The following is a 57,276-nucleotide window of genomic DNA, read 5'->3' as shown; positions in this document are numbered from 1 at the left end:
TTGGCGCCGACGCCACGCAGGCGCTCGTGCGCGCGCCGCAGAACGACGGCGAGATCGTCCGCAAGTCGCGTGCGATCACCGCCGAGAAAACCGTGCCGGTGCAGACGCCCGGGTTATCGGCGGAAGCGGCTCGTCCCGAGTATTGGGACAAGGCGTGCGCCGACCTCGTCAAGCGCGACCGTATTCTCAAGAAACTGATTCCGAAGTTCGGCCCGGTGCATCTGATCAATCGCGACGATCCGTTCACCACGCTTGCGCGTTCGGTTGTCGGCCAGCAAATTTCCGTGACGGCTGCACAGGCCATCTGGAAGCGCGTGGAAGGTACGTGTCCGACGCTCGCGCCGCAGCAGTTCATCAAGGTGGGGCCGGCGAAGTTGCAGTCGTGCGGGTTATCGAAGCGCAAGTCCGAATATATCCTCGACGTCGCGCAGCATTTCGTTTCGGGCGCACTGCACGTGGATAGCTGGACATCGATGGAAGACGAGGCCGTGATCGCGGAGTTGACGCAGATTCGCGGCATCGGCCGGTGGACGGCTGAAATGTTCCTGATCTTCAACTTGTCGCGCCCAGACGTCTTGCCGCTCGATGACCTCGGCCTGATCCAGGCCATCAGCGTCAACTATTTCAGCGGCGAGCCCGTGACCCGCAGCGAAGCGCGCGAAGTCGCGGCCAACTGGGAACCGTGGCGCACCGTCGCGACCTGGTACATGTGGCGCAGCCTTTATCCCGTCCCCGCCGATCACTAAAATTCCCCGGTCGCAGTTGTTGAGCTATTGATATCTTATAATCGATAGTTGCGACCCGAAATTTAGTGAGGCCGGCGCGGTTAGAATACGCGCTGCCCGATGCTCTAGGATTCGAACATATGAAGACCACGTTTCTGGATTTCGAACAGCCTATCGCTGAACTCGAAGCGAAGATCGAAGAATTGCGCTTCGTTCAGGACGATTCCGCTGTCGATATTTCGGAAGAAATCGAGCGGCTGTCGAAGAAGAGCCAGCAACTCACCAAAGATATCTATGCCAACCTGACCCCCTGGCAGGTTTCGCAGATCGCGCGTCATCCGCAGCGCCCGTACACGCTCGACTATGTGAACGAGCTGTTCACCGACTTTCACGAACTCCACGGCGACCGCTCTTATGCGGACGACCTGGCTATTGTCGGCGGCCTGGCGCGGTTCAACGGCCAGCCCTGCATGGTGATCGGCCAGCAGAAGGGCCGCGACACGAAAGAGCGCGCAGCGCGCAATTTCGGCATGCCGCGTCCGGAGGGGTATCGCAAGGCTGAGCGGCTCATGCGGCTTGCGGAGAAATTCGGCTTGCCGATTTTCACGTTCATCGACACCCCGGGCGCTTACCCCGGTATTGGGGCAGAGGAGCGTGGGCAGTCCGAAGCAATCGGTCGTAATCTGTATGTGATGGCCGAACTGAAGACGCCGATTGTGGCGACCATCATCGGCGAAGGCGGTTCTGGCGGTGCGCTGGCTATTGCCGTTGCTGACAGCGTGCTGATGCTGCAATTCTCAACGTATTCGGTGATTTCGCCCGAAGGCTGCGCGTCCATCTTGTGGAAAAGCGCGGCGAAGGCGCCGGAAGCGGCCGAAGCGCTGGGTTTGACGGCTCACCGGCTGAAGGCGTTGGGATTGATCGACAAGATCGTCAACGAGCCGCTGGGCGGCGCGCATCGCGATCCGAAAGGCATGGCTGCATTGCTGCGCCGTGCGTTGGCCGATACGCTGCGCCAGTTCCACGGCATGAATGCGCTAGACGTTCGTGCGCGCCGCTTCGACAAGCTGATGGCGTACGGCAAGTTCAAGGAAAACCTGCCGGGTGCGTGAAGCTTGAGCGCGGCGCTCACGGTTTCCTCTATGCAGTTTGCCCTGACAGGCTGCTGCCTTGAAGGCAGCTTAACAAGCCGACTCCCGTGACATCCTCCGACATTGACACTCCCGCCAGCCGCCTCGTGATCGATGCGGTGCGCGCGGCGTTCGCCGATGTGCCGGCCTCTCCTCGACCCTTCATCGCCGTTGCGTTCAGCGGCGGTCTCGACTCGACTGCGTTGCTCGATGCCGCGGTTCGATGCGGGGGGGCGTCACGTGTGATTGCGTTGCATATTCATCACGGCTTGAGTCCGAACGCCGACGCCTGGGCCGCGCATTGTCACGCGTTCGCACAAGCGCTGGGCATCAGGTTCGCGTCGCGTCAGGTCGACGTGGTGCGTGAAGGCGGCGAGAGTCTCGAAGCGGCGGCACGCGACGCGCGTTATCGCGCGCTCGACGCGCTGTGCGACGAGCAGGGCGCAAGCGCGCTTTGGCTCGCGCATCATGCCGACGATCAGGCGGAAACCGTGTTGCTGCAATTGCTGCGCGGCGCGGGCGTGGCCGGGCTTGCCGCAATGGCGCCGCAACGCGCCGACGGTGTCTCCACGCCTCGCGTGCGGCCGTTATTGCATCTGTTGCGCGCACAACTTGAGCATTACGCACATGAGCGCGATCTTCGCTGGATCGACGACGAATCCAACGCCGATACCCGCTATGCCCGCAACGCGCTGCGTCATGACGTGCTGCCGGCGCTCGCTGTGCATTTTCCCGGTTTCCGCGATGCGCTTGCGAGGACAGCGTCGCATGCGGCATCGGCGCAAAGGTTGCTCGATGAACTCGCGCGCATCGACATGACATCGGCGCAAGGTAACGATGAGGGCGCGCTGGCCTTGTCAGCGGTACTCGCTTTCGACGATGAACGCGCGATCAACCTGCTGCGTTACTGGATGCGCTCGCTCGGGCTGCAGGCGGCATCGGCGGCGCGCATTGGCGAGATGCTGCGGCAATTGCGCGACGCCGCGGTTTCCCGCGACGGCCATGCGTTGCGCATCGATCACGCCGGGTCTTGCTTGCGGGCGTATCGCGATGCGATCTTCTGGGAAAAGGGCGATAGCGCGGACCCCGCCGATCTCGACGATGGCGCAAATCCCGCGCGCATGGCGAGCGTGCTGAACTGGGACGGCGAAAGTATCTGGCGCCTGCCGCATTGGCGCGGGACGTTCGTGTTCAAGCCCGCGGAGTCAAGCGATGCAGACGCGGTTTCCGAAGCCACGCTGCGCGCCGCGCCGCTTTGCGCGCGTTCGCGCGCGGGCGGCGAGCGCTTGCGCTTGAGTGCGGATGGACCCGGCCGGACCCTGAAAAACCTGTTTCAGGAGCGCGGCGTGCCGGGTTGGAAACGCGACGTCCCGCTGGTGTTTCTCGGCGAAACCTTGCTGTTCGTGCCTTCCATTGGCATCAATCGGGCGTGCGTCGAAGTCAGTGGTAAGGGCGGCGACCTTAGGTATAGGCGGATCGAGTGGCAGCCGGACCTGGTTATTGCCTGAACGGCTAACCGGTGCGTTCGCGCATTGTATCTGCGCCGGTTCTGGCGTGCGAAACTCAATCTGCCCCGATTTTTCAGTGCTTTATACGCGGGAACAAATCCCGGTCAACTTTTCTTGTGGACGCCTGCAAACGGCCTGCGCGCGGCCTGCCAGCGCCCCGCAAACGCGTCGAATCGCCCGTTGTGGCTTGTGTTTTAGGCCTCGATCGGGTACGTTTACCGGTTTCCCGCAACGCTTTTCAAGCAGCTTTTCCGTCCAGAAGACGCGTTTTTAGCCGCCAGAATTGCATTTTGCGCGCGAGCCAACCTTGCGCGTGCGGCTACCGCGCTTCGTCGTCACGCTTAAGTCGTCGATCGCACCGATCCAGGGTTTGCTTGTGTTTCTTCTTCAAGCCGGCTTCTGATGCAATACGTGAAACACGTGCAGTCGTGCAGTACGCGGCGCATCAAACGGTGCGCCAGCGCGGCTTTTCCTCCTGTTCAAAACGACAATGGCACTCATCGTACATAAATACGGCGGCACTTCGATGGGCTCGGTCGAGCGCATCAAGAACGTCGCCAAGCGCGTCGCGAAATGGCACAGGGCCGGCCACAAGATGGTCGTCGTCCCGTCGGCCATGTCCGGCGAAACAAACCGCCTGCTCGGCCTCGCGCGCGAAATTACCGCTCATCCCGACCCGCGCGAACTCGACATGATTGCCTCCACGGGCGAGCAAGTCAGCGTCGGCCTGCTCGCGATTGCGTTGCAAGCCGAGGGTCTCGAAGCGGTCAGCTATGCCGGCTGGCAAGTGCCGATCAAGACCGACAGCGCATTCACGAAAGCACGCATCAGCGACATCGACGGCACGCGTGTGCTCGCCGATCTCGACGCAGGCAAGGTCGTGGTGGTCACGGGCTTCCAGGGCGTCGATCCTGACGGGCATATCGCCACGCTGGGACGCGGTGGTTCGGACACGTCGGCAGTCGCGATTGCGGCGGCGTTGAAAGCGGACGAATGCCTGATCTATACGGACGTTGACGGTGTCTACACCACGGACCCGCGCGTGGTCGAAGAAGCGCGCAGGCTGGATCGCGTGACGTTCGAAGAGATGCTGGAAATGGCAAGCCTCGGGTCGAAGGTGCTGCAGATCCGTTCGGTGGAATTCGCCGGTAAATATCAGGTCAAGACGCGCGTGTTGTCGAGCCTGACGGACCCGTTGATTCCGCTCGAAACCGAAATGCGCTCGGGCACCCTGATTACTTTTGAAGAAGACGAGACCATGGAAAAAGCTGTTATCTCGGGCATCGCATTTCAGCGTGACGAAGCGCGCATTGCCGTGATGGGCGTGCCCGACAAGCCGGGTATTGCGTACCAGATCCTCGGACCGGTGGCCGATGCGAATATCGACATCGACATGATCATCCAGAACACGAGCGTGGACGGCAAGACCGACTTCACGTTCACGGTTGGCCGCGGCGATTACGCGCATGCCATGGAGATCCTGACGAGCCAGGTGAAGGACCACGTGAAGGCCGAGCAGGTGCGTGGCGATCCGAAGGTGTCGAAGGTGTCGGTGGTCGGCGTGGGTATGCGCTCGCACGTGGGTATCGCGAGCACGATGTTCCGTACGCTGGCGGAAGAGGGCATCAATATCCAGATGATCTCGACGTCGGAGATCAAGATCTCGGTGCTTATCGACGAAAAATATACTGAGCTCGCCGTGCGCGCGCTGCATAAGGTGTTTGAACTCGATCGCGGCTAAGGGTAGGCGGGAAACGGCGCGGGTGTGACAGCTTGCAGGGTGTTTTATGGCTGTAGTCGAAACAAGCGGCGCAATAGGCGTCGAAGCGCTGTTCGATGCAATTCACGAGATGAAAAATTTTGTCTCATGAAATTGACCCGCGTCGGCTAACCCGCTATTATCTTGGCTTCGTCGCGCTGCCTCCCGCGTGACAAAAAGTGCAGGAGACGTGGCCGAGAGGTTGAAGGTACTCCCCTGCTAAGGGAGCATCTGGGCTAAAACCTGGATCGAGGGTTCGAATCCCTCCGTCTCCGCCAGTCGATGGTTAAAAACCCCGTAGAATCAACGTTCTACGGGGTTTTTGTTTTCTACGACCTACAAATCAACCATCAAAATAGTGTCGGATTTTACAGGCCGTTAGCGGTACCTTCCGGAATACGCACCGAGTGATGCGGATCACCGGACCCGCAGAAAAGGAATCTTTTTTGAGCCCTTCGCACGCTAACAGATGTTTCTGTTGACGGGCTGCGAGTCGCGGCCTATCTCGCTGTTGTGTTGCCATGCGCCGCCCGTCATCCCGAGCGCAACTCAAACGCCATGATCTAGCCTCAGCGCTCGACAGCAGTTTCTGTGCGGCGGCCAAGCCCTCCATCGAAGACAGCTGGCATACCCACTGATGGTCTCGGGCATCGACCTTGATCAGGAGATGGACGGCTGACGCTGCGACGCAGTCATCGGTCTTTACAGCCGAACTTTCGCTTTGGGTCGGGTCGCGTCAATTGCCGTTAGGCAGGGACCGGCCGAGGCCGTGTGAAAACGGAAAAACATTCGGTTTTCGGGTGTCGCTTTACCCTTCCCGAGGCGCTACCAAGCCGATATGGCGCGATCTGAAAGGTCGACCTGCGCAAGCTTCATGTCTAGCACGCGGTTTCACACGGCCTCGGCCATGAAGCGTCATTCGCCCGCGGCGTCGCTTGGACATTCAGAAGTCGTTTCCACACAGGCAGCGGCCATTCGCGATGGCGAACGTTGCATGATCGGCCTTAGCAGACGTCGATGTGATCGCGCAGGTAGAACTGCTATCGAACGCAGACCAACCACTCGATGAATGCCGTTACTTCTTCGGGATGCGATGCCGCAGGCGTGTGAACCCGCTGCACCGTAATCGTCGCGGCATTCATGTGCATGACAAAGAAAGCGCTAGAGCAACTGGCTAAGGATCATCGCAGTACCGACGAGGCTAGCGAGGTATGCCAAGGTACGAATTCCTTTGATACCAGCTAGGTAGCTAATAGCGTGAACAATACGCGCGCCAAGGAACAGCCACGCACCAGCTACCGTAATCGCATTCGATACACCGATTCCGCGCGCCACCAAAACCACGATGGCGAAAGGCACGAGGTTTTCCAGCAGATTACGGTGGGCGCGTATTCCGCGGCCAGCCATACCGGTCGGCTCGGGTGCGCCTTCACGATTGCCGGATATAACCGGCATGCCAACCTGCTTCGCATAGAGAGCCACGTAGATCAGCGGCAGAACAAGGCATAGCACACCCGAATCTACGAGAGCCAACAATTCACTGTTCATTCTGCATCCTATCCATTAGTTAGTTATTGGTCCGACTCGGGTCACTGTCCCTTCGCGGCCTGTTCGATAAGTGCAGCGACTTCGTCGGGATGCGACACCGGCGACGCGTGGCTCGACTGCAGCGTCACGGTCGTGGCATTCATGCGCTTGGCGAAGAAGGCTTCGGCTTGCAGCGGCACCATCAGGTCGTTGGCCGAGATCGCGTAGTACGTCGGCTTGAGATGCCAAGCCGCGACCGTCGCCGGAGCACCGAAAGCTGCACCGCTGATCGGCTTCTGTTTGGCCGCCAGCGCCTCGCCTTCGGCCTCCGGAACATCGCCGACGAAGACGTGCGCGTAGGCGGCGGAATCTATGGAAAGGAAGCCCTTGTCGTTGGGATGAATCGCCTTCAGACCTTCAGTCGGCGGGCCGTTCGACGTCAGCGCTTGCAAGGTTTCACCCTTGTCCGGCGCGAAGGCAGCAACATAGACCAGCGACTTGACCTTCGGACTGTCCCCGGCCTCACCGATCACGACGCCACCCCAGGAATGGCCGACCAGAACGGTCTCACCCTTTTGGGCTTCCAGCACCTTCCGGGTCTCGGCAACGTCGGCGTCGAGCGAAGTCAGCGGGATATCGACTTCCGTGACCTTGAAACCCTTTGCGCGCAACAGGTGCGCGACTTGATCCCAGCTTGATTTGTCGGTGAAGGCGCCGGGCACGAGCACGACGTTATGGGCGGTCGCGGCGGATGCGGCGAGAGGAGCGCCCACCGCCAACATGGCGACAAGGGCGGTACTGATGGCAGTGATTTTCATCTGGATGACCTTTCGATATGATGAGGGTTCCGGCAAATCGGAACATTTCTTGTCAATCGCTTCCAATGCAAGAATGTGATGGTGATTTCCTACAGAAACGCTTATATTTCCGTGTTAAAGCGCATCTGCACGGTAGAATCATATTCATGAGAGACGATTCATACCATGATGGAATTGCCGAAAAACTTAACCATTCATCCGAAAATTGGCGACACTGCATCGCCTGATCTGCTGTCCCACGTGCTGGCACAAATCCGTCTCACGGGAGATCTCGTCTACGCGTGTACCCTCGCGCCGGGGGAGCGCTTGGCGCTGGAAACCGGGGTGGCGCATGTTTGCATCGTGACGCAGAGCGCGCTGCGCATCGAGGGTTCAGAAAATGGAACCATGACCATCGACACGGGCGATCTGATGATGTTGCAGCGCGGCGCGGGTGATCTGAGGTTGACCGCCGATGAGGTACCGACGACCATCATCCTTTGCCGCTTCCTGTTTGACACCGACAGCCTTCGGGGCTTGGTGTCCGCGCTACCCGAGTGCATCCACATCAGGCGTGAGGAGAGCGCGGGATGGCTCGAGGGGATCGTGCATTTCCTGATGATCGAAGCCGGCGATGTCCAGCCGGGCGCCGCCTTGATGGTTTCCCGGCTGATCGATCTGGTAGTCATCCGCACATTGCGGAGCTGGATCCAGCAAGGGCCCGCGTCGGGATGGCTGGGCGGACTGTCAGATGCGCGCATCGCCCGTGCGCTGAAAGCCATTCATGAACAACCCATGCAGCGCTGGAGCATCGAGACCCTTGCGGCCATTGCCGGCATGTCCCGCTCCAATTTCTGCGAGCGCTTTGCCGCACTGGTGGGCCGATCTCCGCTGCGTTACCAGAACGAATGGCGTTTGACGCTTGCGAAGGATTTGCTGGCCAAGCGCGAGGCCCGAGTCGGTGAAATCGGACTCAGTATCGGTTACGAGTCGGAGGCCGCCTTCAGCCGCGCTTATAAGGCGCTGTTCGGTCATTCGCCACGCGTCGATTACAGGCAGCGCAGCGATATCAATTGGCAGGCGTAGTTGGCTCGCTATCGACTTGTCAGAGTATTCCACCCATTTCCCGGATCAAGTCGACTAGCGCCCGCAACGGCAGAGGCAGGTTCCGGCATCCCGAGTAATAAAGGCAAAGTGCGGGATAAGTCGGCGACCAATCTCCCAGCACGCGCACGAGCGTGCCGCGCTCCAGATCGTCCTTAACGTACCAGTCCGCGAGCATTGCGAGGCCGAGGCCGTCACGCGCCGCGGTGTGCATCAGCGTGGGTTCGTCCAGCAGCAGCGGGTCGTTCACGTTGACGGTCAACGGCTCGCCATGACGGACGAATTCCCAGCCGACGGCCGCACCACTAGGCTGCCGCGCGCGGATACAGCGATGCGCCGCAAGATCGCCCGGCGATGACGGTTTCTCGCGACCGGCGAAATACGCCGGTTATCCCACGACGGCCATCTGGAACGGTTGCCCCATCGGAATCGCGACCATGTCGCGTGGCACGAGATCGGCGCGGCGGATTCCCGCGTCGAAGCCATCCGCGACGATTTCGATCAGTCCGCCTTCGGTGACGAGGTCGATGCACATGTGCGGGTGTCGGCGCAGGTACCAGTGTGCGCGCCAGTTCTCGATACCCTACCTGCGAGGGCTTGCGGGTGCGATTCCCGTAGGCTACTCACCTAAGAGTGTGTCAAAACCTTTTTGTTGAAGCCTATCATTGCCTTTTCGCGTTTCAGGGTGACAGCCATCGATGAAGCTGCACATGCTTTGCTCAGCGATCCACCTGGTCGACCATCGAAGGAAAGCGCACACGTTTTTCCTTCGCGTTCTTGCACACGCTGGCGACGAGTCGGGGAGGCGGAAAAGCTACGGCGTGTCTGAATTGCGGGGCTGAAATCGTCTTATGAAACGTCTATTGGAAAGCCATCGTGTTAGAAAATATCATCAGCTTGAATACGGAGCAGACAACTGACCTGGCTCACCGGCATCGGTGGACATCTACCATGCTGCATCGCTATGGAATGAAGTGTCGGCTCCACGATTCTCGTTCAGCGGATTGCAAGATCCAGCAGCGGCAACTCGGGGAGTTCCTGGTTTTAGATCTGGACATGGCGCATCAGGCCGTATCGCCTACTCTTCAGGAGAACGCCTGCTGGAACGGGGAGCACCTTTTTCTGAAGATGATCAAGCGCGGCTCCATTTCAATAGAGCAGAACGGAAGCACACGAACGTTCGGCCAGCAGAGTGTGCTCGCTGTCGATCCGCTGCACGCCTACGCTGAATATTTTGGCGAGCAGTCATCGGTCACTGTGCTGCGACTACCGAAGCAGGCTTTGCGTGATCGCGGATTGCCCTATAGCTTTCATGATGTTCATCTTGGCGATTCGAGTTCACCGGACGTCCTGGCCGTGCGCGACTTTGTCCTTCTGCTCGCGCTGCAGCGGGGGGCGATTAGCAGCGAGCTGGGGAAACGCATGTCGGATCTGTGTCTCGATTTGCTGGACGTGATATTCAATGAGGGATCGAAGTCCGGACATAGACGAACCAGCGCAATGACCTTGGTACTGCGCGCGAAGCAGGTAATCAGGCGCCTCGCCCGAAATCCCGATCTGAACATGTCCAGGATCGCACGGGAGATGAACATATCGCCGAACTACCTGACTCGCGCGTTTAGAACAACCGGCCAAACGCCAATGCGCTATTTGATGTCCTTGCGCCTTGAGCTTGCGTCGCAGATGCTTACCGAAACGAATCGTCAGGTCAAGGAAATCGCATTTGGTTGCGGGTTTGTCAGTACCTCACATTTTTGCCATGTTTTCAGGCGGGAATTCGGGATGTCTCCCTCGGACTTCGCATCTCAATGCCCTGCGGTTTCTCCGGATTCTAAAGACCGAGATCGCTTAAGCCTTCATGGTCGTCGGGGGGGCGCCCCAGCGCCCAATGAAACAGGCGGTCTTTAGCCTCAATTGGAAGATCGTTGATGGAAGCGTGTCGGACGGCCATCAAACCGGTTTCGTCGAACTCCCAGTTTTCATTACCATACGAGCGAAACCAGTTTTGTGCGTCGTCGTGCCACTCGTAAGCGAACCGCACCGCAATCCGGTTGCCTGTGAATGCCCAAAGCTCTTTGATCAGGCGGTAATCAAGTTCACGCTGCCATTTGCGGGTAAGCAGGGCGACGATAGCCGGGCGCCCCGTTGCAAATTCGGCGCGGTTCCGCCATCGGCTGTCGAGGGTGTACACCAGCTTAACCTTTTCGGGATCTCGCGTATTCCAGCCATCTTCGGCCATCCGAACTTTTTGCTTGGCCGTCTCTTCGTTGAAGGGCGGGAGCAGGGGGTGTTGTTCCTTCGACATGAGAAATCTCCTTGGTGAAGAATGGGTCTGTTGAGGTTTCACCCCACAAGCGGATCCGTTGAAAGCCCTAAATATAGCCAACGCGATGGATTGCCGGCCCGGCCTCGCAAATACGCAACAGGCGTATTTGCGTCTGACAGTCGACGACGGTTGCCAGGGGTTGTCCCGAAATTAAGTTCGAGAAATGCGAGCACCCGCGACGTCACACGATGCATGGCCGGTAAATCCGACTTGTCCTAGCTAATGATCCATAGCTTGCCACGCATCGGGGCGATCAACTTAATGCAAGCTGTGGAAGCACGAAGCAGGAAATCGTTGTGCCTGTTTCAGAACACACGCGCAGCATCAGTTGCGGTATCCCTACTCTAAGATCTCTCATCCGACGAGATCACCCCACTCATCTTGGAAGCTGCGGGACAGCGCAGCTAACGGGTCTCCGATTGCGCGGCGATGCCGAATTGAATGAATCGGAACGCTGCCGCGCTGTGCAGGCGAGTGATCCGTAGGTGGCCGCGGACCGTTCGGGCGTCGTGCGATCTTCAACTGGTTGGTTTCCCTGATACACCGCCGCCAATGGGTGCAATGGCGTTGCAGACAGGCTTGTATTTCACCCATGTGTTCAGTATGGAGAGCTTCATGAACGACTCGATTGAAAACGCATTTTCCTCAGGCCGTCGCCGGATGTTGCTCGCCAGCGCTGGCGCGGGTGCCGCCGCCGCAGTTGTCGGCACGCCCGTATTTGCAGCGACGGGGGAGAGTGCCGAGGCACACAACGCACATTCCCTTCACCAAAAAGGCACGCATAAAATGAACACAGTCACGACGAAAGACGGTACGCAAATCTATTTCAAGGATTGGGGTAGCGGTCGTCCTGTTGTCTTTTCTCACGGGTGGCCGCTGGATGCGGACGCATGGGATCCCCAGATGCTCTTTCTCGTGCAGAAGGGCTATCGTGTGATCGCTCATGACCGCCGAGGTAACGGCCGTTCGGACCAACCTGGTCACGGCAACGACATAGACACCTACGCGGACGACCTCGCGACTGTCATCGACACGCTTGACCTGAAGGACGTCACGTTGGTGGGGCACTCGACCGGCGGTGGAGAAATTGCACGCTATGTCGGGCGGCACGGCTCGAAGCGCGTGGCAAAGATGGTCCTGATCGGCGCCGTGCCTCCACTGATGTTGAAGACCGAGGCGAATCCCGACGGGCTGCCAATCGCTGTGTTCGACGGCATTCGCGCGGGCGTCGCAGGCAATCGCTCACAATTCTACCGGGATCTCGCCGGGCTGTTCTACGGCTATAACCGCCCGGACGCGAAGATTTCGCAAGGCGTTATCGACGAGTTCTGGCGCGAAGGCATGTTGGGTTCGATCCTCGGGCAATACGAGTGCATCAAGCAATTCTCCGAAGTTGACTACACCCCCGATCTAGCGAAGATTGATGTGCCGACGCTGATCCTCCAGGGCGACGCCGACCAGATCGTGCCACTCGACATTTCGGGGCGCAAGTCCGCGAAGATCATCAAGAACGCCACACTCAAAATCTACCCTGGCGCGCCGCACGGCATGTGTACGACGCACGCGGATCAGGTGAACGCGGACCTGCTCGCGTTCCTGTCGACCTGAGGTTCGTCAGCTGCGGCGTGGCTTAGTCAAACATCCCCGCTCCGGTCGGTACATGCGCGCCGATCGGAAGCGTGCCTGAAACCGATGCTCGGCGCCATTTGCCCGATGCAGTGAGTGGAGTTCGATGATCAGCAGTGCACGTTGATGTGACGCATGTTTGATGTGCGTGTTCACCGGAACCCCAGTCATGAACCTCAGCGCATTAGACCTTTCGAGAGTGCAGTTCGCGTTCACGGTTTCGTTCCACATCGTCTTCCCGGCGATAAGCATAGGCTTGGCTAGTTTTATCGCTGTACTCGAAGGTGCTTGGCTGAAGACGGGCAAGGAGCACTACAAAGACCTCTGCCTGTACTGGTCGAAAATATTCGCGATCGGTTTCGGCATGGGTGTCGTGTCGGGCGTCGTCATGGCCTACCAGTTCGGCACCAATTGGGCGGGGTTTTCGAAATTCGCCGGACCTATCACAGGCCCTCTGCTGACCTACGAGGTCATGACCGCATTTTTCCTTGAGGCGGGTTTCCTCGGCGTCATGCTGTTCGGGTGGGAGAAAGTCGGCCGCGTCGCCCATTTCGCCGCGACCGTCCTGGTAGCTATCGGGACATTGATTTCGACTTTCTGGATACTTTCGTCCAATAGCTGGATGCAAACGCCGCAGGGTTTCACGGTCGAGAACGGTCACGTGGTGCCACAGGACTGGTTCAAGATCATCTTCAATCCGTCCTTTCCGTATCGCCTGTCCCACATGGCGATCGCCACCTTCATCGTGGTGGCGCTGATCGTGGCAGCCACCGGTGCCTGGCATCTGCTCAAAGGGCGGCGCGACCCCGCGGTAAAAACCATGTATTCAATGGCGCTTTGGCTGCTCCTCGCGCTGGCTCCCATCCAGATACTGGTCGGCGACCAGCATGGCTTGAACACGCGCAAATACCAGCCCGCAAAAATCGCCGCCATCGAAGGGCTGTGGGAAACTGAACATGGCGGCACGGCGCTGAACCTCGTCGGCTTTCCCGACATGAATGCCGAGGTCACGCGCTACGCCATACAGGTGCCGCATCTCGGTAGCCTGATCCTTACGCATAGCTGGGATGGCGAGATTCAAGGCCTCAAGGAGTTTCCTAAAGAGGACAGGCCGAACTCCTCGGTCATCTTCTGGACCTTCCGTCTGATGGCTGGGCTTGGGATCCTGATGGCGCTACTGGCGCTACTCGGCTTGCTGCTCAGACGCGGTGGACGCTTGTTCGAGAACCGGCTCTACCAACGCTTCGTATTGCTGATGGGACCAACGGGCCTGATCGCGCTGCTCGCCGGCTGGGTGACGACCGAGATGGGACGCCAGCCATGGGTGGTGTATGGCGTGATGCGGACGGTCGATGCGCTATCTCCGATCTCGGCCCAAGCGGTCAGCCTGGCGCTGATGGCGTTTATCGTCGTTTACTGCGTGGTCTTTGGCACGGGCATTTATTACATATTCCGGCTGCTTTTGCAGGGCCCGTCGCCGAGCCGAGCTCTGCCCTCGTCGATCCGCGACCTCGACGCTGGCCACAGCGGTCGCCGGCCGATGTCGGCGGTTGAGTAACACAACGGAGCCACATGATGGGCATCACGACAGCTTGGGCCGCGATCATCGCTTTTGGATTGTTCGTCTATGTGGCGCTCGATGGATTCGATCTGGGGATCGGACTGATCTTCCCAGTCTTCCCCGACGAAGAAGAACGCAACATGATGATTCACAGCGTTGCACCCGTCTGGGACGGCAACGAAACCTGGCTGGTGCTCGGCGGCGCTGCGCTCTATGCAGCGTTTCCGGTCGCCTATGGTGTCGCGCTGTCGGCGTTGTATCTTCCCATCGTGATGATGCTGGTGTGCCTGATTTTTCGCGGCGTCTCGTTCGAGATCCGCGGTAAGGCGAAGCGTACCAAGCAGCTTTGGGATTTGTCCTTCATCGCCGGATCTGCGGGCGCAGCTTTTTTCCAAGGGGTCATCCTCGGGGCTTACCTGCAAGGCATCCCGGTCACGAATGCATCGTTCTCCGGTGATTCGTTCTTTTGGCTGCAGCCGTTCAACGTGCTTACCGGCCTGGGCTTGATGGCCACCTATTCTTTGCTCGGTGCGTGCTGGTTGATCATGAAAACGGAAGGTGACCTGCAACGGCGCCTGTATCGCCTGGTCGCGCCGCTGACCGTGGTGTTGCTGGTCTTCATCATAGGGGTGTCGATATGGACGCCGATGATCAGTGTGCAGATCATGCAGCGGTGGTTCCAGTCCGGCTTGTTTTCGCGGCTGATCGTAGTGCCATTTCTAGTGGCGATCGTTGCGATCGGCATGTTTATCGCGATTCGGAGGCGTCTTGAAAAAACCGCTTTTGTCCTGACCCTGCTGCTGGTGCTGCTCGGCTACATCGGCTTACTGGTCAGTGTCTGGCCTTACGCGATACCGTTCACGATCACGCTGGCGGATGCGGCGGCACCGCGTTCAAGCCAAGTGTTCACGCTGGTCGGCGCGGTCGTCATCCTGCCCATGATCCTAGTCTATACCACGGCGGGCTACTGGATCTTCAGGAAGAAAGTGCAACAGGGCGCTCAATATCATTAACGCGTATTCATTCCCGCCTATGCTTAAAGGTCGCAGACTGCGCCGGGCTTTTTGGTTCGTGGCCTTATGGTGTATCGGTGTCGGCGGCGCGCTGCTGCTGGCACTGCCGTTCGAAGTATTGATGCATATGGCAATGCGCTAAGTGGAGGCTGAAATGTCTGAGCAACGCAACGTTCGAGGAATCAAACGATACGATAGTCCGGCGGGCGGCTGGGGTGCTTTGGGAGCCACCGCCAAAGCGGTGCGCGAGCAGATGGAAACCATCGAGGCACCAATCACGCTGTTTCGGACCAACAAGCCCGACGGGTTCGATTGCCCTGGCTGCGCGTGGCCGGACAAGGAGCACACGTCGACCTTTCAATTCTGCGAAAACGGCGCGAAGGCAGTAACCTGGGAGGCGACCAAGAAGCGCGTGCTGCCCGAGTTCTTCGCCGCGCATACGGTTTCGTCACTGCTGGAGCGCACCGACTTCGAACTGGAAAATGAAGGCCGGCTGACTCACCCGATGGCGTATGACCGCGCCAGCGACACCTACAAGCCCATCGGCTGGGACGCGGCTTTTGCCCGCATCGGGGAGGTGCTGCGAGCGTTGCCCGACCCGAACATGGCTGAGTTCTACACGTCCGGTCGTGCTTCCAACGAAGCCGCGTTCCTTTATCAATTGTTTGCGCGTGAGTACGGCACGAACAATTTCCCCGATTGCTCGAATATGTGCCACGAGGCCACCAGCGTGGGCCTGCCCCAGTCGATCGGGATCGGCAAGGGCACGGTGTCGCTCGACGATTTTGACCAGTGCGAGATGATCATCGCGATGGGCCATAACCCCGGCACCAACCATCCACGCATGATGGGCACGCTGCATGAAGTCGCGCGGCGCGGCGTGCCCATCATCGTATTCAACCCGCTGCGCGAACGGGCGCTCGAACGTTTTGCCGATCCGCAGAACGCGATGGAGATGGTGACCTTCGGCTCCACGCCGATCGCTTCGTCTTATTACCAAGTGAAGGTCGGTGGGGACGCTGCCGCGTTGAAAGGCATCATGAAGGCGCTGATTGCGCTCGATGCCGATGCGGGTCCGGGCAGCACGGTTCTGGATCATGATTTTATCGCGACCCACACGCACGGTTATGAGGCCTTCGCCGAGGATCTGCGCGCAACGCCATGGCCGAATATCGAAGCCGCCAGCGGATTGCCGAAAGCGGCTCTCGAAGCGGTGGCGCAGGCCTATGCCAAATCGAACGCTACGATCGTGACCTACGGCATGGGGATCACGCAGCACAGTACCGGCACCTCGAACGTGCATCAGATCGCGAACCTGCTTTTGCTGCGCGGGAATATCGGCAAGCCGGGAGCCGGTATCTGCCCTCTGCGCGGCCATTCCAACGTGCAAGGCGATCGCACGGTCGGGATCACCGAGAAACCGTCGGCGGACATGCTCACCAGGATCGAACGAGTATTCGGGTTCAAGCCGCCTGAAGCGCATGGCCACGACGCGGTCCGGGCCATGCAGGCGATCATCGATGGGCGTTCCAAGGTGCTGGTGTGCCTGGGTGGCAACCTCGTGGTGGCGCTGCCCGATGCCGAGCAATGTTTCCCGGCCATGCATACGCTGGACCTCACCGTGCATATCGGCACCAAGCTCAATCGTACGCATCTGCTGGTGGGCCGGGAGTCGATTCTTTTTCCGTGCCTGGGACGTACCGAGCAGGACGTGCAGTCGGAGGGGCCGCAATCGATCACGGTCGAGGATTCCATGTCTATGGTCCATGCTTCGCGCGGCAAGCTGCCGCCGGCTTCGGAACATCTGCGCTCCGAGGTCAGCATCATCGGTGGCATGGCCCATGCAACGCTGCCGCAGAGCAAGGTCGACTGGCTGGGGATGGTCGCCGATTACGACCGGATTCGCGATGGGATCGAAGCGGTTTTCCCCGATTTCGCCGATTTCAACGCACGTATCCGCACGCCTGGCGGCTTTCGTTTGTCGTTGCCACCTACCGAGCGTGTTTGGCCGACCTCCTCAGGCAAAGCGGAATTCATTGCATTCCAAGGCGTGATCGAAGATCCGCAAACCGGTGGTGCCGACGTGCTGAAGCTCACGACACTGCGCAGCCACGACCAATACAACACCACGATTTATGGGCTTGACGATCGCTACCGCGGCGTGTTCGGGCGGCGCGACGTGATCTTCATGAGTGAAGAGGATTTGGCCGCGCAGAGCCTGGAGCACGGAGATCTCGTCGATGTCGAGACGGCGCTGCCTTCCGATAGCCCGAGACGGCTGGTTGGATATACGGTGATCGCCTACAAGATCGCCAGCGGCTCTGTGGGGGCCTACTATCCGGAAGCGAACGTGCTCTTGCCGCTCGACTACTTCGATAAGGCCTGCGGCACGCCGTCTTATAAGTCGATCCCGGTTCGCATCTCGCGCCGGGCGGTTTGATGAGTGCCGGCGTCGGTTTGGCGCCGGCACTGCGATGGTAAGTTCTCGGGGCGATTATGATCGTACGACCGCCGCTGCACTGGCTGAGGGCATTGACGGCTTGGCGGGGGTCCGTGCTGCCAGGGTTGATTCCGCGGTTGTCGTTGGTCTTCGCCTTATCGTTGGTGGCTTTGTGGTTGCACGATCACCGCAACTGGCTTTTGAGCCCGGAGCCGTTCGGGCTGATCGGCATTTCGCTCGCCGTGTTCTTGGGCTTTCGCAACAAAGCCGCCTACGACCGCTATTGGGAAGGGCGCAAGCTGTGGGGGCAACTGTTGATCGCATCGCGTTCGCTCATGCGCCAGGCGCTCACTTTTCCGCAACCGGCATGCGCGAGCCCGGATGCGCAGGCATTCGGCGCATTGCTGGTCGCATTCGCGCACGCGCTGCGGCATCAGTTACGAGGCACCGACTCGCATGACGATCTGCATCGTCTGCTGCCCACCGAACTGGCGATGCGTATCGAGGCCGCGCCCCAGCGACCCGCGGTGTTGCTGCTTGAACTCAGCGGCTGGGTGCAGGCACGCGCTCGGGAGGGCGCGTTCGATGGTTATCGGATGCTCGCGTTTGACGAAAATTTCAACCGACTCTCGGCGGCTCTTGGCGGCTGTGAGCGCATCGACAGTACGCCGATGCCGTTTGCCTATTCGGTGATGATCCACCGTACCGTCCATTTCTTTTGCGCGTTGCTGCCGTTTAGTCTGGTTGGCAGTTTAGGTAGTTTCACGCCGCTTTTTTCAGTATTCGTTGCCTACACATTCACGGCCATTGAGTCGCTCGCGGCAGAGCTTGAAGAGCCGTTTGGGCTCGACCCCAACGATCTGGCGCTGGGCGCACTGTGCATTGGCATCGAAAACGCGGTGCACGCGCTGCTGGGCGACGGTATTGAAATCGCGCTCACACGGCGCAGGGATTTCGTGGTGTCGTGAATCGCCGCGGCGGCGGTTTAGGTGTTAAACAGTCCCCCTATGTTAGCTGTTCGAGTGCTACCCGTGCATGTCCGGTCGCTTACCGCGAGGTCTGCTAAAGGCCTCGGACAATGATCGGCGGTCGCCAAACCACGACGCGTTTTGACACAGTCCGTTTGGCGACGTTCTGCGCCGCAATCCAAGTCGCACGGTATCAGTTGCGCCGCGAAAATTGGAAGGAGATGCGAATGCCAAAGTTGGGGTATTCGTCCTTTCCGTTCAAAATCTGGCGGTAATTGCATGCGGAGCCTCTCGCAGCAAGGCTCGGTGACTCCACGGTTTTCGGCCAGTCGGAGAATGCGCAGATCAATAATCGAGACGACGTGCGGAAGTTTCATGGCCAACTCGGAGATCTCACTTTCCGTAAGCCGGGGCGGCCGCGCAGCCCTGACGTTCAGGTTTGTTTTAAGGACCGCCTGTGCGTCGTCGAGCTCTATGCTCTCCAGGACGGCAGTCAGCCCCCCATCTCTTACAAGCTCGATCGATCGGTCGCGAACCATCGAAAAGAAATCATATGGGTGAAACAGCAGCCGCGCTGGCCGGACAAGGTCATCTTCAGTGCACTTCCTTCTCGATCACGTGCGGTGATCGGCGTCATCGCCGATCATCCAGTCCGCCGCCGCGGCGAGCTGCTGCCGCAAGCAGTAGCTGACCGGTTGCCTTCGCCCGATCGTCCGAGCCAAGCTGACGCGTCAAGACAGCGCTGACCAGACGCTGGCTCCGCACCTCCGTATGTCATTGCATCATTCGTCCCATGAGGACTGTTAGGCCTGAGATTTGCCGATCGATGCGCCGCCATCGACGAACAGCGTCTGACCCGTCATGAAGCCCGCATCTTCCGAGAGAAGAAAGGCGATCGCTGCAGCGATTTCATCGGGTTGTCCGAGACGGTTGAGCGGAACCATCGACAGATAACGCCGCTCGCCGACACTTCCGACGGGGCTCGTTGCACGGAACAATTCCGTCTCCGTCGGGCCCGGAGCCACTGCGTTGACGGTAATGCCCTCCAGGGCAAGTTCCAGCGCCCACGTACGCGTGAAGCTCGTCAGTGCGCTTTTCGCTCCGGCATACGACGTACGGTCGATGACGCCGAGAATGGTGAGGCTCGTCACATTGACGACGCGGCCCCAACCTTTCGCGCGCATGGAGGGTAGTACCGCCTGAACGGCCTGCACCGCAGGCGTCAGGTTCCTGCGGAACGAATCTTCGAATGCGTCAAGGTCGATTTCGCCGATCTTGCCGGGTCGAACGAAACCGACGTTGTTCACAACCCCGTCGAACGAGAACCGCTCGGTCAGTTCCTTGAGTGCTCGATCGGTCGCCTGCCGGTTGCTCAGGTCCACGGAGACGAGCGTGCCGGGGAAAGTCGGATCGTCCGCGTTGCGTGCGATGCCCACGACGACATGACCTGCGGCGGCAAGCCTGTCGGACAGTGCGCGGCCGATGCCCTTGCTCGCGCCAGTAATGAGGAAAGTGCGTGTATTCATCTTTGACCTAAACGTAATGGTTCAGAAAGGGATGACCCAGTTCCATGCATGTTTGACACACTTGTCAAGATTGGCACTATAGCCAACCTTGACAGGCATGACAAGAATCATTTACATAGAGCTTCGAAGACTGGAAAGCGGAGCGGTGGCATGGCTGGGATTCGTCAATTCGATGAAAACGAGGCGCTCGAAAAGGCCTTGGTGCTTTTTTGGCAAAAGGGTTTTGCGGAAACCTCGATGCAGGAGCTCGCTGCAGCGACCGGCGTGCAGCGCGGCTCGCTCTATAACGCGTACAAAGGAAAGGGGACGTTCTTTCTACGCGTGTTCGATGTGTACAAGGACCGGTTCCTAGCGCAGTTGCGCGATACGCTGGACAAGCCCAAGCTGCGCGACGCCCTACGAAGCTTCCTCGAGACTGTGATTGATTCGATGACAACGGGCGAACCGACGCGCGGATGCCTGACGACCAAATCTGCGTTTGGCTCCAACGTTATCGACCCGCCGGTTCAGCAAGCGTTGCAGGGCATGCTCGACGCATTCGAGATGCTTCTTCTCGACAGGCTTCAGAAGGGGGAGAAGGGTGTTCGCCTGATGTGCTCTCCCGAGGACGCTGCGCATTTGATCGTCACGTTTACTCGTGGCCTTGTGGTAATCGAGCGTGTGTATCAGGACAAGGCACGCATGTTAGCCACCGCGGACTCACTCATTGCGTTGTTGGTGGGGTCACCCGCAACGGTTCGCTACCCGTCTCTTCCGCACATTTGATGGCCTGTATGACGGTGAGTAGTACTATGCCAAGAAAACCAAGGAATCTTAGTCGGGCTTTTCTAAGTCTAGGGCGTGTTGCCATTGAGGCGTTCTCGGACAACCATGTTCAGCCACGACGCGCTGGTCGGCGTGAAATGCATGACAAGGCACGGGTGCTTGGCCGGCCACTTCTGCGCATCGGGGTGGCTATGCATGGCGTAGTTGTCCACGATCAGATGCAGGCTCAGGTGCTTGGGCGTGCAGTGGTCGATTAATCGCTACTGAATTGTTGGACGAGAACGTTCAATCGAACCTCGGCGCCTGTAGCTGGCCTCATGACTACCTCGCCGAAGTCGACGGATGCGCCCGTAACCAGCACAGCTTTTCCCAAAGTCCGCGAGCGCTGAACTCGACGGCCTCTGGGAAGTATCATCTCTCGCCCGCCACACTGCCTCGCTCGAGTTCAAGCGCCTCGAGCACCGCTGCCGTGGCATTGCTGGCAGCGTGTGCCGCCGGAAACCCTGCATATACAGACGCCTGAAGCATGACTTCCTCGATTTCCTCGACGCTCAACCCGTTGGTCAACGCGATGCGAATGTGATTTTTCAGTTCGTCGTGCTGGCGCAACGCAATCAGGATACCGAGCGTGACCAGACTGCGTGCGCGGCGATCGAGACCCTCGCGTGCCCACACGCTCCCGAACACGAAGTCCATCGACAGGGCCGTCATCGATGCACCGAACTTCCCACTGTCAATCGAGGCCTTCATGTTTTGCGCTCGCTCGACGCCGCGCAACTGTTCGTACACGGCAAGTCCGCGTTCCGTGGCGTCTTTCATTGCGGCCCCGTTGTCGCCGCGCCGAGCACGGCCTTGGTCTCGAGAAACGCTTCGAGCCCGAATGTGCCGTATTCCCGACCGATGCCGGACTGTTTGTATCCGCCGAAGGGTGCGAACGGTTCGTGCGGCGCGCCGTTGATGATCACGCGGCCGGCCTCCAGCCTCGACGCCACGGCGCGTGCCCGTTCGACGTTCGGTGAAATCACGTACGCCTGCAAGCCGTAGACGGTGTCGTTCGCAATCGCGATCGCTTCTTCGTCACTGCGATACGTGAGGATGCACAGCACCGGCCCGAAGATTTCTTCACGTGCGATGCTCATATCGTTGGTCACGTTCGCAAACACGGTGGGTTTCACGTAGTAACCCGCGAGCCCGTCCGGATGTCCTTCGCCGCCGGTCACAAGTGTCGCGCCTTCTTCCTCACCGCGCAGGATATACCCCTGCACACGTTCATATTGTCGCTGACTGACCATCGGGCCGATGGCCGAATCAGCGTCCTGCAAGTGACCGACCTTGACCGCAGATACCGCTTCTTTTGCCAACCGGATGACATCCTGAAGACGACCTTCCGGAACAAGAATGCGTGTGCCCGCAATGCACGCCTGCCCGCTGTTCTGAAACCCGGACGTGATGGCGAGTGGCACCGCTGTCTCAAGATCGGCGTCGTCAAGAATCAGCGTCGGCGATTTGCCGCCGAGTTCGAGCGTCACGCGCTTCATCGTGTCCGCACTCGCACGCAGAATCGATTTACCTACCGCGGTTGATCCTGTAAACGAGATCTTCGCGATATCCGGGTTCGAACTCAGCTCCGCACCGACGATATCGCCACGTCCCGTCACGATGTTGAACACGCCTGCCGGCAGACCCGCATCGTGCAAGGCTTCGGTAACGATCTGTGTCTGGATAGCACTCATTTCGCTTGGCTTGACGACCGCCGTGCATCCCGCGGCGATCGCCGTTGCGAGCTTGTTGCAGATAAAACCGGCGTTCGCGTTCCACGGCGTGATCAGCGCGGCGACGCCGACCGGCTCCATCACCACTTCCGCCGACGCAATCCGGCGCGTGAACGAATACCCCTCAAGCGTGTGCGCCGCGTTCAGAAAAGACTCGGCGGCGTAACGCGCTCCCCATACGGCCCGCGTCGAGGGCGCGCCGTATTCCTCGATTGTCGCAGCGGCGAGGCGATCGACATTGGCGAGCATGGCTTCATACAGACGCTTAAGCCACGCAATGCGCTGTTCCTTGGCTGTGCGCGAAAACGCCGGAAATGCACGGCGCGCGGCGGCGATCGCATCTTTCGCGTCCTGCGCGTCGGCAAGACGTACTCGGCCGATGACGTCGCCCGTCGAAGGGTTATGGAGGTCGAACCACTCCTGTCCGTGTGGCTGCACAAACTGGCCGTCGATATAGATACGCTCGATGCTGTACATGAATGCTCCAATCAGATTGTCATGATTCTGAGCATAATCAATTGCATCTGCATTGATAAGCCGGATAAACTCATATGAAGTGATCCGAAAATCGGGACAATGTATAAATCAGGTTTGATCGAACTGGAGGTCGTGCTCGCCGTTGCGCGACTGGGTGGCTTTCGTGCAGCGGCACGCGAATTGGGCATGTCGTCGACGGCGCTGAGCCGCGCCATTGCGCAACTTGAAAAGCGGCTTGGCGTACGACTCTTCAACCGGACGACGCGAAGCGTTGCGCTAACGGAAGCGGGCGCGCAGTTCGTCGCAGCGGTCAGTCCGGCCCTGTCCGAAATCCAGCAGGCGATGGCCGCCGTCAACGATCGTCGTGCGACGCCAACCGGCACATTAAGACTGAATTGCGCGGTTGGCGCCGCGCGGGCCGTCCTCGTACCGGTCGTGCTGGAATATCTACGCCGTTTCCCCGCGATGAGCGTCGACATCGTCACCGAAGCGCACTTCGTCGATATCGTTGGCAAAGGGTTTGATGCTGGCATCCGTACCGCCGACGCCGTGCCACGCGACATGATCGCTGTGCCGTTTGGCGGGGCATTGAATTTTTCCGTCGTCGCCGCACCCTCGTATTTTGCGAAACACAGGAAGCCGCGTACGCCACAGGATCTGATGTCGCATCAATGCATACGTGCGCGCTGGCCAAGCGGTACGCTGTATCGTTGGGAGTTCGAGCGACGGGGTGAGAAACTTGTACTCGACGTACCTGGCGATCTGACGCTTGACGAGCCTACGTTGATGCGCGATGCCGCGATCGCGGGCGCGGGCATCGCGTATCTCTGGGACGCAACCGTGGCGGACGACCTCGCGGCGGGGCGGCTGGTTGCCGTGCTAAAGGACTGGACCGTCACCTCGGCCGGTTTGTGTCTCTACTACACGGATCGGCGTAACGTGCCGGCGGCGTTGCGGGCGTTCATCGAACTGCTGCGCGAACCTGTTTCCCGGGGCGACCCACTTCACCCGCGTGGTCAAGCACTTGGCGCTGCATCGCCCAAGACGCGTTGATGTATCGGCGCCGGAAGAATCGTAAAGAGCACTCTTGATGCTTCCTTGAAGAAATTGGCCACGATCAGATACCCATGGTCGCGGATACACGCTCTTGATCCAGCTTGCCCAACATGGCGAAACTGTCGGCCAGCGTCTGGCATGCGAGTGCTGCTCGCACGTGAGTGTCCACCTCGGCAGCAAGATTGCCGAAGAAAGCACTGAAGTTCGAACTGACGAGACACTGATGAGGATAGTCGCTGCGCGGCGACCACAGTTCCTTCTCCCCCATCACTGCGTCGTAGATGTCGCAAAGCGTGATCTCTTCCGAGGCTCTTCCCAACGCCAGCCCCCCGGCGCGGCCCATGCTGGAAGTGACCAGTCCGGTTTCGATTAAAGGCACAAGCAGGCGCCGGACGAAGGTGGGATGTGACCCCACGCCCTCGGCCAGGCGCGTCGAGCTGACGGGTTCGGCGCACACGGACCTCGCCAACGTGAGGCCCAACATCAGTTGCAGGGCTGTTGCAAACCGGACATCGATCACGGGAATCTCCTTTGCAGCATTATATGCGCTTTTCAATGTTGCACTTATTGCTCAACCCATATATGCTTTTCATAGGCGCATTTTATAGGATGAAGGAAACCATGTCAGTGGACTACGACATCGCGAAGGTTCTGGCCCGCTACGTTCGCGCGGCCGACCAGCGAAACGGGACGGCGATGGCCGAATTGTTCCTCCCCGAAGGCCGAGTGAAGATCTTCTACAACGACGCAGGTACCCCGGAACCGCTGGGCGAACTCTTTGGGCGCGAGGCCATTGCCGATGCCGTCACAAACATGATGAAACCTCACCCGCCAAGGGGCTGGAGCCATCACACCACACATGACGCGATCATCGACGTCGACGTCGATGGCGATACTGCGACGCTCGATGCGCAGTTCATCGTCTATAACGTTGTCGGAGACTTGAAGCCCGAGGGTGGCTGGCCGCAAGGCGCGTCGGGGGCACAAGGGACGGTGACGCCGATCGAGTCCGGCTACTATCGCCCCACTTTGAAAAAGGTTGACGGTCGCTGGATGATCGAGACCCTCCAGATCATTCTTGATCTGCCGGCAGCGTTTTGAGGTCCGGCGATGAAAGCAATCGTTTATGACCGATATGGTGGACCCGACGTGCTCGACTATCGTGAGGTCCCCGATCCCAAACTGAGCCAGAACAGCGTCCTGATTCGTATCAAAGCTGCTGCGCTTAATCCTGCGGACGTCGCGCTGCAGGCCGGACTCGGCGACTCCCATATGCCCGTATGGTTTCCCGTTATACCCGGATGGGATGTCGCCGGCGTCATCGAGACCGTCGGCCCCGGCGTCAAGGAGTTTTCCCCGGGCGATGAGGTGATGTCCTACGTCCGCGAGGAAATTCTGCATCACGGCGGCTACGCCGAACTGATCGCCGTGCCTGTCTATGCTGTGGTGCGAAAGCCCGCCAGGGCGTCATGGGAAGAATCTGCCGGTTTGCCGCTGGCGGGACTCACGGCCTATCGAGCTATCGTCCAGACACTGGCGGTCACGTCACAAGACGTTGTGCTGATCCACGGCGCCAGTGGTGGTGTTGGCTTGTTGGCAGCCCAGCTCGCCCGGAATGCGGGCGCACGTGTCATTGGCACCGCGGCCGTGAGCAATCACGATGTGCTTCGGACGTTCGGTGTTGAGCCTGTCGAATATGGCGAGGGCCTGGTTGGACGAGTCCGACAAATCGTGCCGGAAGGTATCACAGCGGTGCTCGACTGCGTCGGACGCGGAACGCTGCTCGCGACCACGGCGGTGAATCGTGCGAACGCACGCGTCTGCTCGGTGGCGGATGCGGGACCCGGGATCGTCACCGTCTTTGCACGCCAGGACCCCGATATCCTGAGGCGCCTCGCGCAGCTTATGGACGAGGGCACACTCCGCGTGATCGTCGCACAGGTGTTCCCGCTCCACGACGCTGCAAATGCCCAGCGCGCACTCTCCAGTCGGCGCAGAGCTGGAAAGATCGTCCTGGTGCCATAACGAACACCCGCGGCGTTCCTTCGCCTTGTCCCGAGGCAAAACGGTACGGGTGGCGAGGTCAGACCAGAATGTCCGTGTTGAGGATCGAAGGTGCCGAAATCGAAGACTGGGATGCCCGACCAACCTTCAATCATCAATCACACTGGTATGTATCGATGCGTCGATGGCAGGCGAGCTGTTGTCATGCACAAAAATCCAGGCACCGGTCGCCACTGCGCCGCCGGCTAAGTTCAGTTCCGTCGCCAGCTTGTACAGGCTCGCTGACGATGTCACGGCGTGGTCTTTGGCATACGTTGTCGGATAAGGCACCTCTCCGAAGTCATGGACAGCGCGTTCATGCTGCCGGTTGGAATCCATTCCGTGCTGGGGCAGATGGACCACAACGACAGCTACTACTGAGATGGCATCGCATTGAGCTGGATCACTTCTACGGGGCGGGTCTTTGCCTAGATGATAGTGCTTTGACACCAGCCCATAAGGTCGGAGACCAGTGCTCGGCGCTTGCAGGATCCGTCGGCGGCTGATGCTACTCTTACCCTATGAAAAAACCTGCGATCGAATTCAAAGCTATCGGCAACAAGCTCCATCTGATCTACCGACCGCACGACGGCACGCAATGGGTCTACAGGAAATTCAAAGTAGGCGACGACGTCACCGTCAAGGGCACGTTCCGCCTTACGCGCCATATCCTTGTCAAGGACGACGTCGATGAGTGGACCGAGATCGATGGTTGGGAGCCTAGAACCGACCCGGACGAATTCGACTTCGACCTGGGTGGCGAGGATCGGATGGACTTCGTCATCGCATCGGCAAAGGGTGACTACTTTTGGTTCAACGCAGAGGCGTTGCCCGTTGGAGTCTCGGTGCTGTGGCACCGCCAGGCGCGACCTACCTGGAAATGGTTTTGCGCCGAGAGAAAGACATCCATTCTAGGCGTCGTAGCCCAGCTAAAGATGAGCCGTATCGTGATCGGCGGGCCAGAGCCAGATGCGATTCCCGTAGCCGAGTTCGAAAAGCTCATCGCCCAGTTTCCGACGACGCACGAGCTGAAGCGATACGTTATTGCACGGATCAGCGGGGTAATTCGCGAATACACGGACGCAGAGATTGACGGCGAGGAACAGCTTAGAAAGACAGTTTCACGAAAGGTCAAGAGCACGCCAAAGGATCTCGCGGCGCCCTTTCGTGAAGCGGACGTGCGCAAGTTTGAATACCTGCTTGCGCACCTCAAGAGGATGTTGACCAAGCCGAATGAATACAAGGAAGCGCAATGGCAGGCCGAGATCGTTAAGATCATTTGCCTGCTGAACCCCAAGTACATAGAGGCGTTTACTGGCGTGCGGGTCAAGGATTTTGATAGCGGCAGCTATCGGATTCTGGACATCCTGCTGCTGGATGCATCAGGCAACATCGACGTAGTTGAGATAAAGCAGCCATTCGGAGAGGCCATGGTCACTCCGCGGCGCTATCGCAAGAACCACGTACCGATGCGAGAGCTGTCTGGCGCGGTTATTCAAGTCGAGAAGTACCTGCTGCACCTGACCCGGTGGGGCCAGAAGGGCGAAGATACGCTGACCAAACGCTACGCATCGCGGCTGCCGCTTGGATTCAAGATCCGCGTGGTGAACCCTAGCGGCCTCGTGATCATGGGCCGCGATGCCGACATGACGCCGGACCAACGTGGCGACTTCGAGGTCACAAGACGGCACTATAAGCACATAGCCGATATCGTTACCTACGATGATCTGCTGCGGCGCCTCGAAGCGGTACTGAACAAGCAGCGCGCTGGGCTCTGAGGCCTAAACTTGCCGGCTGTAACTCCCAGCCGCCACGGCTGGACGTCAGAGATTCAATGGCCGGATTGGAGACGAAACGGCAAGCTGGAAGGCCCCTCAGCCGTGCGACCGGTTGCGCTAAATACCGGTCGTTCGCTGAGCAAGCCCCGACCTTTCGGTTCGGTCGATCAGGGTCCTTCGGTGCATTCAGCGCTTCCATATTCCTCAGCTTCCTGCGGAGCGTGCGGCATAGTGGATCTCGCTACGGGATAGCGCGGGGTACCCGATGCGATCGACTGGCGGATCGTATAGCGATGATTGCGATTCCGCGCGAGTCGATTTGGGTTGGTCACTGTGGTTCCGTTGTGGCCGAATATTCTATGATGTGAAAAATTGTCTCTGTCTCGATGTAGGGGTAGGAGCGGGGGTGAGGTTGTGCTCCAAGACCGGGAGTCAAACCCGACGCTGGTTTCCGGGCAATATCGAACCCCTCCGTCTCCGCCAGAAGAATGCAAAACCCCGTAGGTCTAACGACTTGCGGGGTTTTTGTTTTTTCTGCCCATCGTTTGACCGATCCCGCCGATGTCGCAATGCCGACTCAGTTTCCGTGCGATACAGCGTCTCCTTATTCTGTTGATGTCCGAATGACGCCGTGCGGTTCTGCTATGCCTGAGTCTGAGCGTCCAATCCCTTACTTACACAGCGAATTGCGAGGTTTGCCTTACGACGTCGCGATGACGAAGCCGTGAGAGAACCACAGTTGCGCAACCGTCCAAGCTTACCAGGTCGTTTATCGGTACCGGTGGCAGCGGCATTGTGGTGCGGGTTCCGGCGAACGAAGTAGAAGAAATATGCCGAGCCGTCCCCATTGGACAATTAAACGCGTTAGTACGTGCGATCCTGCGGCACGCATATCTGAACTGTCTTGAGCCGCGTATCCGGGGCGATTCGCGTCCTTCATGCTTGTAATTTTTAGTCAAATGTCACGCCTTCGGATCGACATTGTTAGAAAGATTCTGCATTGTTAAAAACGATGCTCCGTTCTTATGCAAACACAAGGATTGCTTCAGGCGGCTGATGGATTTCGAAACCGGGCAAACATGGCAACAGAACTGAAAACGGATTCATGGCACAGCTACGTGCTGTATCGGAAGAAGGACTATGCGCCCAGTGTCTTTCCAAGTCCGGAAGAAACGCAAGCCATCGAAGCAGGCAAAAAATACGCCCTAGGTGCGGACTCCTACATATGGGCCAAGGACGCAGGCTTGCTCAAACGGGTGCGCGAGTTTCTTGGCAAGAATTTCCACTGGCATGATCGCCTTGCAAAGAGCGGCTCGGATTCGGATGTTGTCCAGGCTCTAATGGAGATGGTGCGGGGTGGTAGCGTCGTAGTTATTCCTGAAAAACCGATGCGCAGCGGCGGCGCTACAGGAGCATCGAAGAACGCCGACCCGTCGTTTCGGCGTGTTTCGGACTATGACGTGCCGAAGTACAAGGCGACCAAGGAACGATATCAGGCGCAACTCGAAAAGATGAATGCCGATCCAATACCGTGGTCGGAAATCCAGTCGATGAACGACAGCATGAACACGCAATTCATGCACGCGGCAATCTTGGCCGCGCCAGCACTCTCGTTGCCTGTATTCGCCCGAGCAGGCTGGATCAGCAAGTACAGTCTGCCTGACATGACCGGCGTTGGCTTTGACCGTGTGAATGTTGTCGCAGGCGACGATAGCTCTGCTGGCATGACAACATCACTCGGAGGTATGCCGTTTGGATACGGGTCCGAAACCGGCTCGTCAACGGAAGTTCGTCAGCTCGCATGGTTGCCCCGAACGGGAGGTCTCGCCAGTGCGTGGGTTGAGAATCCGTCCGGAAGCAAACAGATGCGGCTCTATGATGGCATTGGAAACGCAGCAGTCGATTTCGACTTCGATCATGATCATGGATTCGGTGCACCGCATGCCCACAACTGGGACGGCAACATCCGTGATAAAGGCAACGCCTTTTCTCTCTTACCTTACTGATGCGCGGCAATCATGGATGACCTCAAGGCATTTACGTTTCTTCACGACTGGTACATCGATATCCTCGCTGTTACTGATGACGGAGATAGTTTGACAGTCGGTCTTAAATTGGACGAGCGACGCGCTACTGTAACTTTTGTCGGGACAACCCGATGCGTTATAGAGCATTACGGGCTTCTCAATATCGTCTATGACATAAAATTTTTGGAACCCGGGACACCGTGCTATGAGAAAGCGTTGAGAGCGCTCAACCAATCTGACCGCTTCTCCGACAAACAACCGAAGCATCTCGCGCTAGTCGCGGCAACGGTAGGCGCCGAGATAGTTGTTGAATTCGGGTCCCTGCGAATCGAATCGACGTAATTTAGCCATCTCCACCTTCAGGAGTGACGCGAGTAAGCGCGCCTTTGGTCTGCCGTTGCTGTTTCATTCTCGCGGATGGTGCAACGGATCATCGACGGTGGTGGTCGGCATCGTCAGTTCCAGCCTTGGGCCTTACGATGAGCACAGGCGAACAACTCGGTGTGTCTCACGCAACCTTCTTAGGCGTTATGAACGAGCACGCCGCTTTCAGTTCTGAGATCGCTGCGAGGATCGAGCAGTCGACAACGGAACCATCCGCGCTCGGCTGGTTGCGATGCAAGTTAAATGCGACATGTGGCAACTTCGTGCGAAGGCCATTCCGAAAGTTACTCCAGCTCGTCCGGGCGTGCACACCCAAAGCCGCTTAAGCGTCAGTCGTCACCGTCTGAACGCAGCCGCCGTCGCTTCATCCGCCGGGAAGAACAACTCGATCGCCAGCTCCGACAACGTGATATCAATCGGCGTACCGAACATCATCGTTGTACTGATGAACGACAACGGTCCCGCAGCCGTGCTCAACACGAATGGGATCACGATAGAAGATTCGCCCGCGTCATTCCAACCGGATCCCCCCGGATATCGCTTCAACTCATCGCGCAATGCGCTCAACTCCAAATCCGCCGTGAGTGCGATCTGACGCTCCAGCCGTTCAAGTAAATGCGCGCGCCATTGCCCGAGATTCGCGATCTTCGACGCCAACCCCTGCGGATGCAGACTCAAGCGCAACACATTCACCGGTGGTTCGAGCAAAGACGGATCAGCATCGGCGATAAGCGCAGCCACCGCACCATTCGCCGACACCAGGTTCCAATGCCGATCGATAGCCAGCGCCGGATACGGTTCGTGCCCCTTCAATATCTGCTCGACTGCGGTTCGCGCGGGCTGCATTGATTGATCTGTGAGCGCGCGTTCCCGGAACACTGGCGCGAACCCCGCCGCGGTCAGCAACTCATTACGTTCACGCAGCGGCACCTCAAGGTACTCAGCCAGCCGCAGCACCATCGCGCGGCTCGGCGCGGCACGCCCCGTTTCGATAAAACTCAGATGCCGGCTCGAAATCTCCGCTTCGCTGGCCAGATAAAGCTGGCTCATGCGCCGTCGTTCGCGCCAGTGCCTGATCATTGGGCCGATACCGATACCCACAGCCGTCGCAGTCAGTGTGTTCATGGCCGTACCTTATCAAACCACCGCACGCCGTTCCATTACCCGCCAGGTAATCGACGCACGACATGCTCGTCCCGATGATTGCTCCCAGGCCGCGCCAATCCAGTCCGGCCATAGCCCCGAAGACTATCGAAGGAGAGAATCATGACTGAGCATGACGTTCTGGTGGGTCGCTATATCGATACATGGAACGAGACAGATTCGTCGCGACGGAACGCGCTCGCAGAGCGGGTTTTGCTCGACGGCGCGCGCTACACCGACCCGATGATGAGCAGCACCGGCCCGAAAGGATTCGCCGAGATGATCGGCGCGTTTCAGTCGCAGATGCCTGGGTTGAGGTTCGAGCGGGTTGGTGGGATTGATGCAACGGGCGCGATGGTCCGCTTCAGTTGGCGTCTGATCGATGCCACTGGCCGGCAACTGGCGAGCGGGACGGACGTTGGCGAATTTTCCTTCGACGGACGGTTTGCCGGCATTACCGGTTTTCTCGATAGCACCCTGATGGGCCCGGCATGGTGCGTGGAAAAGTACGCCGCGTTCTGGGCCGCGCCGGACTTCAACCGGCCGAGCGATGAACTGGCGGTGGATATCGAAGGATATTGGCCGGGATTGCACGCGCCGTTGAAGGGCGTGGAGGCCTATGTGCGGCCGCTGCACGAACTGTTGCGCCACGTTCCGGATTTCAGGCTGGAAGTCGCCGACCACGCGAGTCGCGGCGATACAGTCTTCATCCGATGGATTGCCACGGGGACGCACGGCGATGTGCCGCTGCGCTTCGAAGGGGTCGACTGCGTGCGTCACAGCAACGGCCAGGTTTATGAGAACCGGATCTACTGCGACCATCCGCTGATTCATGAATTGAACCGCTAGCGGGATCGGTGCCCCCGTTTTTCTTCGATCGAATAGGGCGCTTCGCTCGGCCGACATGCCGGCGCGAGCGCCCAAGCGAACTCAGACTTCGTCGTCGTCCAGGTCATCGGGGCCTTGCAGGTCCGCTGGTCCCGTTTCACCGCGTACAGCCCGGCGTTTGCGCTGCACGTGGTACGCCGTCAGTACAGCGTGCACGACCATATCCAGCGCGGGTTTCGCGTTACCTTGCTTGTCCGTCCAGGTCTTCGGCGTGAGTGCGCCGGCAAGCGATACGCTGTCGCCGTCATCGAGCGCCTGGAGCGCGTCCTTGACGGTGTCGTCGAAGGCAATCACGTTCACGAACAGGCTCTCGCCGTCGCCGGCCGAGGCGCGAACCCGGCATGTCACGAAATGCGTGCCGTGCTGACCCGTACGCACTTGCGCCGTGCCGTAGAGACGTCCGGAAACCAGACCGTCGATCATGATGTGCCTCTCCAAAATTCAGCAATTGTCTCACTCGCGAGCAGACGTTTCGCGGTTGCACGGGTCAGGCGGGATTTAAATCGGGCGGCCTTGGCCTGCGGTTCGTAGCGGGCTACGGTGATTGATGAACGGTAGAACGATACGTGCTTTACTAGTCCGATTCTATCGCGCGCTTCGAACTGCTCGCGGCGCGTGCCCAATCCCAGCGAGCCTCCGCGACGAGAGATGAGGGGCCGCCAAATCAGCTAAGGAAATGTTGTGTCACACCCTGTTGGCGATCGTAATTCTGAGTTACCAACTTGAAACATCTAGGCCGGCTCGTTCGGCTAAGATTTAATCAACAAACCTACTCCGTTGAGGTGCACTTCAAATGAACAACAAACTGAAGACTTCCATTTTTGCCGGCGCGATTGCAATCGGAGCGCTCGGAATGTCCGGCGCGGCGATGGCCCAAGTGCGTCTTGGTATCAATATCGGCGTGCCCGCGCCGGTGTACGTTGCGCCGCAGCCGGTCTACGCACCGCCGCCGCCGCCGGTCGTCTACGCACCGCCGCCACCGGTGTATGCTGCAGCGCCGGTCGTGGTAATCGGTTGGCACGGCGATCGTTACTGGGACGGCCGCCGTTACTGGAACCGTAACGACTGGTACCGTTATCACGGCGGCCCGCATTACGACCATCGCGGGTACTAAATACCAGCCGTAATACAGCAGCCGTCAGGTAGCTGGCCCAAAGGCCATCCGGCGAAAACCGGGTGGCCTTTGGTTTTTCAGCATCCCGCCAGCCGTCCGTCCAGTGCTACCCTGATTCCCCGTTTTTCATGATGTAACAAAGAGTAAGCTTTCAGCAGACGATACCTCTGCGCCGAAGAACCACTTACAAAGTCGAAGTACCGGATTGAAGGCGATCCGCTATATTCGCTACCACCTGAACAATGATGCTCAAAGGCGCGCTACATGAATGAGATAAAAAGCATCCGGATTCTGACTGGCATTGCTGGTTTGTGCCTCGTCACGATGTCTGGTTTTGCCCACGCCAGCGGCGTGCGGCTGGGGATCAACATCGGTATTCCTGCTCCGGTTTACGTCGCGCCGCAGCCTTATTACGCGCCACCGCCACCGCCCGTCATTTATCAACCGGCTCCGGTGTACGTGCAGCCGCAGATCGTGATCGGCTGGTACGGTAATCGTTACTATGACGGCCATCGCTATTGGGGACGTGACGAGTGGTATCGGCACAACGGTGGCCGGCCGAACTACGGTCATGGCGGCCCGGGATACGGCGGCCACGGTGGCAACTACAATCACGGTGGCAACTACAACCATGGCGGGAATGGCGGTCACGGCGACCATCACAATTAAACACCGTGGTCAGACGCATTAAAAAAGCCGTCCCGCGCAAGCGGGACGGCTTTTGATTTTATCGGCGGCAAAGGAGAGCCGCGGAGAGCCGCCGTTATCGGATCGTTATTCCGAGACCGCCTGCGCGGTCATCCCGCCGACCACGGCATTAAAACCGCCATCGACGTGGATGATCTCGGCACTTACGCCGCCAGCCAGATCCGACAACAGGAACGCCGCCACATTGCCGACCTGATCGATGCTCACGTTGCGCCGCAACGGTGCATTGTTTTCCACGAACTCGAGAATCTTGCCGAAGCTCTTGATGCCGCTTGCTGCCAGCGTCTTGATCGGCCCCGCCGAGATGCCGTTCACGCGCACGCCCTTGTCCCCAAGCGACACCGCCAGATACCGCACGCTTGCCTCAAGCGATGCCTTCGCCAGGCCCATTGTGTTGTAGTTCGGGATCGCGCGTTCGGCGCCGAGATAGCTCAGCGTGAGCAACGACGCATCCGGGGAGAGCATGGATTGCGCCGCTTTGGCGAGTGCCGGGAAGCTGTACGCGGAAATATCGTGGGCGATGCGGAAGTTCTCGCGCGTCATGCCGTCGAGGAAATTCCCCGAGATTGCCTCGCGCGGCGCAAAGCCGATGGAATGCACGAGGCCGTCGAGCGTGCCCCAGCGTTCTTTCAGCGAGACGAAGAGCGCGTCGATTTCCTCGTCGCTACCCACGTCGCACGGAAACACGAGATCGCTGCCGAATTCGGTCGCGAACTCGGTAATGCGGTCCTTGAAACGGTCACCCACGTAGGTGAAGGCGAGTTCGGCGCCTTCGCGCTTGCAAGCCGCCGCGATGCCATAGGCAATCGAGCGGTTCGATAACAAGCCCGTCAGCAGAATCCGTTTTCCAGCGAGAAATCCCATGAATGCTCCTTAAGAAGTCGATAGTGCACATGCGCCGGACCGGGCGCGCGCAAGCCGTGCGCACGTCGTTACAATGCCCGGGACAGTGGTTTTAGTAGAATTCTCTCACATCGCTTAAGGCCCGCTGCGCTTGGGGCGCTTTGAGCAGGCCATGAGCAGCCCCTCAGCCGGCTCTGAACGGCTGGGTGTTTTTCCGATCATCGTTTCACTGGTATTCATAAAGGCACTCATGGCAACTGGCTCCCGACGGGTCCTCGGTCTTCTGTTTGGCAGCTTGCTGATCGGTTTTGGCGGGCTCGCGGTACCGAAAGCGGCATTGGCCGTGTACGCCATCGCGCAGTATGGCGAGCCGAAATATCCCGCCGGCTTCAAGCACTTCGACTACGTCAATCCGGACGCACCCCGCGGCGGCACGCTGGTTCTGGCGAATCCGAACCGGCTCACGAGCTTCGACAAATTCAACCCGTTTACCCAGCGCGGCAACGCCGCGCCCGGGCTCGGTTATATGTTCGAGAGTTTGACAACCGGCAGTCTTGACGAAGTATCGACGGCTTACGGGCTTCTCGCCGACGACATCAGCATCGCGCCCGACGGCCTCTCTGCCACGTTCCACATCAATCCCAAGGCGCATTTTTCGAATGGCGATCCCGTCACCGCCGAAGACGTGAAATACTCATTCGATACGCTGAAAAGCCCGCAGGCCGCGCCGCAATACGCGGTGTATTTCGGCCAGATTTCGCGCGCGGTCATCCTTGACCCGCTGACCATTCGTTTCGACTTCAGGGAGCGCACGCGGGAGATGCCGTTTATCGCGGGCGCGATTCCGGTGTTTTCGCGCAAGTGGGGCATGAAGCCCGACGGCAGCCACGTTCCCTTCGATCAACTCGCGTTTCAGAAGCCGATAGCAAGCGGTCCGTATCTCATCGAACAATATGACAACGGCCGCACGATTACCTTAAAGCGCGATCCGGCCTATTGGGGCAATGCGTTGCCGGTGCGCGTGGGAACGTTTAACTTCGAACGCATTACGTACAAGCTCTATTCGGATGGCGTCGCGCGGCTCGAGGCGTTCAAGGCCGGCGAGTACGACGCGCTGGTCGAATATATTGCGCGCAACTGGGTACGTCGCGACATTGGCAAACGTTTTGATAACGGTGAGCTGATCAAGCGCGAATTTCGCAATCACAACGGCACGGGCATGCAGGGGTTTTTCATCAACCTGCGCCGGCCGATCTTCCAGGACGTGCGCGTGCGCCAGGCGCTCGATCTTGCGTTCGACTTCCAGTGGCTGAACCGGCAACTGTTTTTTAACCAATACACGCGCACCGACAGCTTCTTTGCAAACACCGACCTGCAAGCGACGGGCAAGCCAAGCGCGGGCGAACTCGCAATTCTCTCGCCGTTACGCGCGCAACTCGATCCCGCCGTGTTCGGCGACGTGGTGAAGCAGCCCGACACCGATCCACCCGGCTCATTGCGCGCGAACCTGATCACGGCGCGCAAGCTGCTGGCTGACGCGGGCTGGACGTATAGGGACGGTGCGTTGCGCAACGCGAAGGGCGAGCCGTTCGTCTTCGAGATTCTCGACGACTCGGCCAGCGGATCGTCGATGGAACCTGTCGTCGCCACGTTCCAGCGCAACTTGCAGAAGCTCGGGATTGTCGCGAATTTTCGTACGGTTGACTTTGCGCTGATCCAGAAGCGGCTCGACGCGTTCGACTTCGACATGACCAGCCTGCGCATGCCCGACGTGCAGATTCCCGGCACCGAACAGGAGACGCGTTTCGGCAGCAAGTCCGCGGATCAGCAGGGCTCGGATAACATGAACGGGCTGAAGTCGCCGGCCGTGGATTCGATCGTGCACACCTTGCTTGGCGCCCAGACCCGCGAGCAACTCCTCGATGCCACCCATGCGCTCGACCGCGTCCTGATGCATGGCTACTATGTGATCCCGCATTGGTACACGGCGTCGCATAGGGTGGCGTATCGAAACACGCTCGCGTATCCGGCGACCTTGCCGCTGTATTACACCGCCGAAGACTGGATCACATCGACATGGTGGTTCAAGCCGCCTGCCGCCGCGTCGGCCTCTGCGTCGGCCACGGCCGCGAAGTAAATCCACGCACTTAATCACTCAAGCGGACCGCGCCCATGTGGAGCTACATCCTGAAACGCATTTTGCTGATGATCCCGACCTTGCTCGGTGTCCTCACGCTGACGTTCGCCGTGATCCAGTTCGTGCCGGGCGGACCGGTCGAGCAAGCCGTGCACGAATTGCGGCGCGGCGAGCAAGGCACGAGCTTCGGCATGCGCATGCACACGGGCGTGGATGCGCAGCAAGTCGCGCAACTTCGCGCGCTCTACGGCTTCGATAAACCGCCGCTCGAACGCTACTGGCTGATGCTCGGACGCTTCGCCCGTTTCGATCTCGGCGACAGCTATTTTCGCCATCAAAGCGTGTGGTCGTTGATTGTGTCGAAGCTGCCGGTGTCGATCAGCATTGGCGTGTGGACGTTCTTTCTCACTTACCTGATTTCGGTGCCGCTCGGGATTGCGAAGGCGGTGCGCAACGGTTCCACCTTCGATTTCACCACCAGCCTGCTCGTGCTCGTCGGCTTCGCCATTCCCGGCTTCGTGCTCGGTGTGCTGCTTCTCGTGCTGTTCGGCGGCGGGTCGTTCTGGCAACTGTTTCCGCTGCGCAACCTCACCTCCGACAACTGGGCAACGTTGAGCCTCGGCGGCAAGATAGCCGACTACTTGTGGCATATCACGTTGCCGATCATTGCGTCGGTGGTCGGCAGCTTCGCGGTCGTCACCATGCTGACCAAGAACGCATTCCTCGATGAAATCCGCAAACAGTATGTGCTGACGGCGCGCGCCAAGGGGTTGTCGGAGAGAAGGGTGCTGTGGAAGCACGTGTTCCGCAACGCGTTGTTGCCGCTGATCGTGGGTTTTCCGGGCGCGTTCATCGGAGCGTTCTTTACGGGCAGTTTGCTGATAGAAACGCTTTTTTCACTCGATGGCCTCGGCCTGCTTTCGTACGAGTCCGTCGTGCGGCGCGATTATCCGGTCGTGCTCGGTACGCTATATCTGTTCACGCTGATCGGGCTTGCCACCAAGCTGATCTCTGACCTCTGCTACGTCTGGGTCGATCCGCGCATTCAATTCGAACAACTGGAGCGTTGAGTTGAACCGTTCCCTGCTCCGTACGCCTCAAGACGGCGACGCCCAGCCGCTCAGCGTGCCGGTTTCGATCACGCCGGGACAACGCGTCTGGCAACGTTTCAAGCGCAACCGGCTCGGCTACTGGAGCCTGGTGATTTTCGTGATCGCGTTCGCAATCAGTCTCGCGGGACCGCTGTGGTCCAATGACAAACCATTGGTCGTCCGTTATCAGGGGCAGCTTTATTTCCCGCTGGTCAAGACGTACGCCGAGACCACGTTCGGCGGCGACTTTCCGACGCCCGCCGATTACCTCGATCCGTATATTCGCGACCGTTTCAGCGAGGGCAGCAACTTCGCCGTTTATCCGCCGAACCACTACTACTACGACACGCTCAACTATTTTTCGAAGGCCTCGAACCCGGCGCCGCCATCGCGTGAAAACTGGCTCGGCACCGACGATCGCGGCCGCGATGTGTTCGCCCGATTGCTCTATGGCTTTCGCGTCTCGGTCATCTTCGCGCTGGTCCTGACGGCGATAGGCACCGTGCTCGGCCTGCTGGCCGGCGCGGTTCAAGGCTACTTCGGCGGCCGTACGGACCTCACCGGACAACGCCTGATCGAAATCTGGAGTGCGTTGCCGGAGTTGTATCTGCTGATCATTTTCGCGTCCATCTTCGAGCCGAGTTTGCTGCTGCTCGTCGTGCTGTTGTCGTTGTTCGGATGGATCGGGTTATCGGACTATGTGCGCGCGGAGTTCCTGCGCAACCGCACGCAGGATTACGTGCGGGCGGCGCGGGCGATGGGTCTGTCCAACGCCCAGATCATCTGGCGTCACATCCTGCCGAACAGCCTCACGCCCGTTATCACCTTCCTGCCATTTCGTATGAGCGGGGCGATCCTTGCGCTGACCAGCCTTGATTTCCTGGGCCTGGGCGTGCCGCCGCCCACGCCATCGCTTGGAGAATTGCTCGCGCAAGGCAAGGCGAATCTCGACGCGTGGTGGATCTCGCTGTCCACTTTCGGCGTACTGGTCGCGACCCTGTTGCTGCTCACGTTCATGGGCGATGCGCTGCGTAACGCGCTGGACACGCGCATCTCCGACGCCGTCAAAGCCGGAGGCGGTCAATGAGCGCTCCGTTGCTGGAAATCACGGATCTGCGGGTGCGCTTTGGCGAGACCATGGCCGTCGATGGCGTGAGCCTCAAGATTGAAGCCGGCGAACGCGTGGCGCTGGTCGGCGAGTCGGGATCGGGCAAAAGCGTGACGGCGCTGTCTATCCTGCGGCTTTTGCGCGACGCCGAGCTGAGCGGGTCGATTCGCCTGGACGGCGAGGAGTTGCTCACCAAAAGCGAACCCGCGATGCGCAAGCTGCGGGGCTCGGACATCGCGATGATCTTCCAGGAGCCGATGACCGCGCTCAACCCGCTGTACACCATCGGCGACCAGATCGCGGAGACGATTCAGCTGCACGATGGCGTGTCCGCTCGCGACGCCCGCCGGCGAGCGATTGACCTGCTCGCGCGCACGGGGATCACGGATCCGGAAAAGCGCATCGACCGATATCCGCATCAACTCTCGGGCGGACAACGCCAGCGCGCGATGATTGCAATGGCGCTCGCGTGCCGCCCGCGTCTGCTGCTCGCCGACGAACCCACGACCGCGCTCGACGTGACCATCCGCGCGCAGATCGTGGAATTGCTGCTGGAATTGCAACGCGACGAAGCCGCTTCCCGCGGTATGGCCGTGTTGCTGATCACGCACGATCTCAACCTCGTGCGTAAATTCGCGCAGCGCGTGGCGGTGATGGAGCAGGGCGTGCTGGTGGAAAGCGGTACGGTGAAGGACATATTCGCGTCGCCGCAGCATCCCTATACGGTACGTTTGCTTGCGAGCAGGCCGGAGCGCACGGTGTTGCCGGTGCTGCCGCTGTCGCCCGTATTGCTCGACGCGCAAGAGGTATCCGTGGAATTCGCCACGAAGACGCCAGGCGTGGGCGGCTGGTTCCGGCGCGGCGCGTTCAAGGCGGTGGATCGCGTTTCCGTGACGGTGCGGCAGGGTGAAACGTTGGGTATCGTCGGTGAGTCGGGGTCGGGAAAGTCCACTTTGGCGATGGCGCTGCTGGGTTTGCAGCGCACGTCACACGGGAAGGTGGAGTTTCAAGGGCGCTTGCTTGCCGACTATCGTGGCCGTGAAAAAACCGTGTTGCGATCAAATATGCAGGTGGTGTTTCAGGACCCCTATAGCTCGCTGTCGCCGCGCCAGACGATTGAGCGGATCGTAGGCGAGGGGCTTGGGCTGCATCGTCCGGAACTCGATGCTGCCGCGCGGCACGCCAAGGTGGTGGCCGTTCTGCGCGAAGTCGGAATAGACCGTACGGCGTTGAATCGATACCCGCACGAGTTCTCCGGCGGTCAGCGCCAACGTATTGCAATCGCCCGCGCGCTGGTGCTCGAACCGCGCATCCTGATCCTCGATGAACCGACCAGTGCACTCGATGTGTCAATTCAGTATCAAGTTTTGCGTCTACTTGCCGATATACAACGGAAGTACAACCTGGGCTATGTGTTCATCAGCCATGACCTGGAGGTGATCGGCGCGATGGCGCACCGGGTTGTAGTCATGCAGAACGGAACTATCGTGGAAACCGGTGATGTGGAGAATATTTTTGCGACGCCGTCCCACGAATACACAAGAAAGTTACTGAAAGCCGCGATCGCGGCCTAATTTTCACCAATTAGGTGCGTATCTCAATTGTATTTTTCTATGCCTTTTGACATGTAAATAATATCTGGCTAGTATCAAGCCAACTTTTCCGCATGACACTGATTTTTCAGACTTTTTCACCCAAAACTACCGACCGATGCAGCAATTAACTTTGACTCAAACATGCGCGCGTGCAGCAGCCAGCATGTTGATCGGCCTGATGATGACAGCAACTTTCGGTGCGTTCGCCGACGAAGTCAACAATTCAAGCCAAAACGCCAGCAATGGCATCTCCGCGTCGGCCAAAGCAGCTAACGACATTTATCCCGTCGCTGACTCTGGCAATGTCTCGGGTAATGTGACAAGTAACCCATCCAGCGGCACGCGTTCTTTTCTTTCCGGCATGGCGAGCAAGGCGGGCGACGTAGTAGTCGGCGCGCTCAATATGATCGGCGTGCGCTATCGCTGGGGTGGAAATACCCCGGATTCCGGTCTCGATTGCAGCGGTTTCGTGCGCTACGTGTTCCAGGACACGTTGGGCATGACCTTGCCGCGGCGTGCGGAAGAGATGAGCCGGGTTGGCGAAAAAGTTCGCGTGAGCGAGCTGAAGCCGGGTGACCTCGTGTTTTTCAACACAATGCGCCGCTCGTTCTCGCACGTCGGGATTTATATCGGCGACAACAAGTTTGTTCACTCGCCGTCCACGGGCAGCACGATCCGTGTGGACGACATGGACAACAGTTATTGGGAAAAGCGCTACACGGGCGCTCGGCGTGTTGAAGCGACCTTCCCGATTGACGGTGTCGATCTACGTCAGCGTGTCAGCGCCACGATTGGTAACAACGGCAACTAAGTCGTCGTCACTCATCTGACCGGTTGCTGGTAACCGGTACGGTGTACAAAAGCCTGCCTTTCAAAAAAGGGCGGGCTTTTGTCGTTCCCGCGGGGATTGTGTGTGTTGCTGATGGTTGACCTTCGCCACGTCGCCGGACTGCCACTTCAGATTCAGGCAACCCACCGCGTATTTCGCCAGGACCCGGTCTAAACCCTCGTACATTCGGATGCTTCCGAGTGACATTGACGCCACACGTCACAACGGATTTCCGCTCGCCTCGCCAATCCCTGCCAAGCACAAAACTTTACATGCCGAACGCTGCCTGCAGGCAAGCTTGGCACTTACAATCGCCAACCTTCCCGGGGTAGTGCCGGGCGCTCCGCAGCGACAAGAACCCTGCTCAAGGCAAAGCCTGAAAAAGCCAGCCAAACATTGAAACAGGCTGGTGCAAATCCTTGTACGTTGAAGAACCTGAAGTGCGATTACGATCGGGGATACTCCGATATCTCATCGTCGTCTTTCGTCATCACGCACCGGATCAAGCGGTTATACGAACAAGGTAATAATTTCGGAATGCAAAATAAAAACCGAAACCCGAAGCAGCGTGGCTTGAAGCTCTCAGCCGATCATTCAAGGAGAGGACTATGAGAGAACTCGACCGATCGCGTCGTGGTTTTTTGAAGGCGAGTGCAATTGCGGGATTGACCGTCATTATTGCGCCGCTCGGCAGTCGCGCATTCGCTGCGTTATTTGAAGAAAAAATCCTGACGCCGATTCAGTGGGATACAACGAGCGGCCGCGCGAAGTTTCGTATCGACGGGATCGCGAAGGTCACGGGGGCAAAGGTATTTGCGCGCGACGTGCGTGCGGCCGACATGCCGCACTGGCCGAACCAGCAATCGCACGCGTTCATGCTGCGCACGACGCAGGCCGACCGGACGTATGAGGGTTTCGACCTGAGCTTGCTTGGCGACGACCTTCAGCCGGACCGGATTGTCACGGCTGCGGAGCTTGCCCGCGACGGTCTCGCATTTCCCGCTTTCTATGGCGACGACATGCTGCTGCCGCCCGGCAAGACGCCAGCTTATCTGGGCCAGGCCGTGGCCATGCTGATCTATCACGATTTCGCACGCTTCCGGTTCGCCAAAGACAAGCTGCAGTTCCGCGATGAAATCATCCGCTACGGCGAGAAGACCGGACCGCTTGAACGCGATCCGTGGGGCACGTTCCGCTTTGTGCGCGTCGGGGGGGCGACGGCCTATGACGAGGACACGTTCTCGAGCTTGAAGGACAGCATGCTGTTCCCAAGCGCGATGCGCAAGCACGAGCCTGTGTGGGCGGCGGGGCGGCAGGACGGCAAGCTGGATGAGCAGGGCATGTTCCATGCGCAAAACATGCAGGGCGAACTCGACCATCCGCCCGCGGACTGGCTTGTGCTGGAGCGCAACTACAGTACGCAATCCATCGATACCGCCGCGCTCGAAGCCGACAACACGAACTGCTGGTACGACGCGGCAACGCAATCGCTGCATATGGTCGTGCCGACGCAAGGGCCGAACGAGGTCGCCGAAAGCGCTGCCGGCATGGCGGCGAAGTGCCGCTTCCCGGTGAAGAACCTGTTCGTGCATCCGGTCTATACGGTCGGCTACGGGTCCAAGGATCACTTCACGGTTCCGTTCTACGGACTGCTGGCGGCCATGTATGGCGACGGCCGTCCGGTACGCCTTGCATTTGACCGCTATGAGCAATTCCAGACATCGATAAAACGCCATGCGTCGAAGATGCGTTATCGAATTGCGATCGATAAGAAAACGAACCTCCTGCAGTCGTTCAAGGCCGAGCTCGAAGTCGACGGCGGCGGGCGCTGCAACTTTTCGCCATCGGTGGCCATGGTGGGCGCATCCGCCGCGCAGTCGATCTACTACTTCCCGAAGAGCGACCTGACCGGCGTGGCGATCGCTTCACGCGCGATCGACGCCGGCTCCGCACGCGGTTACGGCACGCTGCAGACCATGGTCGCGACCGAGATGCTGATCGACGAAGTTGCGACGCAGCTTGGAGTCGATGCTATCGACTTACGGCTGAAGAACGCGCTGCGCTCGGGCATGAAAAATACCCAGGGCGCGATTCCCGCCGGCGCGATTCGTGTCGATGAAGTCCTCCAGAAGGCCAAGGTTCACCCGCTCTGGACCGGTCGCGTGCAGAAGAAAGCGGAGTATGAACTGGCGCATCCTGGCAACCGCTACGGTGTCGGCTTCGCGTGCGTGCAGAAAGACTTTGGCACGGGTGCGGAGGCGTCGTTCGCGAAGGTTGAAATCGCGGCCGACGGCAAGATCACGCTGCATCATACGGCCGCGGAAATTGGCACGGGCGTGTCTACATCGCAAGCAATCGCGTGCGCGAAGTGGCTCGGCAAGCCGGCCGCCGAAGTGCGCATGGCGATTGTCGACTGGCCCGAGTTGCCGGTCGTGACCAGTGGCGACCCATACCTGATGTCGCAGGGCGAGCAGGACAAGCTGTCGGCTAATCCGCGCTGGTCGCCGAGTTTGATATCGCCATCGAGCGCGACGAATTCAGCTTTCTATTTCACGCATAGCACCTACGAAGCGGGACGCGTGGTCTTCACGCACGGTTTGTGGCCGGCGGCGATGGCGCTATGGAGCAGTGGCATAGGCGGTGGTCAGGCTGCACCGCTCACCGTGCGTCGTGAAGATGCGCGCTGGGTGGACGGCAAGCTGACGGCGGCAGGTCTTGAGCCACTGTCGCTCGAACAGGTCGCGAGAAAAGCGCATGACCTCGGGCTCGTCACGGGCGCGATCGTGCATGTGTTCAATCGATGGCAATGGAGCGAGGCGGAATTCAACATTGATGGCGTGACCGAGCGTCTGCCCATCGACGGCCTGTCGCTGCTTCACGGCGCGGGCAAGACCGACGCCAGCAAGACCAACACCAGCAAGACCCACGCTGCGCCGGTCCAGCCCGTTTATCGGGCGCTCGATCGCAAGCGTGTGTTCATCGCGCCGGTCAGTCGTAACAACGCGGCGGTCACCTACTACAGCGCGGTCGGAACGCTTGTCGAACTCACGGTGAACGAAGGGAGCGGCCGTGTCAGCCTGCTCTCGCATCACTCGATCATGGAGTGCGGCAACATGCTTTCGCCGCAACTCGTCTCAGGTCAGTTGCAAGGCGGACTGGCGATGGGTATTGGACATGCGCTGCATGAGTATCTGCCGCTCTACGAAGAGGGTCCCGGCAACGGTACCTGGAACTTCAATCGCTATCACGTGCCGCGCGCAAGCGATGTCGCTGTCTGGGCCCAGACCGGCGAAGTGCTGCCGCCGCTGTCCGAGACCGATCCGCCGAAGGGCATTGCGGAGGTGGTGATGATTCCGGTCGTCGGCGCCATCGTCAACGGTATCGCGCACGCTATCGGGCATCGATTCAACGACTTGCCGGTGAAACCGCAAAACATTCAGGAGGCGCTCGCATGACCGCTGCCAACCCAACTCCGACACCGCTCATGCCTCAGCCCTTGCACCAGCCTTTGATCCAGATGAAGCCCATTTCGCTGACGATCAACGGTGCTGCCGTGGGGCCGATCCAGACCCCTGATGGGCTCATGATGATCGATTTCCTGCATGAGTACGTGGGTTTGACCGGCTCGCGGCTTGGCTGCGGGCAGGGCGTCTGCCACGCGTGCGTGGTGATTCTCGACAAGCCGGACGGATCGAGCGAAGAAGTGCGCTCATGCATCACGGGCGCGCATTTCTTCGATGGCAAAAAGGTGCGGACCATCGAAGGCCACGCCAAACGTAACGAGCAAGGCGAGGTGGTCGAACTCTCGCCGGTGCAGCAGAAATTCCTCGAACACTTCAGCTTCCAGTGCGGGTATTGCACGCCGGGATTCGTCAATGCGGCGACGGTGCTGATCGAGCGGCTAAAACGCGAGCCGATTGCCAGGGAGTCGGTGGAGCAGGAGATCACGAAAGCACTCGACGACCACATCTGCCGCTGCACCGGCTACGTGCGTTACTACGAAGCGGTCAAGGACGTCGTGCTGAATACGCCTGGACTTGTTAAGGATTCCGCATGAACCGGGCAATTTCCTTTCGCCTCGGGCGCGGTTGCGCTGTCGGTTGCGCTATGCGTCGCGGCGCTGTCCGCATGCAGCGACCGTTCCGATGAAACTGCAGCCCCCACGCATGAAACGGCCGCCGAGCAGATCGCGCGGGGCAATTATCTTGCGAAAGCGGCCGATTGCGCCGCCTGTCACACGATCCCCGGCAGTGCGCCGTTTGCCGGCGGCGTGAAGCTCGGGTCGCCGTTCGGTACCTTTTATGGCACGAACATTACGCCGGACCCTGTAAATGGCATCGGCAAGTGGAGTGCTGAGCAGTTCTACAAGACCTTGCACGACGGTGTGGCGCCTGACAAGCATCTCTATCCGGCAATGCCTTACACGTCTTACCGGACGATGTCCCGCGCCGACAGCGACGCCATCTATGCATATCTGATGGCGCAAAAGCCGGCCGCCGTGCCGAACCGGGATCCCGAGTTGATGTTCCCGTTCAACGTGCGGTTTGCGGTGATGTTCTGGAACATCCTGTTCCTCAAGGACAAGTTGCCGGATGCATCGGCGGGAAGTTCGGCTGACTGGATCCGCGGACGATATCTCGCCAATGCGCTGGGTCACTGCGCCGAATGCCACACGCCGCGTGGCGTGTTTGGGGAGATGAACGGTGCGAAGACCTTGCAAGGATCGATGCTCGGTCGTGTCGTGCCGCCGGATATCACGCCCGCGGGGCTCGCCGCGCGTGGCTGGACCGGCGCCGATTTGCAGACATTCTTCGCAACGGGAATCAGCCGCCAGGGCTCGGCGTTCGGCGAGATGCATCCGGTCGTGATGCTGAGCAGCCAGCACTTGAGCCCGGGTGATCTGCGCGCGCTGTCGACCTATCTGCTCGGCGACGCACCGCTTCCACCCACGCCGGTTCAACCGGGTTCCGCCGATGCCGCGCAAGTGGCAACCGGCCGGGCGAGCTATGTCGCCGTATGTGCGGGGTGTCATGGGCTCGAGGGGCAGGGCAAGCCTCACGTCGCGGTATCGATGCAAGGGAGTTCGACGTTGCGTCAGGCCGATTCACATAACCTGATCGTTGCGATGCTCGATGGCGTGGCTGCCGCCGAGTTCGCCGGAACGGAAAGCATGCAGGCAATGCCCGGATTCGCCGCCACGCTCACCGACGATGAACTCGCGAACCTCGCCAACTACCTGCGCTCAGGTTGGGGCGGCCAGCCGGGGGATGTATCGGCGGCACGCGTCAAGTCGTTGCGCTAAGCCGCCTGGTTTTACAAGGGCGAAAGGCGCTACCGTTGATTCAAACGGTAGCGCCTTTTGCCGCCATTTGCCGCTGCAGTTCCGGCCAGATCTTTGCGACGGCTTCCTCGCCGGCCAGGATCGCTGCGTTGCGCTGGCCGAAGTCGCTGCCGCTCATGGCGGCAAGGTTCGGGCGGATGACGAAGTCGGCGTATTTATCGAGTTCGTACGCCTTGATGGTCTGGCCCATGATCGTGAAGGTCTGCATCAGGACGTCGAAGGAGCTTTGCGTCAACCCCGTCTCAGGGCGCGCCGAAATATCCACCGCGATCACAAAATCCGCGCCCATCTTGCGCGCGAACGCCGCCGGCACCGGGCTCACCAGGCCGCCATCCACATACTCATGACCGCCGATCTTCACTGGCTCGAAGATGGACGGCACGCTGCACGACGCGCGCACGGCAATGCCGGTGTTCCCCCGCTGGAACAGGATTGGCTGGCCGGTCTTCAGGTCCGTCGCGACAATGCCGAGCGGTTTCGCCATCTTTTCGATCGGCCGGTTGTCGAGCGTCTTGTTCAGATAGTTCTGCAACGCGACGCCCTGCAGGAAACCGCGCGTGCGGAATGGCATCGCCCAGTCGCTGATCGACGCTTCATCCATGGTCAGCGCGAGCTTGTTGATGGCAATGCCGTTCATTCCCGACGCCGATAACGCCGCGATCACCGAGCCCGCGCTGGTACCGCTCAGCAAGTCCACCTTCAGGTTACGCGCTTCGAGCGCCTTGATTACGCCGATGTGAGCAAACCCCCGGGCCGCGCCGCCGCCCAGTGCAAGGCCGATCCGCACGGGCCGCTGGGGCGTGCTGGCGGCCGGCACTGGCGACGCGGGCGGGGTGACTGCTGTGGTGGAGCGGGTCGTCGTGGTGCACGCCGTTAGCACGGCGGATGCGCAGCCAAGAGAGAACGCGCGCCGCGACAACTGAGGCAGCGACGAAGGCGAGGGCGGCAATGTTTTCAAGGAGTTCTCCTGCGATGCAGCGGGGACGAGCGTGGAGCGTGGAGGCGGCGCTGGCAGTGTGGATAGCTGCCCGGTCAAGCCATCCGGTGACGGCGCATATGATAAAACATGATGACCCCCGAAAGCGGGCCAAAAGCGCCGGCGGGTATAATTGACACTCGTTTCGACCGCTCGCCAGGTTCGTCCAGAAGACGCGCCGAAGCCGGTCCCCGATATATCGCTTGCCTGGCTCCTCCCGTGCCGGCAAACGCATTTGAGCTATCGAGCACACCGCACATGACCCAAGTCCGTACCCGTTTCGCTCCCAGCCCCACAGGCTTCATCCATCTCGGCAACATTCGCTCCGCGCTTTATCCGTGGGCATTCGCGCGCAAGATGAAGGGCGTTTTCGTGTTGCGCATCGAGGACACTGACTTGGAGCGCTCGACCGACGCGTCCGTCGACGCCATCCTTGAAGGCATGGAATGGCTCGGCCTCGACTACGACGAAGGTCCGATCTACCAGATGCAGCGCATGGACCGCTATCGCGAAGTGCTCAAGCAGATGCTCGACCAGGGCCTGGCTTACCACTGCTACATGTCGACGGAAGAACTCGACGCATTGCGTGAACGCCAGCGCGAGGCCAATGAAAAACCGCGTTACGACGGCACATGGCGCCCCGAAGAAGGCAAGGTGCTGCCGCCCATTCCGGAAGGTGTCTCGCCGGTCATTCGCTTTCGTAATCCGCTGGGCGGCGTAGTGAGTTGGGACGACGCGGTGAAGGGCACGATCGAAATCTCGAACGACGAGCTCGACGACCTCGTGATCGCGCGTCCGGACGGCACGCCAACTTATAACTTCTGCGTGGTCGTGGACGATCTCGACATGAAGATCACCCACGTGATCCGCGGCGACGACCACGTGAACAACACGCCGCGCCAGATCAACATCCTGCGCGCGCTGGGCGGCGAAGTGCCGGTGTACGCCCACTTGCCGACCGTGCTCAACGAGCAGGGCGAGAAGATGAGCAAGCGCCATGGCGCGATGAGCGTAATGGGTTATCGCGACGCAGGTTATCTGCCGGAAGCGGTTCTGAACTATCTGGCCCGGCTTGGCTGGTCGCATGGCGATGCGGAGATTTTCTCGCGTGAGCAGTTTGTCGAATGGTTCGACCTGGACCATCTGGGCAAGTCGCCGGCGCAATACGATCCGGATCGTTTGAACTGGCTGAACGCGCACTACATCAAGGAAGCCGACAACGCGCGGCTGGAAACGCTCGTGAAGCCGTTCCTGGCCGAACTGGGTATCGACGCCGCCATGATCGAGCAAGGGCCGCCGCTGGAGCTCGTGATCGGTTTGCTGAAGGATCGCGCATCGTCGGTAAAGGAGATCGCCGATAACGCCGCCATGTTCTATCAGGAGCCCGTGATCGACCCCGCCGCGCTCGCGCAGCATGTCACCGAAACCGTGCGTCCCGCGCTCGCTGACTTGCGGCAGGCGTTGAGCGAAGTGGAGTGGAGCAAGGAAGCCATCTCGGCGGCGTTCAAGGCCACGCTGACGAGCCATAAGCTCAAGATGCCGCATCTCGCCATGCCGGTGCGCCTGCTGGTCGCGGGTACCACGCACACACCGTCCATTGACGCGGTGCTGATGCTGTTCGGCCGTGAGACGGTGCTGACCCGGCTCGACAAGGGCATTGCCTGAACGTGGGATGCGCCGTAGGTACATGATGGGTGCATGGCATCGACGCGAACGGTGTCCGGTTTGCGCCCCAAGTTTGCACCCTAAGGACGAACTATTTTCAGATGCTGGGCTAAAAGGTATTTACAACTTCAAAAGTGCCCTTTAGAATCTCGTTTCTGTTCTGCAAGGGGGGTATAGCTCAGCTGGGAGAGCGCTTGCATGGCATGCAAGAGGTCAGCGGTTCGATCCCGCTTACCTCCACCACAGAACAGAAATGAAGCTTTTTAAAGCGCCAGAGCATCGGAAAAAAAGCTTCACAAGAATCACAAAGCTGTTTATAATGTCGTTCTTCGCTGCTGACTAAGAAGAAACTGCGCGAAACTGATTAATAAGGTTTAAACGATTAAGAAAGTATTAATCGAAGTTAATCAGAAGCCAGTCAGGACGTAAGCGAAAAGAGTAAAAGACATTAACTGAAAAGTTTATGTCCCCATCGTCTAGAGGCCTAGGACATCACCCTTTCACGGTGAGTACAGGGGTTCGAATCCCCTTGGGGACGCCAAAACATCGGCGGCTGCGAGAAGCGCTGCAAGTTTGATGAGTCAACCAACCTCACGAACTGATGGAAAGAAGTGGAGCGGTAGTTCAGTTGGTTAGAATACCGGCCTGTCACGCCGGGGGTCGCGGGTTCGAGTCCCGTCCGCTCCGCCAACAAGTTGTAAAAGAAAAATCCAGCTCAAGCTGGATTTTTTTCGTCCACGTTTTTTGTGCCCGCGGTTTTTCGTCCTTTCCTTCCTCCTCCTTCCCGATTCGCCTTTCGGTTCATTCCGCTATTCTTCGTACCACGATCGCGTTGCATCTGGTTGAACGTGTGGCGTGCATGACATCGAACTTGCACGCTCGTAAAACTCTCCATTGCCAGCGCGCGCCGGCTGACTTAGTGTTGATGACTTGATTCAGTGCTTTCATCGCGCAATGCTCGATCCCACCGAAGCTCTCTCGCCGTTTCAGTTGCGCCTGGCGTCGATGGACGATTTTTCGTTCGCCGAGGCGCTCACGCGCAACAACATGAACGGCTACTACCGCCGCCACAATCTCGTGTGGCGCAGCGATCTTTTCCTGGGTAGCTGGCGCGAGTCGGAAAACTTCGTGCTCGAGTGCGACGGTCAGGCTATTGGCGTGATGCGCGTGACGGAAGAAGATCAGTCGCTGCACATCCGCGACGTACAAGTGGTGGAAGGATGGCGCCGGACGGGCGCGGGAACCTTTCTCCTCGATACCGCGCACCGATGGGCACGTGCACGTGGACTAACGGAGACTCAGTTGCGCGTATTCGTCGATAACCCCGCCGCCCGGCTTTATATCCGCATGGGTTATAAAACCGCGGGTTCGCGGCTCGCGCAATTCGGCGCGATCCGGCATATGGTGCGCGGCGTTTAGCGTTTCAGCGCTCGCTCGACAACGCCGTTCTGAGTATCGTTTCGCGGCTCGCCGTCGCGGACAAAAAAGGCTCGCGGACTTTCGCCGAACGCACGTCTGAACATCGCGGAAAAGGCGCTCTGACTTTGATAGCCGAGCAGCAACGCGACTTGTGACAGCGGTCGGCCCTGGCTCAGTAACGGAATCGCGCGCGCCAGCACCGCCTGCTGACGCCATTGCGAAAAGCTCACACCGAGTTCACGTCGGAACAAGCGCGCGATCGTGCGAGTGCTTGCACCGGCGAATGCTGCCCAATGCTCTAGCGAATCGGCGGAAGCAGGGTCGGCGAGGACGGCTTCGCATAATGCCAGCAGGCGTTTGTCGGTAGGCATCGGGATGGAGAGGGGCAGCGGCCGCGAGCGCGTGATTTCATCGAGTGCAAGCGTGCCGAGCAGCCGTTCACGCTCGCTCGAAATCGTACGGTCATCCAGCGCAACCGCCACCTCGCGAAGCAGCGGCGACACTTCCACTACGCGGCACGCATCCAGTCCCGACGGCACTACGCTCGCGTCTATATACAAAGTCCGCAGAAACGCGTCTTCCACGATCACCACTTCATGTGTCACGTTCGGCGGGACCCAGATTGCCCGCGACGGCGGCACCATCCACGTCGAGCCTTCCGCCGCGATTCGCAGCACGCCCCGTGTCGTGCACGCGACCTGTGCCCACGCGTGCGTGTGCCGCGCAATCCGGACGCCAGCCGGCACGGGCCGCGAGCGCACGCGAATGGGATGCGCGAGCGTAGGCGACGACTCGGCGGGAATGTCGAGATGCTCGACTTCTTCCGGCTGCAGCGGCTGATCGATGGACGTGAACATGGTTTTTAGGCGCTCCTCCTCCATGATATTAAATGCATCGGGCGGGATTGGCTTTGAATCACGACTTAACGGCTGTTCTATGCACTTGGCATAATGCGCGCTGAATCTTCATGGAAGGAATGAACGCATGCAACACGTATTCGTCTACGGCACGCTGCGAGCGGGCGAGAGCAATGACATTTGCCTCGCGGCAGAGCGTAACGGGATCGCCGCGCCGATGCTGATCGGCTCGGGCCATATCAATGGCCGGCTGTACGACTTCGGCGCGTATCCCGGCCTGGTGCTTGATTCCGTGGCGGGGCCGGTGCATGGCGATATCTATCGAATCGATGAAACGCTCCTGCCCGTGCTCGATGAAATCGAAGAGATCGTGCCGGGTGTTATCGGCTTGTATCGCAGCGAGCGGTTGCCGGTGACGGTTCAGATGGACGGGCGCGCGCAGGTTGTCGATTGTCTGGTTTATCCGGTCGGCGAGGAGGCGGTGGAAGGTTTGCCGCGTATCGATAACGGCGATTGGGTTGCGTATCGACGATCAAGACGATCAAGGCAGTGATTTGTTCTGCGTGCGCAAAAAAGCCGCCCTGAATTCCAGAGCGGCTTTGTTTCACAGAAGACCAGCGGCAGGTCTTAAATCTCTTCGTAAAGCGGTAACGTCAAAAACTCCGCGAACGTATCCGATGTCGACATCGCTTCGAAAATAGTCGCTGCCCGGTCGTACGGCGCGGTGTCGCCGGCAACGACTGCCTTCACCTTCACCAACTCTTCCTGCGTGAAGGCGCGGACCATGTCGGCGGTCACTTTGCGGCCATCGTCGAGCTTGCCTTTCGGTGAGCGAATCCACTGCCACACTTGCGAGCGCGAAATTTCCGCGGTCGCGGCGTCTTCCATCAGGTTGTGAATCGGCACGCAGCCGTTACCCGCGAGCCACGATCCAAGATAGTGGATGCCCACGTTGATATTGCCGCGCACGCCGCCTTCGGTGATGGGATCTTCAGGACGGAAATCGAGCAGATCGGTTGCCGTGACTTGTACGTCCTCGCGTTGCTTCGCGATCTGGTTCGGCTTGTCGCCGAGCACCTTCACGAACTCTTCCATCGCGATCGGCACGAGGCCCGGGTGCGCTACCCATCCGCCGTCGTAACCGTCGCTGGCATCGCGCGCCTTGTCAGAGCGAACGCCGCCCATGGCTGTGTCGTTGGCTTGCGGGTCGTTCTTGATCGGAATCAACGCGCTCATGCCGCCAATCGCCGGCGCGTTACGCCGATGACAGGTCTTCAACAATTGCAGCGCATAGGCGCGCATGAACGGCACGGTCATCGTGATCTTTGCGCGGTCGGCGAGGCAGAAATTGGCGTCGTTCTTGAACTTCTTGATCGCGGAAAAGATGTAGTCCCAGCGGCCGGCGTTCAGTCCCGACGAATGCTCGCGCAACTCGTACAGGATCTCATCCATTTCGAACGCGGCCAGGATGGTTTCGATAAGAACCGTCGCCCGAATCGAGCCACGCGGCACCCCCACAATCTCCTGCGCGGCCACGAAGATCTCGTTCCACAGGCGCGCTTCGAGATGGCTTTCCAGCTTCGGCAGATAGAAGTACGGACCCGCGCCGCGAGCCAGTTGCTCCTTCGCGTTGTGGAACAGGAACAGCGCGAAATCGAAGATGCCGCCCGATACACGCTGACCATCCACGGTCACGTGTTTTTCATCGAGATGCCAGCCGCGCGGACGCACGATCAGCGTCGCGGTTTTATCGTTGAGCTTGTATGACTTGCCGTTCTGTTCCAGCGAAATCGTGCCGCGTACCGCTTCCTTCAGGTTGATATGGCCGGTCAACTGGTTGTCCCAGTTCGGCGTGTTCGAATCCTCGAAGTCGGTCATGTACGAATCCGCGCCGGAGTTCAGCGCGTTGATGATCATCTTGCGTTCGACCGGCCCGGTGATCTCCACGCGGCGGCATTCCAGCGCCTTCGGCAACGGTGCGATGGTCCAGCCGGCATCGCGGATGGATTGCGTTTCGCTAAGAAAATCCGGGCGTTCGCCTGCGTCCAGCCGCTTCGTGCGTTCGGCGCGCGCCTTCAGCAACGCCTGACGACGCGGCTCAAACGCGCGATGAAGGGTTGCCACTAATTCAAGCGCCTCGGGCGTCAGGATGGTCTCGTAGCCGGGTTTGATGTCAGCCGTGATGGTCATGCCCTGCGGCACGTGGGTCAGCGTGTTCGCCATGTTCTACATCTCCTTGGTCGGTCAGACGGTTTTGCGTGCTGGTTGAATCAGTGAATCGGTTAGTGGGTGGGACTGCGGGGCATGCGCTTTGAAAGATCGAATGGCGCCGCGTGCTGATGCCGGGGGCAGTCTGCATCGATGAAAGCAAGCAGATCGGTCATATCGCGTCCGGTGCCGCGTGGCAGGACGCCGAGTTGTTCGGCAGGCATCGCCATGCGGTTGAGCCAGAAAGTGGTGTAGCCGAACCACGTTGCGCCCGTCACGTCCCAGCCATTCGACGATACAAACACGATTTCCGAGGCCGCCACGCCGATCGCCTGCGTTCCGAGTGCATACGCGGCATGGGCGGGTTTGTAGGCCCGCACGGCGTCAACTGAGAGGACGTGATCGAAGAGACCCGACATGCCGGCGCTTTTCACCGCGATGTCGAGCATCTGCGGATTGCCGTTCGACAGAATCGCGAGTTTCAAATCCGGGCGTTTGCGTAGCGTTTTCAGCGCGGTGACGGTGTCTGGAAACGCCGCAAGGCAGGCGTATTCGTCCATCAGGCGCTTTTCCGCAGCCGGAGTGAGCGCATGGTCGAGCATCAGGCGCGTGGCGGCGTAGCGCAGCGCGTCGAGCGTGATCGCCCAGAACGGCTCGTATCGGGCGCCGGCGGGGTCCGATAGCGTGCGTAGCTGCGTGTATTCGATCTGCTTTTGGCGCCACAACTGCGAAAGCGCGTCGCCGTGGCCGGGGAATAACTGCTCGGCAGCCGCCACGACCGAGTGCACGTCGAACAGCGTGCCGTAGGCATCGAAGATGACGGCACGAGGAGGCGAAATCGATGTCGGTGACATGGCCGGCGCTCCGTAAGTAGGTCTCCAACCATTCTATTAGTGCGTTGGAACGACCGGAAGATGCATCCAGATCACTTGATCTTTGACTTTTTCACGCCTAATCTGGGCGCCCTGTCATTTGAATAAACGAACAAACGCACGCATATGGACCGCTTCAAGCAAATAGAAACGTTCGTGGCGGTCGTCGCGAAGGGAAGCCTGTCCGCCGCAGCACTAGCCGAAGGCGTTGCGCCGGCTGTGATTGGACGGCGGCTGGACGCACTGGAAGAGCGGCTTGGCGTAAAGCTGCTCGTGCGCACCACGCGCCGGCTGACGCTCACCTTTGAAGGATCGGCATTTCTGGAGGATTGCCAGCGGGTGATTCATGACATGCAGAGCGCGGAGGCGAGCGTGTCGGCGGGTGGCGTGAAGGCGAGCGGGCATCTGCGGGTGTCGGCGCCAGCGGGTTTCGGCAGGCGCCACGTTGCCGCGCTCGTCCCCGTTTTTACCTCGATGCATCCGGATGTATCGATCACGCTCGACCTGACGGACCGGATGGTCGATCTGGTCAACGAAGGTTTCGATTGCGCCGTGCGGCTTGGCGAGTTGCCGGATTCGTCGCTGGTTTCGTTGAAGCTGGGCGAGAACCGCCGGGTTTGCGTGGCGTCACCGGACTATTTGCGCGAGCGCGGCGCGCCCGCCGATCTCGACGCGCTCGCACAGCACAATTGCCTGCCGCTTGGGGCGAACTCGAATCAGCAGCGCGGCTGGGTGTTTCAGAAAGACGGCAAGGTCGTTCAGATGCGTGTTTCCGGCACTATGGAATGCTCGGACGGCGCCGTGCTGCATGAGTGGTGTCTAGCAGGATATGGGCTGGCGTGGCGCTCATGGTGGGAAGTTGGCGATGACATCGCCCAAGGGCGGCTTATCAGCGTGCTCGATGCTTTCGCCGCACCGCCTATCGGGATTCACGCCGTGTTTCCCCAGCGCCGGCATTTGCCGCTACGAGTGCGTCTGTTTCTCGATTTGCTGAAACATACGTTCGGTGCGCCAGGATATTGGGGCTGAATTGCGGGCCGCTTGCCCCGATCCAGTTACTACAATGAAAGTGCACGATGGCCACTGCCCAAGGAGTCGACCATGTTCAAGCACATTCTGGTTCCGACGGATGGATCGGTCCTTTCGCAGAAAGCTATTGATGGGGCGATCGATCTTGCCCAGTCGGTGGGTGCGCGGATTACGGCCTATGCGTGTTTGCCGCTGTATCCGTATTCACCTTTCGCCGATGTCGCCGTCGAGCCGCCCAGTGATTTTCATGAGCGCGGCGAGCGCGAGGCTCGCGAGCATCTTGGCGCTGTCGAAAAGGCCGCTGCCGCCGTCGGCGTTTCCTGCAGTTCCGTCACGAGCGTTGAGTCCGCGCCTTATATCGGCATTATCGATGTTGCAGAGCGGGATGGTTGCGATGTGATTTTCATGGCGTCGCACGGGAGGAGGGGATTGGGGAGTTTGCTGATCGGCAGCGAGACTCAACGGGTGCTGACCCACACGAAGATTCCGGTGATTGTTTATCGGTGAAGGGCAGCCGTTCCGATCCGAGCTAATCACGCTTGCCGGGTGTCACGCGCCAACGCCAGAAAAGCGAGCACTGCGCCGCCGGTTTCATTGGCACGGCTGAACAGCAGCAGATCCGCCGACATCCCCGTCTCTACGATCGGCCGATAGATCAGGTTCGGGATCGTGACCTGATCTATCGGCGCGGGCACCAGCGCGACACCCAACCCGGCCGCCGCCAGTGCGAGCACGCTCAACGTGCTGGAAACGCGATGCACGACGTTCGTCGCTTTAATCACTTGCTGTTGCAGCACCGGAAACGCGTCGTCGCCAACGGCATACAGGATGAGCGTTTCAGTTGCCAGTGACTTGATGGACACACGTTTCTTTTTTGCCAGCGGATGGTCGGCCGCCATGGCCACCATAAACGGCCACGCGCCGATCTTTTCGGTGACAAGCCGGGGATCGGAAATGGAGTCGAGGCTCGGGCTGTATCCCACATCAAGATGGCCTGCGAGGATCGCTTCGCCCTGCAAATGCGGCGCCATTTCGATGACTTGCAGTTGAGCTTCCGGATAGCTGCGATGAAAAACGCGCAAATTGTCCGCCAGCTTGCCAGTCAGGACGGCGTTGCCCGCAAAGCCCACCTTGACACTGC

At 59.5% G+C, this 57,276-nt stretch carries 52 protein-coding genes, 4 tRNA genes and 2 pseudogenes (2 of these 58 running past the window's edge); 39 read left to right on the top strand and 19 right to left on the bottom strand.

Annotated elements, in window-relative coordinates; all coding sequences use genetic code 11:
* From HB376_RS09090 to HB376_RS09070, 5 genes are all read left to right on the top strand, one after another.
* Positions 1–746: the 3' portion of a DNA-3-methyladenine glycosylase gene (locus HB376_RS09090; protein ID WP_213763237.1), read on the top strand. Its footprint begins 364 nt before the window's first position; 746 of the gene's 1,110 nt are visible here — the last part of the coding sequence; its start codon lies beyond the left edge, outside the window; its stop codon occupies positions 744–746.
* Positions 747–865: 119 nt separating this feature from the next.
* On the top strand, positions 866–1,837 hold the full coding sequence (locus HB376_RS09085) for an acetyl-CoA carboxylase carboxyltransferase subunit alpha (protein ID WP_213763236.1): 972 nt from the start codon (positions 866–868) through the stop codon (positions 1,835–1,837).
* 86 nt (positions 1,838–1,923) lie between these two features.
* Positions 1,924–3,363: a tRNA lysidine(34) synthetase TilS gene (tilS, locus tag HB376_RS09080; protein ID WP_213763234.1), complete on the top strand. Its 1,440-nt coding sequence runs from the start codon at positions 1,924–1,926 to the stop codon at positions 3,361–3,363.
* 490 nt (positions 3,364–3,853) lie between these two features.
* Positions 3,854–5,104: an aspartate kinase gene (locus HB376_RS09075; protein ID WP_213763232.1), complete on the top strand. Its 1,251-nt coding sequence runs from the start codon at positions 3,854–3,856 to the stop codon at positions 5,102–5,104.
* A 202-nt stretch (positions 5,105–5,306) separates the two neighbouring features.
* Positions 5,307–5,400 (top strand) — tRNA-Ser (locus tag HB376_RS09070).
* 883 nt (positions 5,401–6,283) lie between these two features.
* Here HB376_RS09070 and HB376_RS09065 read toward each other — a convergent pair.
* Positions 6,284–6,670 (bottom strand): MAPEG family protein, encoded by a 387-nt coding sequence (locus HB376_RS09065; protein WP_213763230.1) that lies wholly within the window; start codon positions 6,668–6,670, stop codon positions 6,284–6,286.
* A 41-nt stretch (positions 6,671–6,711) separates the two neighbouring features.
* A complete protein-coding gene (locus tag HB376_RS09060; protein WP_213763228.1) occupies positions 6,712–7,467 on the bottom strand; it encodes an alpha/beta hydrolase in 756 nt (251 codons plus the stop codon).
* 165 nt (positions 7,468–7,632) lie between these two features.
* Between HB376_RS09060 and HB376_RS09055 the strand changes: the two genes are divergently transcribed.
* Positions 7,633–8,532: an AraC family transcriptional regulator gene (locus HB376_RS09055; RefSeq protein WP_213763226.1), complete on the top strand. Its 900-nt coding sequence runs from the start codon at positions 7,633–7,635 to the stop codon at positions 8,530–8,532.
* A 19-nt stretch (positions 8,533–8,551) separates the two neighbouring features.
* On the opposite strand, the pseudogene HB376_RS09050 reads toward HB376_RS09055, so the two are convergent.
* A pseudogene (locus HB376_RS09050) lies at positions 8,552–8,926 on the bottom strand (LysR substrate-binding domain-containing protein); the annotation flags it as partial.
* 12 nt (positions 8,927–8,938) lie between these two features.
* Entirely contained in the window at positions 8,939–9,085 is a 147-nt protein-coding gene (locus HB376_RS09045; protein ID WP_213763225.1) for a hypothetical protein, read from the bottom strand.
* Between the two features lie 416 nt (positions 9,086–9,501).
* On the opposite strand from HB376_RS09045, the gene HB376_RS09040 reads away from it, so the two are divergent.
* On the top strand, positions 9,502–10,458 hold the full coding sequence (locus HB376_RS09040; protein ID WP_213763223.1) for an AraC family transcriptional regulator: 957 nt from the start codon (positions 9,502–9,504) through the stop codon (positions 10,456–10,458).
* On the opposite strand, the gene HB376_RS09035 is transcribed toward HB376_RS09040, so the two are convergent.
* Positions 10,382–10,855: a nuclear transport factor 2 family protein gene (locus tag HB376_RS09035; protein WP_213763221.1), complete on the bottom strand. Its 474-nt coding sequence runs from the start codon at positions 10,853–10,855 to the stop codon at positions 10,382–10,384. The two genes, HB376_RS09040 and HB376_RS09035, sit on opposite strands and share 77 nt — an antisense overlap.
* Before the next feature lie 807 nt (positions 10,856–11,662).
* Between HB376_RS09035 and HB376_RS09030 the strand changes: the two genes are divergently transcribed.
* From HB376_RS09030 to HB376_RS09005, 6 genes are all read left to right on the top strand, one after another.
* A complete protein-coding gene (locus tag HB376_RS09030; protein WP_213763526.1) occupies positions 11,663–12,484 on the top strand; it encodes an alpha/beta hydrolase in 822 nt (273 codons plus the stop codon).
* 187 nt (positions 12,485–12,671) lie between these two features.
* Entirely contained in the window at positions 12,672–14,060 is a 1,389-nt protein-coding gene (locus HB376_RS09025) for a cytochrome ubiquinol oxidase subunit I (protein ID WP_213763220.1), read from the top strand.
* Between the two features lie 17 nt (positions 14,061–14,077).
* Positions 14,078–15,076 carry a cytochrome d ubiquinol oxidase subunit II gene (gene cydB / locus HB376_RS09020; protein ID WP_213763525.1) on the top strand — a complete coding sequence of 333 codons (999 nt, stop codon included), beginning with the start codon at positions 14,078–14,080 and terminating at the stop codon, positions 15,074–15,076.
* Positions 15,077–15,230: 154 nt separating this feature from the next.
* Positions 15,231–17,516: an FdhF/YdeP family oxidoreductase gene (locus HB376_RS09015; protein ID WP_213763218.1), complete on the top strand. Its 2,286-nt coding sequence runs from the start codon at positions 15,231–15,233 to the stop codon at positions 17,514–17,516.
* A 56-nt stretch (positions 17,517–17,572) separates the two neighbouring features.
* The gene (locus HB376_RS09010; RefSeq protein WP_213763216.1) at positions 17,573–18,484 is read left to right on the top strand and encodes a bestrophin family ion channel; all 912 of its coding nucleotides are present in this window, start codon (positions 17,573–17,575) and stop codon (positions 18,482–18,484) included.
* Between the two features lie 362 nt (positions 18,485–18,846).
* Positions 18,847–19,230, top strand: coding sequence for a hypothetical protein (locus HB376_RS09005; RefSeq protein WP_213763214.1), 384 nt, complete (start codon positions 18,847–18,849; stop codon positions 19,228–19,230).
* Positions 19,231–19,287: 57 nt separating this feature from the next.
* Here the strand turns inward: HB376_RS09005 and HB376_RS09000 are convergent, their stop codons facing one another.
* On the bottom strand, positions 19,288–20,010 hold the full coding sequence (locus HB376_RS09000; RefSeq protein ID WP_213763213.1) for an SDR family oxidoreductase: 723 nt from the start codon (positions 20,008–20,010) through the stop codon (positions 19,288–19,290).
* 150 nt (positions 20,011–20,160) lie between these two features.
* Between HB376_RS09000 and HB376_RS08995 the strand changes: the two genes are divergently transcribed.
* Entirely contained in the window at positions 20,161–20,775 is a 615-nt protein-coding gene (locus HB376_RS08995; RefSeq protein WP_213763211.1) for a TetR/AcrR family transcriptional regulator, read from the top strand.
* 95 nt (positions 20,776–20,870) lie between these two features.
* Here HB376_RS08995 and HB376_RS40875 read toward each other — a convergent pair.
* From HB376_RS40875 to HB376_RS08985, 3 genes and pseudogenes are all read right to left on the bottom strand, one after another.
* Positions 20,871–21,029: pseudogene (locus HB376_RS40875) on the bottom strand (IS630 family transposase); the annotation flags it as partial.
* Between the two features lie 157 nt (positions 21,030–21,186).
* Positions 21,187–21,594, bottom strand: a complete 408-nt coding sequence (locus HB376_RS08990) for a carboxymuconolactone decarboxylase family protein (RefSeq protein ID WP_213763209.1) — start codon at positions 21,592–21,594, stop codon at positions 21,187–21,189.
* A complete protein-coding gene (locus HB376_RS08985) occupies positions 21,591–23,024 on the bottom strand; it encodes an aldehyde dehydrogenase family protein (RefSeq protein ID WP_213763207.1) in 1,434 nt (477 codons plus the stop codon). The genes HB376_RS08990 and HB376_RS08985 overlap by 4 nt, the downstream gene beginning before the upstream one ends.
* Positions 23,025–23,123: 99 nt before the next feature.
* Here HB376_RS08985 and HB376_RS08980 point away from each other — a divergent pair, with 99 nt between their 5' ends.
* A complete protein-coding gene (locus tag HB376_RS08980; RefSeq protein WP_213763206.1) occupies positions 23,124–24,077 on the top strand; it encodes a LysR family transcriptional regulator in 954 nt (317 codons plus the stop codon).
* A gap of 64 nt (positions 24,078–24,141) precedes the next feature.
* Here HB376_RS08980 and HB376_RS08975 read toward each other — a convergent pair whose 3' ends face one another.
* Positions 24,142–24,600 carry an Rrf2 family transcriptional regulator gene (locus HB376_RS08975; RefSeq protein ID WP_213763204.1) on the bottom strand — a complete coding sequence of 153 codons (459 nt, stop codon included), beginning with the start codon at positions 24,598–24,600 and terminating at the stop codon, positions 24,142–24,144.
* 107 nt (positions 24,601–24,707) lie between these two features.
* Here HB376_RS08975 and HB376_RS08970 point away from each other — a divergent pair, with 107 nt between their 5' ends.
* Both HB376_RS08970 and HB376_RS08965 read left to right on the top strand, forming a co-directional pair.
* Positions 24,708–25,181, top strand: a complete 474-nt coding sequence (locus HB376_RS08970) for a nuclear transport factor 2 family protein (protein WP_213763203.1) — start codon at positions 24,708–24,710, stop codon at positions 25,179–25,181.
* A 9-nt stretch (positions 25,182–25,190) separates the two neighbouring features.
* Positions 25,191–26,105 (top strand): NADP-dependent oxidoreductase, encoded by a 915-nt coding sequence (locus tag HB376_RS08965; protein ID WP_213763201.1) that lies wholly within the window; start codon positions 25,191–25,193, stop codon positions 26,103–26,105.
* Positions 26,106–26,231: 126 nt separating this feature from the next.
* Here the strand turns inward: HB376_RS08965 and HB376_RS08960 are convergent, their stop codons facing one another.
* The gene (locus tag HB376_RS08960) at positions 26,232–26,462 is read right to left on the bottom strand and encodes a hypothetical protein (RefSeq protein WP_213763200.1); all 231 of its coding nucleotides are present in this window, start codon (positions 26,460–26,462) and stop codon (positions 26,232–26,234) included.
* A 182-nt stretch (positions 26,463–26,644) separates the two neighbouring features.
* Here HB376_RS08960 and HB376_RS08955 point away from each other — a divergent pair, with 182 nt between their 5' ends.
* The 3 genes from HB376_RS08955 to HB376_RS08945 all read left to right on the top strand — a co-directional run bounded on the left by HB376_RS08955 (position 26,645) and on the right by HB376_RS08945 (position 30,270).
* Complete coding sequence (locus HB376_RS08955) at positions 26,645–27,901, top strand: Shedu immune nuclease family protein (protein WP_213763198.1); 1,257 nt, start codon at positions 26,645–26,647, stop codon at positions 27,899–27,901.
* Positions 27,902–28,980: 1,079 nt separating this feature from the next.
* Positions 28,981–29,907 (top strand): hypothetical protein, encoded by a 927-nt coding sequence (locus tag HB376_RS08950; protein WP_213763542.1) that lies wholly within the window; start codon positions 28,981–28,983, stop codon positions 29,905–29,907.
* Positions 29,908–29,919: 12 nt separating this feature from the next.
* Positions 29,920–30,270, top strand: a complete 351-nt coding sequence (locus tag HB376_RS08945) for a hypothetical protein (RefSeq protein ID WP_213763197.1) — start codon at positions 29,920–29,922, stop codon at positions 30,268–30,270.
* A 378-nt stretch (positions 30,271–30,648) separates the two neighbouring features.
* Here HB376_RS08945 and HB376_RS08940 read toward each other — a convergent pair whose 3' ends face one another.
* A complete protein-coding gene (locus HB376_RS08940; RefSeq protein WP_213763195.1) occupies positions 30,649–31,437 on the bottom strand; it encodes a helix-turn-helix transcriptional regulator in 789 nt (262 codons plus the stop codon).
* A gap of 141 nt (positions 31,438–31,578) precedes the next feature.
* On the opposite strand from HB376_RS08940, the gene HB376_RS08935 reads away from it, so the two are divergent.
* Entirely contained in the window at positions 31,579–32,304 is a 726-nt protein-coding gene (locus HB376_RS08935) for a nuclear transport factor 2 family protein (protein WP_213763193.1), read from the top strand.
* A gap of 81 nt (positions 32,305–32,385) precedes the next feature.
* Here the strand turns inward: HB376_RS08935 and HB376_RS08930 are convergent, their stop codons facing one another.
* On the bottom strand, positions 32,386–32,766 hold the full coding sequence (locus tag HB376_RS08930; protein WP_213763192.1) for a single-stranded DNA-binding protein: 381 nt from the start codon (positions 32,764–32,766) through the stop codon (positions 32,386–32,388).
* Positions 32,767–33,136: 370 nt separating this feature from the next.
* Between HB376_RS08930 and HB376_RS08925 the strand changes: the two genes are divergently transcribed.
* Complete coding sequence (locus tag HB376_RS08925; protein ID WP_213763190.1) at positions 33,137–33,457, top strand: hypothetical protein; 321 nt, start codon at positions 33,137–33,139, stop codon at positions 33,455–33,457.
* Between the two features lie 273 nt (positions 33,458–33,730).
* Positions 33,731–34,126: a hypothetical protein gene (locus tag HB376_RS08920; protein ID WP_346730469.1), complete on the top strand. Its 396-nt coding sequence runs from the start codon at positions 33,731–33,733 to the stop codon at positions 34,124–34,126.
* Between the two features lie 105 nt (positions 34,127–34,231).
* Here HB376_RS08920 and fabI read toward each other — a convergent pair whose 3' ends face one another.
* Positions 34,232–35,029: an enoyl-ACP reductase FabI gene (fabI, locus tag HB376_RS08915; RefSeq protein WP_213763187.1), complete on the bottom strand. Its 798-nt coding sequence runs from the start codon at positions 35,027–35,029 to the stop codon at positions 34,232–34,234.
* A gap of 151 nt (positions 35,030–35,180) precedes the next feature.
* Between fabI and HB376_RS08910 the strand changes: the two genes are divergently transcribed.
* From HB376_RS08910 to HB376_RS08875, 8 genes are all read left to right on the top strand, one after another.
* Positions 35,181–37,145, top strand: coding sequence for an extracellular solute-binding protein (locus tag HB376_RS08910; protein WP_255631246.1), 1,965 nt, complete (start codon positions 35,181–35,183; stop codon positions 37,143–37,145).
* A 35-nt stretch (positions 37,146–37,180) separates the two neighbouring features.
* Entirely contained in the window at positions 37,181–38,215 is a 1,035-nt protein-coding gene (locus HB376_RS08905) for an ABC transporter permease subunit (RefSeq protein ID WP_213763185.1), read from the top strand.
* 1 nt (position 38,216) lies between these two features.
* Complete coding sequence (locus HB376_RS08900) at positions 38,217–39,323, top strand: ABC transporter permease (protein ID WP_255631245.1); 1,107 nt, start codon at positions 38,217–38,219, stop codon at positions 39,321–39,323.
* Positions 39,320–40,918 carry a dipeptide ABC transporter ATP-binding protein gene (locus tag HB376_RS08895; RefSeq protein ID WP_213763183.1) on the top strand — a complete coding sequence of 533 codons (1,599 nt, stop codon included), beginning with the start codon at positions 39,320–39,322 and terminating at the stop codon, positions 40,916–40,918. The genes HB376_RS08900 and HB376_RS08895 overlap by 4 nt, the downstream gene beginning before the upstream one ends.
* Positions 40,919–41,054: 136 nt before the next feature.
* On the top strand, positions 41,055–41,750 hold the full coding sequence (locus HB376_RS08890; RefSeq protein WP_213763181.1) for a C40 family peptidase: 696 nt from the start codon (positions 41,055–41,057) through the stop codon (positions 41,748–41,750).
* Positions 41,751–42,376: 626 nt separating this feature from the next.
* Entirely contained in the window at positions 42,377–45,223 is a 2,847-nt protein-coding gene (locus HB376_RS08885) for a molybdopterin cofactor-binding domain-containing protein (protein ID WP_213763180.1), read from the top strand.
* A gap of 29 nt (positions 45,224–45,252) precedes the next feature.
* Positions 45,253–45,825, top strand: a complete 573-nt coding sequence (locus tag HB376_RS08880; protein ID WP_255631259.1) for a (2Fe-2S)-binding protein — start codon at positions 45,253–45,255, stop codon at positions 45,823–45,825.
* A gap of 63 nt (positions 45,826–45,888) precedes the next feature.
* The gene (locus tag HB376_RS08875) at positions 45,889–47,070 is read left to right on the top strand and encodes a cytochrome c (RefSeq protein ID WP_255631258.1); all 1,182 of its coding nucleotides are present in this window, start codon (positions 45,889–45,891) and stop codon (positions 47,068–47,070) included.
* A gap of 40 nt (positions 47,071–47,110) precedes the next feature.
* On the opposite strand, the gene HB376_RS08870 is transcribed toward HB376_RS08875, so the two are convergent.
* Positions 47,111–48,067: a patatin-like phospholipase family protein gene (locus HB376_RS08870; RefSeq protein WP_255631244.1), complete on the bottom strand. Its 957-nt coding sequence runs from the start codon at positions 48,065–48,067 to the stop codon at positions 47,111–47,113.
* A gap of 276 nt (positions 48,068–48,343) precedes the next feature.
* On the opposite strand from HB376_RS08870, the gene gltX reads away from it, so the two are divergent.
* The 5 genes from gltX to HB376_RS08845 all read left to right on the top strand — a co-directional run bounded on the left by gltX (position 48,344) and on the right by HB376_RS08845 (position 51,169).
* Positions 48,344–49,750 carry a glutamate--tRNA ligase gene (gene gltX, locus HB376_RS08865; protein WP_213763176.1) on the top strand — a complete coding sequence of 469 codons (1,407 nt, stop codon included), beginning with the start codon at positions 48,344–48,346 and terminating at the stop codon, positions 49,748–49,750.
* Between the two features lie 167 nt (positions 49,751–49,917).
* Positions 49,918–49,993, top strand: a tRNA-Ala gene (locus HB376_RS08860).
* Positions 49,994–50,215: 222 nt separating this feature from the next.
* Positions 50,216–50,291, top strand: a tRNA-Glu gene (locus HB376_RS08855).
* 72 nt (positions 50,292–50,363) lie between these two features.
* Positions 50,364–50,440 (top strand) — tRNA-Asp (locus tag HB376_RS08850).
* Between the two features lie 264 nt (positions 50,441–50,704).
* Positions 50,705–51,169 carry a GNAT family N-acetyltransferase gene (locus HB376_RS08845; protein WP_213763174.1) on the top strand — a complete coding sequence of 155 codons (465 nt, stop codon included), beginning with the start codon at positions 50,705–50,707 and terminating at the stop codon, positions 51,167–51,169.
* Here HB376_RS08845 and HB376_RS08840 read toward each other — a convergent pair.
* The gene (locus HB376_RS08840; RefSeq protein ID WP_213763172.1) at positions 51,166–52,026 is read right to left on the bottom strand and encodes a helix-turn-helix transcriptional regulator; all 861 of its coding nucleotides are present in this window, start codon (positions 52,024–52,026) and stop codon (positions 51,166–51,168) included. The genes HB376_RS08845 and HB376_RS08840 overlap by 4 nt on opposite strands.
* A gap of 127 nt (positions 52,027–52,153) precedes the next feature.
* Between HB376_RS08840 and HB376_RS08835 the strand changes: the two genes are divergently transcribed.
* The gene (locus HB376_RS08835; protein WP_213763170.1) at positions 52,154–52,579 is read left to right on the top strand and encodes a gamma-glutamylcyclotransferase family protein; all 426 of its coding nucleotides are present in this window, start codon (positions 52,154–52,156) and stop codon (positions 52,577–52,579) included.
* A 74-nt stretch (positions 52,580–52,653) separates the two neighbouring features.
* Here the strand turns inward: HB376_RS08835 and aceB are convergent, their stop codons facing one another.
* On the bottom strand, positions 52,654–54,249 hold the full coding sequence (aceB, locus tag HB376_RS08830) for a malate synthase A (protein WP_213763163.1): 1,596 nt from the start codon (positions 54,247–54,249) through the stop codon (positions 52,654–52,656).
* A 59-nt stretch (positions 54,250–54,308) separates the two neighbouring features.
* Positions 54,309–55,088: a haloacid dehalogenase type II gene (locus HB376_RS08825; RefSeq protein ID WP_213763162.1), complete on the bottom strand. Its 780-nt coding sequence runs from the start codon at positions 55,086–55,088 to the stop codon at positions 54,309–54,311.
* Between the two features lie 144 nt (positions 55,089–55,232).
* Between HB376_RS08825 and HB376_RS08820 the strand changes: the two genes are divergently transcribed.
* On the top strand, positions 55,233–56,135 hold the full coding sequence (locus tag HB376_RS08820) for a LysR family transcriptional regulator (RefSeq protein WP_213763160.1): 903 nt from the start codon (positions 55,233–55,235) through the stop codon (positions 56,133–56,135).
* Positions 56,136–56,207: 72 nt separating this feature from the next.
* A complete protein-coding gene (locus HB376_RS08815; protein ID WP_213763158.1) occupies positions 56,208–56,642 on the top strand; it encodes a universal stress protein in 435 nt (144 codons plus the stop codon).
* Between the two features lie 26 nt (positions 56,643–56,668).
* Here the strand turns inward: HB376_RS08815 and HB376_RS08810 are convergent, their stop codons facing one another.
* Positions 56,669–57,276: the 3' portion of a LysR substrate-binding domain-containing protein gene (locus HB376_RS08810; protein ID WP_218627208.1), read on the bottom strand. Its footprint extends 265 nt past the window's final position; the window shows 608 of its 873 coding nt (coding positions 266–873); its start codon lies beyond the right edge, outside the window — the gene reads right to left on this strand; its stop codon occupies positions 56,669–56,671.

It is taken from the genome of Caballeronia sp. dw_19 (genome assembly GCF_018449515.1).
Classification (GTDB): domain Bacteria; phylum Pseudomonadota; class Gammaproteobacteria; order Burkholderiales; family Burkholderiaceae; genus Caballeronia.
This window is presented reverse-complemented; position numbering and strand designations above follow the sequence as displayed.

Coding starts and splice junctions, on each gene's coding strand:
- HB376_RS09085 (WP_213763236.1), top strand. CDS start 866: ATGAAGACCACGTTTCTGGATTTCGAACAGCCTATCGCTGAACTCGAA.
- HB376_RS09075 (WP_213763232.1), top strand. CDS start 3,854: ATGGCACTCATCGTACATAAATACGGCGGCACTTCGATGGGCTCGGTC.
- HB376_RS09065 (WP_213763230.1), bottom strand. CDS start 6,670: ATGAACAGTGAATTGTTGGCTCTCGTAGATTCGGGTGTGCTATGCCTT.
- HB376_RS09060 (WP_213763228.1), bottom strand. CDS start 7,467: ATGAAAATCACTGCCATCAGTACCGCCCTTGTCGCCATGTTGGCGGTG.
- HB376_RS09055 (WP_213763226.1), top strand. CDS start 7,633: ATGATGGAATTGCCGAAAAACTTAACCATTCATCCGAAAATTGGCGAC.
- HB376_RS09045 (WP_213763225.1), bottom strand. CDS start 9,085: ATGTGCATCGACCTCGTCACCGAAGGCGGACTGATCGAAATCGTCGCG.
- HB376_RS09040 (WP_213763223.1), top strand. CDS start 9,502: ATGCTGCATCGCTATGGAATGAAGTGTCGGCTCCACGATTCTCGTTCA.
- HB376_RS09035 (WP_213763221.1), bottom strand. CDS start 10,855: ATGTCGAAGGAACAACACCCCCTGCTCCCGCCCTTCAACGAAGAGACG.
- HB376_RS09030 (WP_213763526.1), top strand. CDS start 11,663: ATGAACACAGTCACGACGAAAGACGGTACGCAAATCTATTTCAAGGAT.
- HB376_RS09025 (WP_213763220.1), top strand. CDS start 12,672: ATGAACCTCAGCGCATTAGACCTTTCGAGAGTGCAGTTCGCGTTCACG.
- cydB (WP_213763525.1), top strand. CDS start 14,078: ATGGGCATCACGACAGCTTGGGCCGCGATCATCGCTTTTGGATTGTTC.
- HB376_RS09015 (WP_213763218.1), top strand. CDS start 15,231: ATGTCTGAGCAACGCAACGTTCGAGGAATCAAACGATACGATAGTCCG.
- HB376_RS09010 (WP_213763216.1), top strand. CDS start 17,573: ATGATCGTACGACCGCCGCTGCACTGGCTGAGGGCATTGACGGCTTGG.
- HB376_RS09000 (WP_213763213.1), bottom strand. CDS start 20,010: ATGAATACACGCACTTTCCTCATTACTGGCGCGAGCAAGGGCATCGGC.
- HB376_RS08995 (WP_213763211.1), top strand. CDS start 20,161: ATGGCTGGGATTCGTCAATTCGATGAAAACGAGGCGCTCGAAAAGGCC.
- HB376_RS08990 (WP_213763209.1), bottom strand. CDS start 21,594: ATGAAAGACGCCACGGAACGCGGACTTGCCGTGTACGAACAGTTGCGC.
- HB376_RS08985 (WP_213763207.1), bottom strand. CDS start 23,024: ATGTACAGCATCGAGCGTATCTATATCGACGGCCAGTTTGTGCAGCCA.
- HB376_RS08980 (WP_213763206.1), top strand. CDS start 23,124: ATGTATAAATCAGGTTTGATCGAACTGGAGGTCGTGCTCGCCGTTGCG.
- HB376_RS08965 (WP_213763201.1), top strand. CDS start 25,191: ATGAAAGCAATCGTTTATGACCGATATGGTGGACCCGACGTGCTCGAC.
- HB376_RS08960 (WP_213763200.1), bottom strand. CDS start 26,462: ATGGATTCCAACCGGCAGCATGAACGCGCTGTCCATGACTTCGGAGAG.
- HB376_RS08955 (WP_213763198.1), top strand. CDS start 26,645: ATGAAAAAACCTGCGATCGAATTCAAAGCTATCGGCAACAAGCTCCAT.
- HB376_RS08950 (WP_213763542.1), top strand. CDS start 28,981: ATGGCAACAGAACTGAAAACGGATTCATGGCACAGCTACGTGCTGTAT.
- HB376_RS08945 (WP_213763197.1), top strand. CDS start 29,920: ATGGATGACCTCAAGGCATTTACGTTTCTTCACGACTGGTACATCGAT.
- HB376_RS08940 (WP_213763195.1), bottom strand. CDS start 31,437: ATGAACACACTGACTGCGACGGCTGTGGGTATCGGTATCGGCCCAATG.
- HB376_RS08935 (WP_213763193.1), top strand. CDS start 31,579: ATGACTGAGCATGACGTTCTGGTGGGTCGCTATATCGATACATGGAAC.
- HB376_RS08930 (WP_213763192.1), bottom strand. CDS start 32,766: ATGATCGACGGTCTGGTTTCCGGACGTCTCTACGGCACGGCGCAAGTG.
- HB376_RS08925 (WP_213763190.1), top strand. CDS start 33,137: ATGAACAACAAACTGAAGACTTCCATTTTTGCCGGCGCGATTGCAATC.
- fabI (WP_213763187.1), bottom strand. CDS start 35,029: ATGGGATTTCTCGCTGGAAAACGGATTCTGCTGACGGGCTTGTTATCG.
- HB376_RS08910 (WP_255631246.1), top strand. CDS start 35,181: ATGAGCAGCCCCTCAGCCGGCTCTGAACGGCTGGGTGTTTTTCCGATC.
- HB376_RS08905 (WP_213763185.1), top strand. CDS start 37,181: ATGTGGAGCTACATCCTGAAACGCATTTTGCTGATGATCCCGACCTTG.
- HB376_RS08895 (WP_213763183.1), top strand. CDS start 39,320: ATGAGCGCTCCGTTGCTGGAAATCACGGATCTGCGGGTGCGCTTTGGC.
- HB376_RS08890 (WP_213763181.1), top strand. CDS start 41,055: ATGCAGCAATTAACTTTGACTCAAACATGCGCGCGTGCAGCAGCCAGC.
- HB376_RS08885 (WP_213763180.1), top strand. CDS start 42,377: ATGAGAGAACTCGACCGATCGCGTCGTGGTTTTTTGAAGGCGAGTGCA.
- HB376_RS08880 (WP_255631259.1), top strand. CDS start 45,253: ATGCCTCAGCCCTTGCACCAGCCTTTGATCCAGATGAAGCCCATTTCG.
- gltX (WP_213763176.1), top strand. CDS start 48,344: ATGACCCAAGTCCGTACCCGTTTCGCTCCCAGCCCCACAGGCTTCATC.
- HB376_RS08845 (WP_213763174.1), top strand. CDS start 50,705: ATGCTCGATCCCACCGAAGCTCTCTCGCCGTTTCAGTTGCGCCTGGCG.
- HB376_RS08840 (WP_213763172.1), bottom strand. CDS start 52,026: ATGTTCACGTCCATCGATCAGCCGCTGCAGCCGGAAGAAGTCGAGCAT.
- HB376_RS08835 (WP_213763170.1), top strand. CDS start 52,154: ATGCAACACGTATTCGTCTACGGCACGCTGCGAGCGGGCGAGAGCAAT.
- aceB (WP_213763163.1), bottom strand. CDS start 54,249: ATGGCGAACACGCTGACCCACGTGCCGCAGGGCATGACCATCACGGCT.
- HB376_RS08825 (WP_213763162.1), bottom strand. CDS start 55,088: ATGTCACCGACATCGATTTCGCCTCCTCGTGCCGTCATCTTCGATGCC.
- HB376_RS08820 (WP_213763160.1), top strand. CDS start 55,233: ATGGACCGCTTCAAGCAAATAGAAACGTTCGTGGCGGTCGTCGCGAAG.
- HB376_RS08815 (WP_213763158.1), top strand. CDS start 56,208: ATGTTCAAGCACATTCTGGTTCCGACGGATGGATCGGTCCTTTCGCAG.